Origin of the sequence: Streptomyces ochraceiscleroticus, assembly GCF_000720485.1 — a bacterium.
Lineage (GTDB): Bacteria > Actinomycetota > Actinomycetes > Streptomycetales > Streptomycetaceae > Streptomyces > Streptomyces ochraceiscleroticus.
Genome location: NZ_JOAX01000039.1, coordinates 1 through 57,671 on the forward strand (window position 1 = coordinate 1; position 57,671 = coordinate 57,671).

The following is a 57,671-nucleotide window of genomic DNA, read 5'->3' on the forward strand; positions in this document are numbered from 1 at the left end:
GGTCTTCTCGCTGCGCGAGCTGGACCCCGACTCCGTACCGGTCAACTTCCTGATCCCCTTCGAGGGCACCCCGCTGGCCAAGGAGTGGAACCTCACCCCGCAGCGCGCCCTGCGCATTCTGGCGATGGTGCGTTTCGTTCACCCCGACGCCGAGGTCCGGCTGGCGGGCGGGCGCGAGGTACATCTGCGCACCCTGCAGCCCCTCGCGCTGCACCTGGCCAACTCCATCTTCCTCGGCGACTACCTCACCAGTGAGGGCCAGGCCGGCAAGGACGACCTGGCGGTCACTGGGACGGATACGGAGATCGGCAAGACGGTGACCACGGCGGCGCTAGCCGCCGTCGCGTTGGCGGTGGGCAGATCGGTGGCCGTGCTCAAGCCGGCGCAGACGGGTGTCGTCCCCGGTGAGCCCGGGGACGTGGCCGAGGTACGGCGGCTGGCCGGTGAGATGGTGACCGGCTGCGAATTGGGGCGGTATCCCGATCCGTTGGCACCCGTGACAGCCGCACGCCGGGCGGGACTGCCGCCCGTACGCCCCCGAGACGTGGCGGAGGTGGCGGAGAAGCTCGCAGCCGAGCACGACCTCGTGCTGGTCGAGGGCGCCGGCGGGCTGCTGGTGCACTACGACGAGACCGGGGCGTCACTGGCGGACGTGGCCCGTCTCCTCGGTGCCCCGGTGCTGGTGGTCGCGGCGGCCGGCCTGGGCACGCTCAACGCGACGCAACTGACCACGGAGGCACTGCGTGCCCGCGGACTGCGCTGCCCCGGGGTGGTGATCGGGTCGTGGCCCGACGCCCCGGACCTTGCCGCCCGCTGCAACCTGGAGGACCTTCCGGGCGCGGCCGGGGCGTCCCTACTGGGGGTGCTGCCGCAGGGAGCGGGCGCTCTGGCACCGGCCGACTTCCGTGCCGCCGCCTCCCGTTGGCTCGCTCCTGAGCTGGGCGGGACCCGGCCGCAGTTTCAGAGTTGATGCGCCCCAGTCCCCCGGAGCCGCCCCCGAGTGTCCAGGAGCAAGGGGGAGTGGGCGGGGAGTTGGTCGACCGGGATGGTGTGGTGGTCCTGGAGGAGGATGGTGAGGTCGGCAGTGGTGGCGGCGGAGAGTACGTCGGTGGTCCGCTCCACCCTTTCACCGTCCGGGGACCATGCATCGATGAGCGGGTCGTGGTACGTCACGTGGGCGCCGGCCTTGCGGAGGAGGCGGAGGAGTGGGGTGGCCGGTGTGGCGCGGAGGTCCGGGCTGTTGGGTTTGTAGGTGATCCCGATGAGGAGGATTTTGGCGCTGCGGATGGGCTTTCCCGCATGGCGCAAGAGGTCTTCGGCGCGGCGTGCGACGTGGGCGGGCATTTCGGCGTTGACTTCTTGTGCCAGTTCGGCCAGGCGCAGGGGAGCTCCGGCGTCGCGTGCCCAGTGGGTGAGGTAGGCGGGGTCGACCGGGATGCAGTGGCCGCCCACGCCCGGGCCGGGGCGGAAGGACTGGAACCCGAAGGGTTTGGTGCGTGCGCAGTCGATGGCGTCCCAGACATTGACGCCGAGCGCCCTGGCCGTGACCGCGAGCTCGTTGACCAGGGCGATGTTCACGCTGCGGTAGGTGTTTTCCAGCAGTTTCGCCAGCTCGGCCTCGCGTGCCGAGGCCGCCTCCACGACCTCGTCGCACAGCTTCCGGAAGAACTCGGCCGCGACTGCCGTGCACCGTGGCGTGTACCCACCGACGACGCGCGGGGTGTTGCGTACGCCGAACGTCTCGTTGCCCGGGTCGATGCGCTCCGGTGAGAAGGCGAGGGAGAAGTCCGTGCCGGCGGTGAGCCCGGAAGCCTGCTCCACGGCTCTGCGGACCACGTCGTCCGTGGTGCCGGGGAAGGACGTGGACTCCAGGACGAGCAGCGATCCCGGCTTGAGGTGGTCGCCCAGCGCGGTGGCGGCCCGGCGGACGTGGGACAGGTCGGGCCGCCCCGTCCCGCCCAGCGGCGTGGGTACGCAGATCACGGCCACCGAGGTCTCCGCCAGCAGGCTCACGTCGGTGGATGCCCGGAACCCGGCGGCCAGCATGGCAGTGAGGTCGCTGTCGGTGACATCGGGGAGGTGGGAGCGGCCGGACATCAGTGCGTCGGTCACCGCCGGGTTCTCATCGATTCCGACGACTTTCAGGCCGGCGCGGCACGCCTCGCGCGCGAGGGGAAGGCCCGTGTAGCCGAGCCCGATCACAGCGACGCTGTTCACATGGTGCTCCTTACGGCTCTGCGTGCAGGGGGAGTGTGGTGAGGGGCTGCGGGACGGGGGCGAAGAGCACGGCCGCCGCGACCTTGGGGGTGAACAGCCGGGCCGGTGGGGCGGTGAGTCCGAGGACGTCGCGGAGCGCGTCGCCGATCAGGCGATTGCCGTTGGCCCGCGCGAGGACCCGGTCGATGTACCACTGCTGGGGGAGGACCGTGACGCCGGGTCGGTTGCCCGTGGTTGCTGGATACTGAAGATCGGCTCCCGTCGCCAGTTGCCAGGCGGGTCGGTAGGCGGTCGACACTGCTCGCTGGAGAGTGCGGGTGGTGGTCCGCCGGCCCGGCTGCCTGTGGGAAAGCGCGGCACGCAAGGCGACGGCCTGGAGCGCGGCGACCGAAATGCCCTGTCCGTAGACGGGGTTGAAGGTGCAGCAGGCGTCGCCCACGGCGAGGAAGCCGGACGGCGCTGTGCCGGCACGCTCGTACAGGTACCTGCGATTGGCCGTGTTCCGGAAGCCGCGGGGCGGCGCGGCCGGTTCGTTGTGCCGTGCCCATTCGTGCAGTACCGGGTCGGCCAGACCGCCCAGGAAACGCAGCACACCGGCCTGGTCGGTGGGCGGTTCGTGGCCGCGCATCCCGTAGGCGGTCAGTATCCAGCGGTCCGCTTCCACCGGGAGGAGTACGGCACCGCGCGGATGGTTCCGGTCGGGCTGGATGTGCACGCCCAGGAACGGGGCGTCACTCCCCGGCGCGCCCTTGTACTGCACTGTGGTGTAGGAGAGTCCGGGGTCCACGCATTCCGCGGGAGGGACGGCCGGGCCGAGTGCGGCCAGCCACTTCGGTGCCGCGGAGGAGCGCCCGGTGGCATCGACGACCAGGGCCGCGTGCAGGTCGTACGGGTCTCGCGGACCGGTCTCGCGAGCCGATACCCGCACTCCGCTGACGCGCGTCGCATCTCCCAGCAGGGCGACAGCAGCGGTCCTGTCCACGAGGCGGATCCGCGGGTGCTTCCGTACGCGCTCGCGTACGACCCAGTCGAGCAGCGGGCGCGTACAGGAAAGGAGGTGCATGGTGGTCGGGAAGCGGCGGGTCCAACTGCCGGCCGACCACAACACCGCGTCGCGCGGAATCCCTATCCGGAAGGCTCCGTGCGCGCACAGTTCCTGGACCACCCCGGGCAACAGGCCGTCCAGGGCCTGCTGCCCGCCGGGCAGCACCACGTGGAGGTGGTGTGCCTGCGGCACGCCGGGGCGGTGCTCCGGTCCCGGTGGCAGCGCGTCGCGTTCCACCACGGTCACCGAGTCCGCGTACTCCGCCAGGACGTGTGCCGTCAGCAGGCCGGCCGTTCCCCCGCCCAGGACGAGGACCCGCCGTTGCGTACCCGTGGTCATGCTGTCCTTCCGTTCACGTCCAGTGGCCCGTACCGAAAGTGGCGGCGTCGGGGAGGAGTTGAGCGCGCAGTTCGAGGCGCCGGACCTTGCCGGTGCCGGTGCGGGGGATCTCTGCCCAGCCGCGGACGATGGGTTCGGCGAGCAGTGGCAGATCCCGTACGGCCGCGCGCCAGGCATCGGCGTCGAGCCACCCGTCGGCCGTCACCACGACGGGCAGCAGAGTGCGTCCGGGAGCGCCCAGAACGGTGCATTCCAGCACGGCGGGCAGCCGGTCCTCGATCACGTCCTCCAGCTCGACGCAGCTCGTGCCGGGCACCGCGTCGACCTCCCGGTCCAGCAGCACCAGGCTGCCGGACCGGGTGAGGAAGCCGATGTCCCCGGTGTTCCACCACGGACCGAGGGCCTTCCGGGACCAGCGGTCCTCTTCCCCCACGTATCCGGTGCAGCGGGCCTTCGTCCGGGCCAGGATGATGCCGGGCCTGCCACGCCCGACCGGGCGGAAGGTCTCCGGGTCCACCACGCGCAGCTTGGTACGGCCGGGGACCGGCCGGCCGAGGTTGCGGGTCGTCGGGTGGCGCCGGCCGGTGGCGGCGAGCGCCTTGCGGGTGAGCAGGCGGAAGGTCAGCGGCCCGGTCTCCGTCTGGCCCCAGCCCTGCAGCCATACCGGGTGTTGGCGCCGGGAGGCGCCGAGGTAGCCGCGCACCGTGGGCGGGTGCACCGAGTCGAAGGTGCTGATGTACAGGCGTACCGCACGGAAGGGGTTGCCGGGCCCGGCCGCCAGCCCCTGCCACCGCACGTAGGTGGCGGGCGATGCCTCGACCGTCGTCGGCGGATGCGCGGTCAGGGTGCGTGCGACGGCGGCCGGATCGGTGTCGGCGAGGATGACCACCTTGCGTGGTGCGAGGTGGAACACGCTGGTGGTCCACGGTACGGCCCGGCCGTGCACGAACGGGTCGGCGACGGCCACCGTGTCATCGCGCCGACTGGCCACGATCGGTGTGCGTTGGCACTCGAAGTGCGCCAGCCGGTGGATGATCGTACGGGTGGTGTGCTCGACGAGTTTGGGTACACCGGTGGTCCCCGAGGTGTGGTGCACCACCAGGGTGTCGTCGGGGTGGCGCCGCAGGACCGGCGGTGGCTCATGACCGCGTACGTCGTCGAGCCCCAGCGTTCCCACTGCCTTCCTGTCCAGGGTGAGCGTCCGGGGTGCGAAGACCGCCGGCTCGGTCCCCGCGTCGCGCACCGCTTCGACCGTCCGGGAATCCGTGATCAGCAGCGCGGGCTCCAGCCGCTTGAGCAGCGTCTGCAACGCCGTCGCGGGAAGGTCGTCGGAGATCAGGGCGGGGACGGCGCCCATGCGCGCCGCCGCGCACGCCAGCAGTACCACGTCCCAGTGGTTGGCCTTGACCACGGCCACCCGGTCGCCCGGACGCGTTCCGGCTGCGGCGAGCCACCCGGCGGCCTCCCTGACGAGCCGGGCGAGGCGGTCGATGCCGAAGGTGACGCCGCCGTCGGGACAGATGTCGAAGGGGCGGCTGAGGTGCACGGTGGTGGGGCTGCCGCGGTCGGCCAACAGGTCGAAGAGTGTGCCCAGTTCGGGCGGTTTCGCGGGCTTGCGCTGTTTGGTGGCGCGGGATTCCCGGGTGGTCATGGGCGGACTCCCGCGGTTGCGGTGCTCTCGTCCGCGTCCGTCGCGGGCCGGCGGCCGGTGACGGTGATCATCACCTGGGAGAGCCAGCGCTGGGACGGGTCGGCCATACTGTCGACCGCCTGCTGGATACGGTCGTCGGTGACCGAACCACGGGCGAGCATCGCGGGGCGCAGGTGCTCGATCCACAGGATGTACCAGCGTGCTGCCTCGGTGCCGCCCCGCACCACCGTGGAGCGGCCCTCGGCGCGTACGTCCACCAGGCCCGCCCGGGTGGCCAGTTCGGCGTTCAGCAGGCCGCAGCGCGGATGGTATCCGGCCGCGCACATCACCTCGTACGCCGCGTGCTTGACCTCCTGGAGGAAGTCCGCGCGCTCGGGATGGCTGAAGAGGGAAGCGGTGTCCGTGTCTTCGAGGACCAGGCGCCCGCCCGGGCGCAGGGCGCGGCACAGCCGGTCGACGGCCTGCTGCCGGTCGGTGATGTGCTGCAGTACAAGCCGGGCGTGTATCAGGTCGAAGTGCGCGGCGGGCAGTTCGTCGTCGGGGTCGTCGCTGACGAGGTCGAGCTGACGCACTGTTATGGCGTGGTCGGTCAGCCACTTCAGCCGGTCCACCCGCAGGTCGGTCGCGAGTACCTCGCCGGTGGGGCCGGCCCGGTCGGCCAGCCAGCGGGCGACCGAGCCGCGCCCCGCGCCGGCCTCCAGGCAGCGCCAGCCCGGTGCCACGCCCACGGCCGCCAGCCGGTCGGTGGTGCCCACGTCCCAGAGGGCCTCGCCGAGGGAGAGCCGTTCCTCCTCCTTCGCGAACCCGGTGTCGAAGACGTACCGTTCTCCGCCGGGAGCGCCCGGCCGCTGTGTTTCCTCAGCCATGCCGCACCTCCGGCCGCGCGTCGGCGCCGGGGTGTTCCGCGTAGTCGAGGACGCGGGCCACCGCCCACTCCGCCGACCGGAAGGCTCCCTCACTGCTGGGGCGTTGCATCAGCCAGTCCCCGGCGTACTCCACCGTGCGGGAGGGCCGGCGCAGGAAGGACGTCCGCAGTTGCAGGGCCCGCGGGGTCGCTTCGGGCAGCCCGTGCCGGAAGCGGTGCACCCGGGCGGTCCGCAGTGCCTCCCCCAGGCCGGGCAGGTAGTGCTCGCCCCGCTCCCGCAGTCGGCGTACGGCCTGGTCATCGGGGGCGTCGAGCAGTTCCCGGGTGACGTCCGGCGTGGCGACCAGGGACACCAGTCCGGCACCGGGAGGGACCCGGCCGGGGTGTTTGACGTGGTCGATGACGATCCCGTTGAGCACGCGGTCATGGACCGCGGGAATCACCAGCGCGTACACGGGCCGGCGGCTGCGCAGCCGAAGCGGCCGGTCGAGGGCGCAGCTCACCTTCAGCATCGGGGTGTACGTCGAGGCGTGGAGATAGTCGCGTTCGTCCTCGGGGGCGTCCGGGTACAGCAGGGCGGCGACCGGCGCCGGTACGCACAGCACCACCGAGCGCGCGGTGAGGGTGGTGCCGTCGCACTCCAGCCGGGCCCCGCCGGGATGCCGGGTGACCTGCTCGACCCGCAGCCCCGTCGTCACGTCCAGCCGTTCGGCGAGCCTGCGGGTGAGGGTGTCCATGCCGTCGCGGTAGGTACGCCAGTCAGCGGTGCTTCCGGTGGCCATGAGGTGCGAGACGAACGGCCCGGCTGCCGAACGGCCGGCGTCCCAGCCGCAGAAGCCGCTGGTCAGCGGCTGGAACAGGTAGTCGACGAGGTCATTGCCGTAGCGGTCGGCGAGCTGGGCGACGGTACCGGTGCCCAGGGGCGTGCGCTCGGGGTGGTCCGTGTCGAACTCCTTCCGGCGGCGGGCGGTGTCCGCCTGGAACCGGAGGAGGTTCAGCCGGCCCCGTACGGACAGGCCGGCCCCGGTGAGCAGGCCGCGTGCGCGGCCGGTGTCGGGGCGGATCCGCCCGTCCCGCCAGGTGGCGATCGAATGCGGGACGCGCGGGGTCTCGGCGGGCGTCAGCCCCGTCTCGCGGATCAGCTTCCAGGTCGCCCGGTAGCCGCGGGGCGCCAGCATCTCGGCGCCTGTGTCGATGAGATAGCCGTCCTGCCGGAGCGTACGCATCCGCCCGCCCACCGCCTCGGACGACTCCAGCACCTGCACACCGCGCCCGGCCTTGCGCAGCGCGTGCGCCACGGCGAGGCCGGAGGCGCCGGCGCCGACCACGGCCACATCGAGATCAGTCGTCATGGGTTTCCACTTTCTGAACCGGAGTGAACGAGCCTCGCGGGTGCTTCCGCCCCGTTCGCGGGTGCCGTCACGGCGTGGTGCCCGGCAGCAGCGGCAGCGCGAGGCTCACCGCGCACAGCAGGACGACGGTGACCCGGTGGTTGCGGATCGCGGTCCGGCGGGCCAGCAGGATGTCGCGACGCCGGAAGGCGATGTCCAGCTCGGTGCCGCGCAGGGCGATCATCGGCAGCATGGCCAGGGGGAACCACCAGGGCGCCACGCCCGCGAGCGCGGACCCGACGACGCACGCGACCTGCGCGAACGTCATGGCGGTGATGAAGGCCGCGTTGCCGCGCGGGGAGGTCAGCACGGCGACGGTGGGCCGCCCCACCCGGGCGTCGCCCTCGATGTCGTGGGTGTTGGAGTACAGCCCGAAGAGCATGGGGCCGGCGCCGAACAGCACTGCCTGGAGGACCGCGAAACCACTGAGCGAGGAGGACAGCAGACCGTACGGCACCAGGACCATGCCCACGCCGAAGCCGAAGAGGAAGACCTCCTGCCAGCCGCGATAGCTGATCTTCAGACCCCACGAGTACTGCACCGCGGTGACCAGACAGAGAGCCGCGAGCACCAGCGTCCAGGCGGACCGGTGCGGTGCCACGGCCGCCGCACCGGCCCACAGCAGCGCCCCGGCAACGGCCGCGGCCCAGCCGAAGCGAATGGCCTCCGTGGGCGTCAGCGTCCCGGCGAGCAGCGGTTTCCGGGCGAGGCGGCGGCGGGGCGCGTCGGGGCCGTAGTTGGCCGCGTCGCTGCCGTCGCGGTAGCCCGTGACATCGTCGAAGGCCACCGAAGCGGCGATGACGCACAGCTCGCCGAGCCCGAACAGCACCAGCGTCAGTACGGTGCCGGGTGACAGCCGCTGCGCGGGCGCGAGCAGCAGCAGCGCGACGGGCAGCGCCAGGTAGTAGTCGATGATGTCGAGCTTGGCCAGCCGCACATACGCACGGACTTTGGCCGCGGCCGGCGCGGGGCGCACCCCGGCCGGTAACTTCACCTCGCTGCTCATCGGTCCCTCCTGCCTGCGGCGAACTCGCAGACGGCGTCCGCGATGCGCTCCACCTCGGCGTCGGTGAGGTGCGGATGGACGGGGATCGCCAGTTGCCGCCGGGCCACGCTCTCGGCGTGCGGCCAGCTGCGGCCGCTGGGCGCGAACCGGGCGAAGGCGGGCTGGTGCGGCAGGGGGAGCGGGTAGTGCACATGGCTCGCCACTCCCCGCGCCGCGAGGTGTTCCCGCAATGCCTCGCGCTCGTCGGCAAGCAGCGAATAGACGTAGTAACAACGCCCGTTGCGGCCCGGCGGCGGTGGCGTCACGCCGCGGTCGCGCAAGGGGGTGAAGCGTTCGGTGTAATAGCCGGCGATACGGGCCCGGCGCTCCAGCCGCTCGGGGAAGCCGGGGAGCCGGTGCAACTGGAAGGCCGCGAGGACCTCGTCGAACCGGCTGTTGTAGCCGGTGCGCCCGTAGACGAAACGCGCGTCCTGACCGTGATTGCGCAACGTCCGGACCGTCTGTCCGAGCCCGGGGTCCATGGTGACGACGGCCCCGCCCTCACCGGCGGTGCCGAAGGTCTTGACCTGGACGAACGAGAACACGCCGGCGTCCCCCCACGTACCGGCGGGAATGCCGTCGAGGACGCCGCCCTGTGCCACTGCCGAGTCCTCGACCAGCCGCATTCCATGGCGCCGCGCGATCTCCCGTATCCGGGGCATGTCCGCCATCACCGAGAACATATGGGCGGGCATCAGGGCCCTGGTCCGGCCGGTGACCGCCTGTTCCATCTGCTCCGGGTCGGCCACCATGGTCAGCGGATCGATGTCGGCGAACACCGGTGTCGCCCCGAGATTGGCCACGGTATTGGCCAGCGGAGCGCAGCCGTAGGCCGGGACCACCACCTCATCGCCCGGTCCCACCTCCATCGCGTGCAGTACCAGTGTCAGTGCCGAGGTGCCACTGGAGCAGGCCACGACGTCGGCCGCGCCCAACGAGGTACGCAGGGCCTCCTCGAAGCGGGCGGTGCGTTCCCCGAGGATGAACTTCTGGTCCGGCGCCGTGCCGATCTCATGGACGAGATCGAGCAGTACCTCCCGGTCCGCTTCGAAGAGGTCCGGGGCGAAGAAGGGGATCGTCACTCCGGCCTCCCCGTGAAGAAGCGGCGGATGCGCCCGCCCACCGAGTCGATGTCATCGGTGCTCAGGTCCGGGTGGAACGGGAGGGCCAGAGTGCGCTCGCAGGCCGCCTCGGCGTGCGGGAAGTCACCGCGCCGGTATCCGAGGCCGGCGAAGCACGTCTGCAGGTGGAGCGGGACCGGGTAGTACGTCTCGGTGCCGACGCCGTGTTCGGCCAGGTATCCGGCCAGTTCGTCGCGGTGTTCGACCTCGATGAGGTAGACGTAGAAGACCGGGTTGGTGGCGGTGTCCCGGCGTACCACCGTCGGCAGCCGCAGGACGCCGGGTACTCCGGCCAGCCGTTGGGTGTAGGCGGCGGCGAGTTCGGCCCGCCGGGCGATGTCCTGGTCCAGCCGCGTCAGCTTGGCGAGGAGCACGGCCGCCTGGATGTCGTCCATCTTGCTGTTGACGCCGTTGTCCACGGTCCGGTTCGAGATGCCGGGGAAGTGGGCCAGCGTCCGGCCGTACCGTCCGTGGTGGCGCAACGCGGCGATTCTTTCCGTCAGTTCGGGGTCGTCGGTCAGTACGGCTCCGGCGTCGCCGATGGCTCCGAGTGTCTTGGTGGGGAAGAACGACAGCACCCCGCCGGCCCCCAGCAGACCGGCGTGCACCCCGCCCCACCGCATCCCGATGGCCTCGGCACTGTCCTCCACCACGGTCAGGCCGTGCCGGCGGGCGACGTCCAGTAGCCCGCTCATGTCGGCCATCTGGTGGAACAGGTGCACGGGCATGAGCATCCGCGTGCGCGGTGTGACGGCGTGGGCCGCGGACCACGGGTCGAGGCCGTAACCGACCGGGTCGATGTCGGCGAAGACCGGGCGGCCGCCGGCCAGTACGACGGCGGACGCCGACGCCACAAAGGTGAAGGCCGGCACGACGACCTCGTCACCGGGCTTCAGGCCGCAGGCACGCAACAGCAGTACCAGCGCGTCGGTGCCGCTGTTCACCCCCACCGCGTACCGCGCACCCGTCCACCGCGCCAGGGCCGTCTCGAACAGTGCGACCTGCCGGCCGTGCGAGTACTTGCCGTCGTCGATGACGTCGCTCACCCGGGACCGGATCTCCGGCCACAGGTACTCGAAGGTCTTGGCCTGACTGAAGAAGGGCACCGGCTGGAATGGCCCGGCTGCTGTGCCGCACCTCTGATCGAAAGATATATCGCGCATGTTTCCTCTCACGAGGTGGCCGAGGGTGCGGCAACCGTCGAACAGGGGGAGAGAGAACCGGTTTGGCCGACCGGGTGAGGCCCGCCGGCGTCCGGGGACACCGGCGGACCGTCCGCGGTCAGAAGAGCGAGACGTCCAGCTCGCCGGAGTGGAACTTGCGTACTGCTTCGATGAGTTCTTCCACCGACAGTTGACCGCTGTTGTCCGTGTCGATGCGCTGGAAAGCCTCGTCGGCCTTGGACTCTTCGCCGCCGGCGACCTTGATCCAGGTGCGGAACTCCTCGCGGCTCACCTGCCCGTCACCGTCGGTGTCGGCCAGGTCGAGGATCGCCTTGATCGTGGGGCGCAGCCCCTTGTCGAAGCCGGACTTCCCCTGGTCGAGCAGCTGCTTCGCCGCCGCGTTCTTGAACTGCTCAAAGTCCACCGAGTCGCCGGACTTGACGCCGGCCTGGGCGGCCAGGTTGTCCCACATCCCCATGTAGGCCGAGCTGAGGGCCTTGCCCTTCGGGCTGTTGGCGGTCTCGTTGAACGCGCGCAGCAGGCGCTCCACTTCGCCCTGCCAGTCGCTGCGCTCGATGCGGCCGTCGTTGTTCTTGTCCCACAGTTCGAAACGACGACGCAGCCGCTGTTCCTGCACGTTGCTGGGCATGACTGTTCCTCTCTTCCTTGATCGGTGAAATACCTTGCGGAAAATTGGTAGAGAGAAAATTGGTAACGCGGTCGCGAAGTAGAAATATTCGAGGCGTGTTCCGCGGGGCGTTCCCGGGGCATCAGTCACCAAATGCGCGATCAACGTACTTGTCGCCCTCGCGGTCCGTCAACGGCGGTCTGCCCGAGGGGATACTTCCACTTGAACCTGACGGGTAAAAATCGCCAAGCCGTTCGGTCGCGCCCGGGCGCATAAAGGCGCATGGCAGGGGTGCGCCGAGCCACTTCGACCCACGCTCACCTGGCTCAATTCGTCCTCATCGATACATCACGCGGATCGCGGGGAATCAGCAAGTCCGGTCGGTGGCACTGCCTTTCCGGTGTGTACTCGGCATTTTTTGGTCACCATTGACTTCGGTCAATGATTTTTCGTACGCCGGGCCGTGTTTTCCTGTGTGGTGAGGTGGGGCAGATGGAGGATCGGCAATGAAAGAAGGCTCATGGGTTCCGCTCCGGTCCTTTTCCCGGAAGCGATCGGAAGTCAAAGGAGGGCGCGAACCGTGTTGTGCACGCTGATCGTCGGCCTGGGGCGCGCGGGTTTGGGCCTGCACGTACCCGTACTGCTCAAGGCACGGGCGCAGGCCCCCGGTGCGTTCGCCGGCCGGCCGGTGGTGGCGGTCGACCCCCGTGCCGTCCCGACCGGCCCCCTGCAGGACCTCGTGATCGCCGGCTCCTTGCCGCAGGCCCGGGACCTGCTCGACCCGGCACGCACCGTCGTGCATGTCTGCACCCCGCCGTCGGTGCGCGCCGAGGTGCTCCGCGATGTTGCCCTGCTCGGCTTCTCCCGGGTGGTGGTGGAGAAGCCACTTGCCACTGACCGGAATGCGCTCCGGCGCGTACTGGCCGTGGTGCGGGAGCACGGCCTGTCCCTGTCGGTGGTCGCGCCCTGGCTCCACAGCACACTGACCGAACGGCTCGTCGCGGTGGTCGAGGGCGGCGAACTGGGCAGCGTACGCACGGTTTCCGTGGCGCAGCACAAGCCCCGCTTCCGCCGTTCACTCGCCAACAGCGGCCACGCCTCGGCCTTCGATGTGGAGGTGCCGCATTCCCTGGGTGCCCTCCTCCGCCTCCTGGGCGACGCAGAGGTGCGCGAGGCATCCTGTACCGACCTGTCCCTCGGGGAGAGTGTGGTGCCCCGTATGGGCGGCGCCCGGCTGGCACTGCAACACCACGGGGGAGCCTGCAGTGAGATCGTCTCCGACCTGACCGCACCGGTGCGGCAGCGGCAGATCACACTCGACATGACCGGGGGAACCGTCGTCGGACACTACCCGGTCGGCCAGGACGACGACTTCGCCCAGTTGGAGACGGTCAGCGCCGGACGGACGGTGCGGGAGGTCTTCGAGGACGACGCGCTGACGTCCTTCATGGTGCGTGCGTACCGGCGCTACGCGAGCGGCCCGGGCGGCGACGACCTGGGTACCCACGTGCGGACCGTCGAACTGCTCCATGACGCGAAGCAGTTGGCGGCAAAGAGCGCAACTGTACGTGGCGCCGGCAGTGAGGAGCCGCTCACTCATGTCAGCTGACGCATCTTCAGGTACGGACGACCGGCTCTCCGGCATCCGGTACGCGGGGATCGGCGACGAGGCAGCCCCTGACCTGGCCGGACAGCTCGAAGCCCTGCGCCGGCTGGGCTGGCGGACGATCGAGCTGCGCACGGTGGACGGCACCGCGATCGCGGACCTGGACGACCGCGCGTTCGCCCGGCTGTCCGCCGGGCTCGACGCCGCCGGGATCGACGTCGTCTGCGTCGACTCCCGCATCGCCAACTGGGCCCGCCCGATCACCGGCCGCTTCGAGGACGACCTGGACGAACTGCGGATCCTTGCCCGGCGCTGCGCGGCCCTGGGCACCCGGTACGTCAGGGTGATGTCCTACCCCAACGCGGGCCTGAGCGAGGCCGAATGGGGCCGGCGGGCGATACGCCGGATGACCACGCTGGTCCATGAGGCCGAGCGGCACGGGCTGGTCCTGCTGCACGAGAACTGCAGCGGCTGGGCGGGGACCCGCGCCGACCGGATGCTCGACCTCCTCCAGCGCATTGACAGCCCCGCCCTGCGGCTGCTGTTCGACATCGGCAATGGAGTGCCGTACGGCTACGACGCCCACGCACTGCTCGATGCCGTCATCGGACACGTCGCCCACGTGCACGTCAAGGACGCCCGCGCGAGGGCGGGGGGCCAGGTCGACTACACACTGCCCGGAGAGGGGGAATCCGGCGTACGGGAGTGTCTGACGGCGCTGCTCCAGCACGGCTACACCGGTGCCTGGTCGATCGAGCCGCACACCCATCTGCGCCCGCACGACGATCACAACACCACCGACGAGGAGGGCGTTGCGGCGTTCGTCCGCTACGGCCGGTCGCTCGAACGGCTCGTACAGCGTGAGGTCACCGCTGACAACGGGGGTGCCCGTGCCTGACCACGCGCGCCCCGCACGGCTGAGCCGCACCGACCGTGAGCTGCTCCTTCACCTGCTCGACACCCCTACCGCCGGTCCGCTGGAAACCGGCGGCGACGGCCCCGCCGTACAACTGTGGGAGGCGGGTAGGGCGTACGCGGCGGCCGCCGGGGCACTGGGCTTCACGGTGGTACGCCACGCGCCCGCCGACCCCGCGGTGCTGGACCGCGACGGCGTCCCCGAGACCGTGCGGGAGGCCGCGGCCCGCGAGCCCGGATTCCTGGCGTGCCAGCCCAGCCTCGTACTGCGCCTGGGTCCCCAACTGCCCCACAACACCACGCTGATGTTCAACGTCCATCTCGACACCGTGGCCGGCTGGTGGCCGGCCCGCTTCGACGGCACGCGCTTCAGCGGCCGGGGCGCCATCGACGCCAAAGGCCCCGCGGTCGCCCTGCTGGCCGGTATCCGGGCCGCCCGCGCGGCGGAGCCGGCCCTGGGCACGCGGGTCGGCGTCGTCATCCAGGCGGTCGCCGGCGAGGAGGGCGGCGCCATGGGCACGTTCGGCACCCGGCCGCTGGTCGAGCAGGGCTTCATCGGCCGGCTGAACCTGTTCTGCGAGCCGACCGGCCACCGCTACCTGCCCCGTGCCACGGCATCGATGACGGCCGGGGTACACATCCGGGGCGAGGACGCGGTGGACGACCACCCCGAGGCCGGTCACAACGCGACCGCACTGCTGGGGCACCTCAGCAGCCATCTGGCCCGCACCCTGCCCCCGCGGATCACCGACGGCCGGGTGTGCGTGGCCGGTCTACACACCGGATCACGGCACAACCGCGTCTACGGCACCGGGCAGTTGCTGCTCAACATCTCCTACGGCTCCCCGGCCGCCGGCCGGGCCGCCGAGGCCGCACTCCAGCAGTCGTTGCGCGAGGCCCTCGCCGACTTCACCTCAGTCGCCACCGGTACACCTGATCTGGCCCGGACGGCGGCCGACGCCGCGGCGATCACCTCCCTGCAGTGGTACAAGCGCGGACTGCCCGCCCTGGAGGATCCGGGCCGCACACCATGGGCCGAGGCACTGCTGGCGGACCAGGCCGGGCTGACCCGCTGGCCGGCCGACGAACCGCCCTTCACCTGCGACGCGGTCTGGATGAACGGCGTCCCCGACACGTACACCGCCGTGCTCGGCCCCGGACATCTGGGCGCCAACCGCGCCCACGCCGACGGCGAGTACGCCGACGCCGCAGAGCTCGACAGGTACGCCGACGACATCGCCCGCGTACTCATCGGCTTCACCCGCCACGCCCCAGCGGCCGCGCGCCGGCCCGACGCCGAGGAGACCACCACCGCATGACGTCATCGAACCACCCGGCCACCGACGCACTTCCGGACCGGCCCACCGACGAGACCACCGTGCGGGTGCCGTACCAGGACCTCCTCGCCTTCGTCGCCGATGTCTTCGGCTCCAGAGGACTGCCGGATGCCCGGGCGCGTGCCGCCGCCGAGGCGTTGTGTTACGGCGATCTCACCGGCTTCACGAGCCACGGCATCACCAATCTCACCAGGCTCTACCTGCCCATGCTCGACGCCGGGCGGTGCGACCCGCGGGCGAAACCCCGTGTGCTCGTGGACCGGGGTGCCTCGGTGCTCCTCGACGCGCAGCGGGGCCTCGGCCTGTGGGCGGCCTCCGACGCCATGGACCTGGCGGTCGAGCGGGCCCGCCAGTACGGCGTCGGCATGGTCTCGGTCCGTGGGGCCACCCACTTCGGCTGCGCTGGGTATCACGCCCTGCGCGCCGTCCACCACGACATGGTGGGCCTGGTCACCGCCAACTGCGGGTGGCAGCAGCTCACCCGGCCCGTTGGCGGCCGCGCCCCCATGCTCGGCACGAACCCGCTCGCCCTCGCCGCGCCGGCCGGTGCCCACCCGCCGTTCGTTCTGGACATGAGTACCACGGTGGTACCCACCGGCAAGGTGCGCGAGGCGGCGCGCAACGGGCGCAAGGTGCCGGCCGGCTGGCTGGCGGACGACGACGGCGCACCGGTCACCGACCCGGCCGCCTTCGACCGCGGCGAGGCGCACCTGCGCTGGCTCGGTGGTGACCCTGATACCGGCGCGTACAAGGGCTTCGGGCTGGGACTGTTGGTGGAGATACTCTCCGCACTCGTTCCCGGCGCGGGCCTCGGGCCGCACCCGGAGGCCGGGGAGCAGCCGAACGGCCGGGACGACGACATCGGTTACCTGACACTGGCGATCGCACCGGGCCGGCTCCGCCCCGAGGCGGACTTCCGCACCGATGCCACCAGCTTGTTCGGCGCCCTGCTGGACTGCCCGCCGATCCGCCCGGACGAGCCGGTGCGCTACCCCGGCTGGCCGGAGCACGCCCGTTCCCGGGAACGCCGCGCGCACGGCGTTCCCCTCGCGAGGGCCTTGTACGAGGAGATGCTCGACCTCGCCCGCACCAGCCACCTCCACTTCCCGGCACCCATGAGGACCGCCCACACGGGAGGCGCGGCATGACGACACCCCGCATCGGCCTGATCGGCCTCGGCGTCATCTCGCGCTTCTACCTGGCCGCACTGGCCCACGAGGCGCCCGCTGAGCTGGCCGCGGTGTGCGACCCGGACGAGACCGGACTCGCCGGCGCGCCACCCGGAGTACCGCGCTACCGCAACCACCACGAGTTGTTGCGCCACGCGGACGTGGACGCCGTGGTGGTCAACGTCCCCAACGATCTGCACTACCCCGTGTGCCGCGACGCGTTGGCGGCCGGCCGCGCGGTGTGCGTGGAGAAACCCCTCACCACGAAGCTGAGCGACGCACGCCACCTCGCACGGCTCTCCCTCGACGCCGGCGTACCGCTGTTCACCTCCTTCCACCGGCGCTACAACACCGAGGTGAACGCCCTCCGCGAACGGATCGCCGCCCAGGCCCCCATCAGCTCCCTGACGGTGCGTTATGAGGAGATGATCGAAGAACACGCAGGCCAGGACCGTTGGTACCTCGACCCCGACCGTTGCGGGGGCGGCTGTGTCGCCGACAACGGCCCCAACGCCTTCGACCTGGTACGTCTGTTCGTCGGTGATGTCCGGGTCACCGAGGCCGCCGTACACCGCGACGCACACGGCGTGGACCGGCAGGCGACCGTACTGCTGGGCGCCGCGTCCGGCGCGGTGGCACGCGTCGAACTCGACTGGTCCTACCCGGGGGAGCGGAAGACGATCGAGGCGCGCCTGGCCGACGGCACTGTCCACACCGCCGACATGCTCGCGGGCCACCCGGAATTCAAGGGCTCGCTGTGGCACGAGTACGTGGGCGTACTGCGCGACTTCACCGACGTACTGGCCGGGCGCCGCACCGCCGGTCCTCCCCACGGCCCCGACGGCCTCGCCGCGCTGGAGCTGGTGGCCGACACCTACGCACACGAACGCGCCGGCCGTTCCCCCTCACAACAGGAGGCGACCCGCCCATGACGCCAGGAGAGGACGGGCCCAAGCGCACGGTCCACGGACAGCTCGTGAAGGTACTCACCCACCGGCGGGAGGACCGGGGGATGACCCTGGAGCCCTTCGCCGGCCGGTGCGTCCGCCGTGGCGAGGTGCATGAACTGGTGACCACCGACCACACCGAAACGGCCGCCGGTGCCCGCATCGACCGGGTCGGATTCCTGGGCTTCCTGGAGATCGGCTGCGCCGGCGTCATCGACCGCGGCGACGAAGTGTGGACGGAAGGCCGCCGCATCGGAACGGTCCTGGGCTTCGACGCCTGCCACTTCCCGAACCACTACAACATCCTGATCCACACCCCCGAGCTCCGCACGGGCCCGCAACTGGGCCTCGCACCGGAAATGCAGATGCGCTTCACACAGGGCTGAGCAGGCGTGCCTTCACGAAGGGGCGATCAAAAACCTCGGGCCCGGCGGATGACATCCGCCGGGCCCGGGAATCAGTAGCGGGGACAGGATTTGAACCTGCGACCTCTGGGTTATGAGCCCAGCGAGCTACCGAGCTGCTCCACCCCGCGTCGACAACCGCAACACTACGCGTCCCGAGCCCGCACGCCTAATCGGCCGCCTCGCGCTCTCTGCCTAGCCCGACGGCAGCATCGCGACCGCCACCACCGCGAGCAGTCCGATGTAGGACCAGGCGTGGATACGGTCCGGAATCCGCGGCGGGCGGCGGCGCAGTACCGCGATCACCGGCAAGGCGCCCAGCAGCAGTGCCGCGGCGGCGCCGGGGTCGACGAGACCCACCAGGTGCACCTGCGCGTCCGCGCCGGCCGGGAGCGCGTAGCCGCCCAGGGAGACCATGGCGGCCGGGAGCGCGATGGCGAGGGTGAGGGGGTTGGCCAGCGCGGTCGCCACATGCATCGTGTGCCCGGCCCGCCGCATGGCGGGGACGGTCAGGACGCTGCCGCCCACGCCGAGGAAGGCGGCGACCGCGCCGACGGGCGCGCCGAGGACGGCCGGCAGCGGCCGCGGCGCGTCGGAGGGCGCCGCGACCCGTGCGCGCGGGCGGAGGAAGCCGGGGCGCAGCAGCAGGTCGACGATGGTGAGAGTGACGTATGCGATGAACGCCCAGCGGGCGACGGCCGGCGGGGCGACGCGCGTGGCGAGCGCACCGGCCGCGGCGCCGGCCGCGAGCAGGAGGAGGAGCGGGCCGCTGCCGCGGAGGGCGACGAGCACCCGCCGCGGTGTGACGGCGGTCGCGAATCCGGCGTTCACCACCATCACCAGGGCCGAGGTGGCCGTCGCGACCCGCATCGCGTCCGCGCCGAGCGCGGCGTCCGCCCACACCACCACCGGGACCGCGACGAACCCGCCGCCGAACCCGAACAACACGGTCGTCACCCCGGTGAGGAGCCCGATCCCGATCAATGCCATCACGTCCACAGGATCCAGTCCACCAGCCCGGCCGGGCTTCTCACATGCGAAAGTCGGCGCTCTTCTTTCGCGACTCGGCCAGGCAGGCCAGTACGGTGGCCGGGTGAAGAACGTCCCCTTGGACACCGTCGACCACATCCACCGGGCCGTCCTGCCGATCGGCACCGACTACCCGCCCGGCCACGTACTGGACTGGCACGAGCACCGGCGCGCGCAGTTCCTCTACGGCGCCACCGGGGTCATGGTCGTCGACACCGACGAGGGGAGCTGGACCGTTCCGCCCGAGCGGGCCGTCCTGATTCCGGCCGCTACCCAGCACCGGGTCCGCATGCTGGGGGTGAGTACCCGCAGCCTGTACATCGAGCCGGACGCCGTCCCCTGGTGGCCCGCCACCTGTACGGTCGTGGACGTACCACCGCTGCTGCGCGAACTGCTCCTGGCCGCCGTCGAGTTCGAGGCCGACTACAGCCTCTCCGGGCGGGAGGGGCACATCGCCGCCCTCCTTCTGCACGAGATCGCCGCGCGCACCCCCCTCCCGTTCCACGTCGGGATTCCCGCCTCACCCGATCTCGCGGCGCTCTGCCGCGCCTACCTGGCCGCCCCGGACGCCGGTGTCACCAACGCCACGTGGGCCGCGCGGACGGCCATGAGCGAGCGGGCCTTCACCCGGCGCTTCCGCGCGGAGACCGGTGACAGCCCGGCCGTCTGGCGGGCCCGCGCCCGGCTGCTCGCGGCCGTACCGTTGCTGCGCACCGCGCCGGTCACCGAGGTCGCCGGCCGGCTCGGCTACGCCTCGCCCGCCGCCTTCACGGCCGCCTTCACCCGCGCCTTCGGCACACCCCCGTCCCGCTTCGCCACGAGGGACCCGCTGCGGGCCTCCGGTGTCTGAGCGCCCCGTTCGCGCTCAGACTCGGACAGCAGCGCCGAACCACTTCGGCAGCCGATCGATCAGCTCCTGCTGATCGTCACCGACCCACGCCACATGACCGTCCGGCCGCAGCAGTACAGCGGGCACGTCCAGTTCCCCGCCGCCCCCGCTGTCGCCGACGATGTGATCGACGACGTGGTCGACCCGATCCTCCCAGCCCGCCACCGACAACCGGCCCGTGCGGTCGAGCAGCAGTCCGCGGCCGCTGTGCATCAGCTCGTAGAGGCGGCCCCGCTTCAGCTCCACGTCCCGCATCCGCCGGCCGAGCAGTTCGTGCCCCTCGCCGAAGTCGTAGCGGACCCCGATCGCGGTGATCTTCTCGATCAGGTACCGGTTCACCTCCTCGAAGTCCATCAGCTCGGCCACCAGCCGACGCACGGCCTGGGGGCCCGGCTCGGTGGCCATCAGGTGCATCTGCGCGCGGGTGTGGTCCAGCACGGCGGCGGCCACGGGGTGGCGTTCGCTCTCGTAGCTGTCCAGCAGTCCTTCCGGCGCCCAGCCGGCTACCTCGGCGGCCAGTTTCCAGCCGAGGTTGAAGGCGTCCTGGAGGCCGAGGTTGAGGCCCTGCCCGCCGGTCGGCGGGTGGACGTGTGCCGCGTCGCCGGACAGCAGCACCCGGCCGACGCGGTAGCGCTCGGCCTGCCGGGTGGCGTCCCCGAAGCGGGACAGCCAGCGCGGCGAGTGCACCCCGAAGTCGGTGCTGGCAATCGCCCGTAGCTGCTTCTTGAACTCCTCGAACGTGGGCGGGGCCGTGCGGTCCTCGGCCACCCCCTCGGCGGGTACGACGACGCGGTACACCCCGCCCCCGAACGGACCGAAGCCGAACCGCTTCTGGGTCTTGCGGACTTCGGTCATCACGGCGGTCAGCGTCTCCTGGTCCACGCCGACCTCCATCTCGCCGAGCAGCGTCTCGACCGTGCTGGGCTCCCCGGGGAAGCCGACGCCGAGCAGCTTGCGCACCGTGCTGCGGCCGCCGTCGCAGCCGACGAGGTAGCGCGAGCGCAGCCGCGTACCGTCGGCCAGCTCGACGGTCACCCCCTCGTCGTCCTGGCTCAGCCCGACCAGTTCGCAGCCGCCGCGGATCTCGGCGCCGAGCTCGGTGGCGTGCTCGGACAGCAGACGAGCGGTGGCGGGCTGCGGGATGCCGAGGACGTACCCGTGCGCGGTGTCCAGCCGGTCGGGCCAGGGCTTCTCGATGCCGGCGATGAAACCGCCGACTCTGTACTGCTTGCCGAGCGCGAGGAACCTCTCCAGCAGACCGCGCTGGTCCATCATCTCGATGCTGCGCACGTGCAGGCCGAGCGCGCGGACCACCTTGGTCGGCTCCGCCTCCTTCTCCAGCACGAGCACGCGCACACCGTGCAGCCGCAACTCGGCGGCCAGCATCAGGCCGGTCGGTCCACCGCCGGCAATGATCACGTCAATCAACGCAAACCCCGTTTTCCGCAGATTCTGGCTTGGAACGGTGATTCTGCGGCATGACCGGGGCCTTGCGGCAAGGCCCCCACCGTGTTATACGTTGAGAGTGGCAAGGAGTGGGCAACCTCCTTGCCATTGTGTTTTGCTGGCGCCACCGCCGTTCGGCGGCTCCGGTTGTCCCTGGTCAGCGGAAGCGGCCGGGGCGGAACGCCGCGAGCAGCGGGCTGCGCTCCCCGGTGGTGATCTCCTCGGCCAGCAGCTCGCCGACGATCAGGGCGAGCGTCGCGCCGCTGTGGGTGAACGCCACGAACAGGCCCGCCACCTCGTCGAGTTCACCGAGCACCGGCTCACCGTCGCCCGGGATCGGCTTCCGGCCCACGCCGAAGGAGTCCAGTTCGAGGCGCGGATGGCCGGCGAGGACGGCCGACGCCTCGCGCAGCAGCTTCTCCACCGTGGAGTCCTTGACCTCGTACGTGCCGTCCGCGTGGGCGATCACCTCGGCCGCCGTGGCGTCGGAGTCCATCACCAGCGCACCGTCCGGAGTGGGCCGCAGCGCCACGCGCGGAGTGTTCAGCGTGGCGCGCAGGTCCGTGCCGAGGGGTGTGGTGCGCACGAGCAGTGCCTGGGGTGTCGCGTCCGGGATCTCCACGCCGAACTGCCGTACTGTGCCGGGCACTTCGGCCCCCGTCGCCAGGAGGACCGTGTCGACGTCGATGCGCTCGCCGGCGCCCGTCCGTACGGCGGCCACGCGGTCCCCCTCGACGACGACGGAGGCGGGCCCGGCGCCGGTGAGGATCCGGCCGCCGGCCGCGGTGAGGTCGTCGGCGAGCTGCCGGACGAGCGGGACGAGGTCCACCCAGCCCTCGCCCGGATTGAAGATCGCACCCTCGTCGGGGATCGCGTCCGGGTCCACTCCGGGCGTCCACCGGGCGACTTCGTCGCGGGTCAGCCACTCGGCGTCGTACCCGTTGCGTCGCATGTGCGCGAACGCCGCCCGGTGTGACTCGGCGGCACCGGGCGCAGCCCAGGTCAGCCCGCCGTCGAACTTCAGGTAGCCGGAGGAGGGGACGCGGGTGGCGAACGTGCGGTACCGGTCCATGCCGAGCAGCCGGAGCCGGTGGTACGCCTCGGAGCGCTTGCCGCCGAAGGAGTTGAGCCAGGACAGCGACCGCCCCGAAGCCCCGTCGGCCAGTTCGCCCTCGGTGGCCAGGACGACGTCCGCGCCGCGGCGGGCGAGCTGCGCAGCGGTCGACACTCCGATGACACCACCGCCCACGACGGCGACGCGGGGACGGGAAGCGGGAGTGCGCATGGCAGAACCTTTCGTTGTGAGAACGTTCTCATGATCGGCGTGTGGGAACGTTCTCACGACGCCTCTGGAGCGTCAAGACGCACGCGCGGCAGCCGGTCACCGCACATGCGACGGCCCGGCGGCCGCTCACAGGGAGCGGGCTGCCGGGCCGCGCGGATGGTGCCGGATCAGGACTCGTCGTCGCGGTCCGTCAGGGAGTCCTTCATCCCCCGGCTCTGGCCCTTGGCGTCGTCCACGGCGTTCTTCGCCTTGCCCTTGGCCTCGTCGGCGCGGCCCTGGCCCTTCGTGCGGCTGTCGCCGGTGGCCTTGCCGGCCATCTGCTTGGCCTTGCCCTTGAGCTTGTCCATGGCGCCCTTGTCACCCATGCCGGAACTCCTTCGTCTCATTTCGGCGGGACGGCAACCACGCTGCCGCACCCCTCGCCGGCCCGCACCCCGGAGAGGGCCGGGCCGGTGCGGCCACCGGCGGCTGGACTCGTGCAACCCACCCCCATCTGGTCCTGTCCCGCCGGTCGTCCAGCGGGCAGCATGTCGGAAATTCATGCCGATCAGCAGGCGCGAGCCTGCGTCAGGTGGTGACCGCTCGATGCCCGAGGTACCCCGTACCGCCGATCCATTCACAGCCGCCGACTTGGTCCTGCTCAACGGCACGGTCCGCACGATGGACCGGGCCGGTACGACCCGTACCGCACTCGCCGCGCGCGGCGGACGCGTGCTCGCCGTCGACGACGACGCCGCGGTGCGCGGGCTCATCGGGCCGCGCACCCGAGTACTGGACCTCCAGGGCCGCTGCGCGGTGCCGGGGTTCATCGAGACCCACAACCACCCCACCTTCTTCGGGCTGACCCTCGCCGCGGACGTCGACGCGGGCAGCCCGCCCAACGCCACCATCGCCGACATCGTCGCCCGGGTGGAGCAGGCCGCCGCCGACGCCGAGCCGGGCACCTGGGTGCGCGGCTACCGGTACGACGACACGCTGCTCGCCGACGACCGGCACCCCACGCGCGCCGACCTCGACCCGGTGTCCAGGGACCGGCCGGTCTGCCTCCAGCACGTCTCCGGCCACTTCTGTGTACTGAATACAGCGGGGCTGCGGCTGCTCGGCATCGACCGGAACACCCCCGACCCGGTGGGCGGCGCGATCCACCGGGACGCGGCGGGCGAGCCGGACGGGGTGCTCGCGGAGACCGCCGCGTTCGCCGCGCACGCCGCCATGCCCAAGCCGGAGACCGCCGACCTCGCCGAGGCGATCGGGCTGGCCGGCGACGCCTATCTGGCGGCCGGTGTCACCACCGTCCACGACACCGGACTCGGGCTGGTCGGCGGGCCCGCGGAGCTCGACGCGTACCGGCTGGCGCGCCGCAAGGGACGGCTGCGCAACCGCGTCCGCGCGTACCTCGTGCAGGACCTCTTCCCCGGTCTGTCGGGCGGCGAGCTGAGCCCCGTGGAGGCGGGCGTCGCCGGGCTCGGCGACGACCTCTTCCGGGTGGCCGGCGTGAAGCTGTGGGCCGACGGCTCGCTGCAGGGGCTGACCGGCTGCGTTTCGGAGGGGTACGCCTGCGCGCCGGACAAGAACGGGCTGCTGATCTTCCCGCAGGACGACCTCAGCAGGCGGGTGGCCACGCTGCACGAGGCGGGCTGGCAGGTCGCGATCCACGGCAACGGGGACGGGGCGATCCAGGCGATCCTGGAGGCGTACGCGAAGCTCGGCCTCGACCCGCTGGAGGGCGACCGCCGGCACCGCATCGAGCACTGCCAGATGGTCAGCGAGCGGCAGCTCGACCAGATGGCGGCGGCGGGCATCCTCGCGTCCTTCTTCATCAAGCACGTCTACTACTGGGGCGACCGGCACCGGGACCGCTTCCTCGGCCCCGAGCGGGCGCGGCGCATCGACCCGCTCGCCTCCGCGGTCAAGCACGGGGTCACCTTCGGGCTGCACTCGGACACGCCGGTGGTCCCCGTACCGCCGCTGGAGGGCATCTGGTGCGCGGTGCGCCGGACGACCCGCGACGGCCACGAGCTGGGTCCCGAGCAAGCCGTGGACGTGGACACGGCGCTGCGCGGCTACACCAGCCAGGCCGCCCACCTCGGCTTCGAGGAGCGGGAGAAGGGCAGTCTGGAGCCGGGCAAGCTGGCGGACATCGCGGTGCTCTCCGCCGACCCGGGCGCCGTCGCGCCGGACGCGGTGCGGGCGCTCCAGGTGGACGCGACGGTCATCGGCGGCGAGGTCGTGTGGGGCGGTGCCGGGCTGGACGCCGCGCCGGCCGCCGGACCGGCGGCCGGGGGAGGGGACGGCCGGTGAGCGGCGCGCGCAAGAGCCTCGGCATCGGGCTCGGGCTGCCGGTCCTGGCGATCCTCGTCGTCATGCCGCTGCTCGCGGACACGGACGTGTACGTCTTCGGCATCCCGCTGCTGTGGGCATGGATGTTCGCCTGGTTCCCGCTCACCAGCCTGTGTCTGTGGGTGGCCTGGCGGATCGACGAACCGCGGTACCGGGACGAGGAGCGCAGCGACGAGGGGGCGGGCAGATGACCGCGGCGATCTTCTTCGGCGTCATGGCGCTCTCCGTCCTGGTCGCCTTCAGCGCCCGGCGCGGGATGAAGAACATGTCGATCGGCGAGTACCTCGTCGGCGGCCGCTCCTTCCCGCCCTGGCTGCTGTACTTCCTCGCGGTCGGCGAGATCTACAGCATCGGCACCATGATCGGCTTCCCGGCGGGCATCTACGCGGGCGGCGCGAGCTACGGCATCTGGTTCCTCGGCTACATCCTGCTGGCCTATCCGCTGGGGTACTACATCGCGCCGCTGATCTGGCGGGCCGGCGTGCGGTACGACGCGATGACCATCCCGGACGTCTTCGGGCGGCACTTCCGCAGCCGGAGCCTGGAGCTGGTCACCGCGGGCGCGCTGCTGGTGGCGCTGGTGCCGTGGGGGCAGTACCAGTTCATCGGCATGCAGGTCGTGCTGCAGGCGCTCGGGCTGCCGATCAGCCCCGTGCAGTCGGTGCTCCTGGCGGGCGTGATCGCCTTCCTCTACCTGGCGGTCTCCGGGGTCCGCTCGCCCGCCTTCGTCGCGATCCTCAAGGACGTGCTGATGGTGCTGGGCATCGTCGTGGCCGGGGTGGTGGCGGTGACGGCGGGCGGCGGCCCGGCGGAGGTCTTCGGCCCGGATTCCGTGCCGCGCGCGCAGGTGACGATGAGCGGGTCGCCGATGGTCTTCGCGCTCACCACCATCGTCTTCCAGAGCGTCACCTTCTACCTGGGCTTCTCCGCCGCGTACATCTTCACCGCCAAGTCCGAGCGGGCGATCAAGTCCTCGACGGTGTGGATGCCGGTCTACATGCTGATGTATCCGTTCCTGGTCGCCACCGCCTACTTCGCCTTCGCCGACCGCCCGCATGTGAAGGACCCCAACACGGTGTTCATGGCGATCGTCCAGGACCGGCTGCCGGACTGGCTGGTGGGCGTGGTGGCCGCGGGCGCGGGCCTGTCGGGCGTCCTGGTACTGGCCGTCACCGCGCTGACCATCGGCGGCATCGTCTCCCGCAACCTCGCGCCGAACATCCGCCCCGAGGCGCAGCGCCGCACCACCACGGCGGTGGTCGCGGTCTTCCTGGTCGCCGCCGCGGTGCTCACCCTCACCGCCTCGACGCTGATGCTGACGGTGCTCAATCTGACGTACTACCTGCTCGGCCAGCTCGTACCGGGCTGGCTCGCGCTGATGTTCTTCCGGCGGGTACGGCCGTGGGCGGTCTCCGCGGGGATGCTCGGCGGGGTCGCGGCATCCATCGTGCTGTACGTGACCGACCCCGGCCTGGGCGGCATCAACCCCGGCCTGGTCGCGGTGGCCTTCAACTGCGTACTGATGTTCGGGCTGAGTCTGCTGCGTCCCGGGCCGGCCACCGAGCCGGTGTCGGCGCACCCGCGGGTGACGTCCGGTCAGGGCGCTTCACCGGACACTCCCTAGGCCGACCGCGCGACCCTGCGGCAGGAGGGAGGCAGCAGTGTTAGAAATTGGATATGGCGGGACATCGTCGGATTCGTCACCCTTTGCGGGCAGTGTCGCGCTCCCTGCTGAATCCGCGCAGCCTCGCAGGACAGGTCTTCGTCCTCCAAGTGGTCATCGTGGTGCTGCTGGTGGTGGCCGCGGTCTCGGCCCTGGCCCTCCAGGCCAAACGGGACAGCAACGAGGCGGCGGAGCGCCGCTCGCTGTCCGTGGCCGAGACCTTCGCGGCCTCCGCCGGCGTCGCCAGGGCGATGGACGGCCCGCACCCCACGGCGGATCTGCAGCCGCGCGCCGAAGCGGTGCGCAAACGGGCCGACGTGGACTACATCGTCGTCTTCGGACTGGACGGCATCCGGGTGACCCACCCCGACCGGAAGCTGATCGGTAAACACGTGGTCGGTGCCTTCGGCGCGGCCCTGGCGGCCGCCCGCAAGGGACAGCCGTACACGGAGGTCATTCCCGGCGGCCCCCTGGGGGACGCCGTGGACAGCACCGCCCCCATCACCCGCGCCGACGGCTCCCTCGCCGGCATGGTCTCGGCCGGCATCACCCTGGAGCGCGCGGAGAACACCGTGGACCGCCAGATGCCGGTGCTGCTCGGCGCCGCCGGGCTGGGCCTGGCGCTGGCCGCCGGCAGTACGGCCCTGGTGACCCGGCGGCTCCGCCGCCAGACGCACGGCCTGGGCCAGGCCGAGATGACCCGGATGTACGAGCACCACGACGCGGTCCTGCACGCCGTGCGGGAAGGCGTGGTGATCCTCGGCGGCGACGGGCGGCTGCTGCTGGTCAACGACGAGGCGCGGCGCCTGCTGGAGCTGCCCGACGGCCTCGACGGGCGGGCCGTCGACGAGCTCGGACTGCCGGACCGGCTGGTGGAGCTGATGCGCTCCGGGCGCTCCGCCACCGACGAGGTGCACCACGTGGGCCAGCGGCTGCTGGCCGTCAATGTACGGTCGACCGCGCGCGGGGGCGGACCGCGCGGCAGCGTCACGACGCTCCGCGACACCACCGAGCTCGCCGCCCTGACCGGCCGCGCCGAGGTCGCCGGAGAGCGGCTGAAGCTGCTGTACGAGTCGGGGGTGCGGATCGGTACGACCCTGGACGTGGTGCGCACGTCGGAGGAGCTGACGGAGGTGGCCGTACCGCGGTTCGCCGACATCGTCACGGTCGACCTGCTGGACGCGGTGACCGAGGGGGACGAGCCCTCGGTGCACGCCGGGTGGCGGATGCGGCGGACGGCGTCCAAGGGCGGACCGGGCGAGCCCGGCCTGTACCCCCTCGGCGAGCTGATCCACTTTGTGTCGACCACCCCACAGGTACGGGCCCTGAACGAAGGCCGGGCGGCCCTCGTGGCGGACCTGACGCGCACGGACGAGTGGTCCGACCAGGACCGGATGCGGGGCGCGGCGTTGCTGCGGGCCGGCGTGCACTCCCTGGTGACGGTGCCGCTGCGGGCCCGCGGCGTGGTGCTGGGCATGGTCAATTTCTGGCGGTCGGCGGAGTCCCCGCCGTTCCAGGAGGAGGACCTCTCCTTCGCCGAGGAGGTCAGTGCACGGGCCGCGGTCTGCATCGACAACGCCCGGCGCTACGCGCGTGAGCACGCGATGGCCGTGACCCTCCAGCGCAGCCTGCTGCCCCGCGGCCTCCCGGAGCAGGACGCGCTGGACGTGGCCTGGCGGTATCTGCCGGCCCAGGCCGGGGTGGGCGGCGACTGGTTCGACGTGATCCCGCTGCCGGGCGCGCGGGTGGCGCTGGTGGTGGGCGACGTGGTGGGGCACGGGCTGCACGCCGCGGCGACGATGGGGCGGCTGCGGACCGCGGTGCACAACTTCTCCTCGCTGGACCTTCCGGTGGACGAACTGCTCGGCCATCTGGACGAGCTGGTCACCCGCATCGACAGCGAGGAGGACAGCGAAGGTACCCGCGGCTGGGAGGGCGTGACGGGCGCGACTTGCCTGTATGCGATCTACGACTCGGTGAGCGGGGTATGCACGGTGGCCACGGCGGGCCACCCCGGCCCCGCCCTCATGGGCCCGGACGGCACGGTCACCTACCCGGACGTGGCACCCTCCCCGCCGCTGGGGCTGGGCGGCCACCCCTTCGAGACCACCGAACTGCGGCTGACCGAGGGCTCGTCCCTGGTGCTGTTCACGGACGGCCTGGTCGAGGACCGCGAACGCGACATCGACATCGGCCTGGACATGCTGGCCGGGGCGCTGGAGGGCGCCGCGGGCCGCAGCCCGGAGGAGATGTGCCAGGCCGCCGTCGACGCGATGGTGCCCGAGCGCCCCTCCGACGACATCGCGCTGGTCGTCGCCCGCACCCGGCTGCTCGCGCCGACGAAGGTGGCGGACTGGGAGGTGGCCCCGGACCCGGCGGAGGTGGGCCGGCTGCGCGCCGAGTGCGGGGCACAGCTCGCGGAGTGGGGCCTGTCGGACATCGGGTTCAGCACGGAGCTGATCCTCAGCGAGCTGATCACGAACGCGATCCGGTACGGCACGCCGCCGGTCCGGCTGCGGCTGCTCCGCGACCGCTGCCTGATCTGCGAGGTGGCGGACAGCAGCAGCACGGCCCCGCACCTGCGCCGGGCGACGAGCACGGACGAGGGCGGCCGCGGACTGTTCCTCGTCGCCCACCTGTCGCAGCGGTGGGGCACCCGGTACACCCCCGGCGGCAAGGTCATCTGGACCGAACAGCAGCTCTCGGGGGCCAGCGCGGCGGCCATCGAGACGCCGGCCGATGTGCTCCTGGACCAGTTCGACGACAGCGGGTTCTGACCCGGCCGGTGCGCGCGCTCTCAGAGGTGCAGCCGGTCGCCGCCCGCCAGGATCGCGGCCGCCAGCGCCTCGGCCGGGCGGCTCGCCGGGGCGTCCGGGCGGCCGTGCACCAGGACGAAGTCGACGCCGCCGAGGTCCGGCAGGCCCGCCCGGGCCCCCACCCGGACCAGCCCCGGCGGGATCATGCCGAGCGAGTGCGCCATCACGCCGAGCCCCGCGCGGGTCGCCGCGATCAGTCCGTTGAGGCTGCCGCTCGTACAGGCGATCCGCCACTCGCGGCCCTGCTCCTCCAGCGCCTGCAGCGCGCGGGCCCGGGTCAGCGCCGGCTGCGGGAAGAGCACCAGCGGTACGGGCCGCTGCGGGTCCAGCCGCAGCCGCTCGCTGCCGATCCACACCAGCTTGTCCCGCCAGATCAGCCGCCCCCGCCCGTCCTCCGGGCGCCGCTTGGCCAGTACGAGGTCCAGCCGCCCGGCCGCCAGCCGCTCGTGCAGCGTCCCCGACAGCTCGACCGTCAGTTCCAGGTCGACCTCCGGATGGTCCCGGCGGAACCCCTCCAGCACCTCCGGCAGCCGGGTCAGTACGAAGTCCTCGGACGCGCCGAACCGCAGCCGGCCGCGTAGCCGCGTCCCCGCGAAGAAGTCCGTGGCCCGCTCGTTGGCCTCCAGGATCGTGCGCGCGAAGCCGAGCATCGCCTCGCCGTCCTCGGTCAGCTCCACCCCGTGGGTGTCCCGCGCGAACAGCCGGCGCCCGGCCGCCGCCTCCAGCTTCCGCACGTGCTGGCTGACGGTCGACTGCTGCACACCGAGGCGTTGCGCGGCCTGCGTGAAGCTCAGGGTCTGCGCCACGGCCAGGAAGGTCCGTAGCTGTACGGGATCGAACACGGCCCCGAGCCTACTCCCGCCCATCACGTTCCGGCATGACAGTGACTACGGTAAGAGGGCTTCCCGATTGCCGCGATCAGGCGCACCCTGGAGAGGGCACCGTCCATGCCCCGGGGCATACGGCACACCGCATACGACAGACCGCATACGGGACACCGGATGCGGGACACCGCATCGGGATGACCGCATACCCCAGCCCGAGCCACCGACCGATAGAGAGACCATGCGCCGCCCTCAGTTGAAGATCCCCTCCTGGCTCCCCGTGGACGGATACATCCTGGCGCTCATCGGCACGGTCGTGCTGGCGGCGCTGCTGCCCGCCAGAGGCGCCGCCGCCACCGGCGCGGAGGGCGCCTCGACCGGCGCCGTCGCCCTGCTCTTCTTCCTCTACGGCGCCCGGCTCTCCACCCGCGAGGCGATGGACGGCCTGCGCCACTGGCGCCTGCACCTCACCGTCCTCGCGTTCACCTTCGCCGTCTTCCCCCTGCTGGGCCTGGCGGCGCGCGGCCTCGTGCCGTACGTGCTGACGCCCCAGCTCTACACCGGCCTGCTCTTCCTGTGCCTGGTGCCCTCCACGATCCAGTCCTCGATCGCCTTCACCTCCATCGCGCGCGGCAACGTCGCGGCGGCGATCTGCGCGGGCTCCTTCTCCAGCCTGGTCGGCATCGTCATCACGCCGCTGCTGGCGGCCCTGCTGCTGGGCGGCGACGGCGGCGGATTCTCCGTCGACTCGCTGCTCTCGATCGTCTTCCAGCTGCTGGTGCCCTTCGTCGCCGGACAGCTGCTGCGCCGCTGGATCTCGGGCTTCCTCACCCGGTACAAGAAGGTGCTCGGCTACGTCGACCGCGGCTCGATCCTGCTCGTCGTCTACAGCGCGTTCAGCACCGGCATGGTCCAGGGCATCTGGGGCCGGGTCTCCTTCTGGCGGCTGGCGGAGCTGGTGGCCGTCGAGGCCGTGCTGCTGGCCGTGATGCTGACGCTGACCACATACGGCTCACGGAAGCTGGGCTTCCCGCGCGCCGACCGCGTCGCGATCACCTTCGCGGGCTCGAAGAAGAGCCTGGCGGCCGGGCTGCCGATGGCCAGCGTGCTGTTCGGCGCGCAGGCCAGCCTCGCGGTGCTGCCCCTGATGCTCTTCCACCAGATGCAGCTCATGGTCTGCGCGGTGCTCGCCAAGCGGTACGCACGCCGGGCGGAGGCAGCCGAGACCGTGACGGCCGCCGACGGGGACGCGCAGGCCGGGTCGTCCGGTGCCGTGTCGGCCGCCGACCCGGTGGCGGCGCGCCGCTAGGGTGCCCGCATGACGGGCCATCACGTCCTCACCTGGGACGTCACCGCGAGCAAGGGCATCGAGACCGCCTGGGTCGACCTCGGCGAGCGGACGCTGTCCGCACACGGCCGGGCGGTGGGCACCGTACCGGAGGCGTACTGGATCACGTACGAGCTGGAGACCGGCGAGGACTTCGTGACGCGGCGGCTGCGGGTACGCGCCGAGAGCGCGGCCGGCAGCCGCGAGCTGGACCTGCGCCGCGACGACGAGGGCCGGTGGACCGCGGGCGGCGAGCCGCTGGCGGGGTTGGAGGAGGCGCTCGACTGCGACCTCGGACTGTGCCCGCTCACCAACACCATGCCGCTGCTGCGCCACGGCCTGCACCGCTCGCCGGGAGAACGCGAGTACGTGATGGCGTGGGTGTCGGTCCCGGAGCTGGCCGTACAGCCCTCCCGGCAGCGGTACGAGCATCTCGCCCGTACGGAGGAAGGCGCCCGGGTGCGGTACACCTCGGGCACCTTCCAGCGCGACCTGGAGTGCGACGGGGACGGCTTGATCGTCAACTATCCGGACCTGGCGTACCGCACCCAGACCCGCTGACCGGCCGTCCCCGCCCCACCTCCTTCTCAGTCCCCGCGCACCTGGTCCAGCGGCAGCCGGAGCACGGCCGGCGCCGCGGCCGGTGCGTTGTGCTCCCGTACCGCGGCCAGCTCACGGTCGCTCAGGGCGCGCCCGTAGACGCGTACCTCGTCCAGCGCTCCCGTGAAGTACGCCCGCGCGTCCGGCTTCTGGCCGAGGTGCACCCCGAACGTGTCGTTCCGGCTGACCGAGCCGGGCACGTCCGCCACCGAGGCGGTGTGCATACCGTCCACAGTGAGCGACAGACGGTCGTCCGACCGGCGCAGCGCGAGGTGGTGCCAGCGCCCGTCGTTGGCCGCGCCGGCCACGGCGGCCTGCGCGGACTTCGCGGGCCCGGCACCCACGAGCGCCGTGATGTCCGCCGTGAGCCGGTCCTTCGCGGGATCGGCGCGCAGCGCCACCTGCGGCGCCCTGCTGCCCACGCCGCCCATCCACAGCAACGGCTGCTCGCCGCTCTTCGCCTCGTACCGGAACCAGAGGCTGCACGTGAAGTCGCGGTCGCCCAGCGGCAGCGACGAGCGGAACGGCAGCCGCACGGCGTCGTCCTTGCCGTCCAGCGCCAGTGCCCGCCCGAAGCGGCCGTCGGCCGTACGGGCGCCGCCCAGCACGGCGGCCGGCCGGGCACCGGCCCCGCCGTCCGGCGTCGTCGGGTCCGGCCCGCGACGCGGCCCGAGCCAGTCCTCGGTGAACCGCGCGAAGCGGATCTCGTCCCGCGCGTCCACCGCGCCGCCCTCGTAGAGCAGCCCGGCCTCGCCCGGCGAGATGTTCGCCATGTCCGAGTAACCGGACCAGTCGGTGGTGATCACCGCACCTCTCTCCGCGCCCTCCCACGTGCGGCCCTCGTCGTAGGAGGAGCGGATCGTCATGGTGCGCCGCCGGTCGGGATCGGCGGGCGCGGCGAACAGCAGCCTGCTGTAGCCGTCGGCGGCCCGCGACCGCAGCCGCAGCACCGAACCCTGGACCATGGGCGAGTACAGGTCAGGGATGGCCCGGAACGGCTCGGCGAAGGACTGGCCGCCGTCCCGGCTGACCGCCGCCGTGCGGTGCCCCAGGTCCGTACCGTCCTGCTCCCGTCCGTTGACGTAGATCCCACCGTCCGCGCGCTCCACGAGCGTCATCTCGGACGGCTTCTGACGGAACGTTCCGTCCGGTGCGGTCGGCCAGGTGTCGACCGCGCCGGTGCGCCAGGTGGTGCCGCCGTCGTCGCTGTGCATCAGGGCGGCGTGGTTGGCCGTTATCCGGCCGCCCCCGTAGCTCTCGGCGTTGACGGCGTAGACCAGGCGTCCGGCGTGCCGCCCGTGCGTGAGCTGGATGCCGTGCACGGGCCCGGTCGCGTACCAGGAGTTCCACGACGGCGGCCGGAGCGCGGAAGTCATGTCCCGCGGCTTGGACCAGGTGCGGCCGTCGTCGTCGCTGTACTGCAGGTGCGGCGTGCGGTCGCACGGTATATCGCAGTTGCGGCCGTCGGTGCGGCCCTTGTTGTACGTCTCGGCGAGGACCACGCGGCCGGTGCGGCGGTCGACGACCGGCGCCGGATTGCCGTGCGTGTCGCCGCCGCCCTCGTTGACGACCTGGAGCGGGCCCCAGGTACGGCCACCGTCGGTGGACCGTTTCAGCACGAGGTCTATGTCGCCGGCGTCCCCGCAGTCGTTCACCCGGCCCTCGGCGAAGGCGAGGAGGGTGCCGCGCGGGGTCGTGACAATCGCGGGGATACGGAAGCAGGCGTAGCCCTTTTCCTGGGCGGCCTTGAAGAGCACCTGCTGGGTGAGGCCGGCCGGAGCCGCCTCGGTGGGGGGTTGGGCGTGTGCGGGAGTCGGGGGGAGGAAGGCGAGCGCCGCCGTGGCCAGCGTGGCCCACCAACGGCGTCGCCCGCGTCTCGGGCCGGGACTGCGGTGTTCGCTCGGATCTGACGTCATGGTCCGACCTGCCCTTCGAGGCATCGGCGAGGCATCGGCGTCGGCCGTGCGGCGGGTCCGGGATGCTTCCCCGGGGCCCGTCGGACGGATCATCTGGACATCCCACGTATGGACATCCCACGTCCCATGTTCGTGCGGAGGAAGGTACTTGTCCCGCAGGCGCCCCGGCAAGGAGCGCGCGTCACCCGGATTGGCCGGGGGGTCCCTTCCGGCCCCGGCCGGGGCTCGTACGCGGGGGCTCAGGGAATCAGGACGACCTTGCCGAGGTTGGTGCGCGCCTCGATGACCGCGTGCGCGCGGGCCGCCTCCGCGAGCGGGATCTCGGCGTGCACCGCCGGGCGCAGCCGGCCCTCCCGCGCCAGTGCCCATAGCTCGGCGCCGTGCCGCACGTACAGCTCCGGATGCCGGGCAGCGAAGCGACGCATCGTCATGCCGGTGATCGTCTTCGCGCCGGCCAGCAGCTCGTACGCCGGTACCGTGCCGCCGCCGGAGTTGAAGAAGATCAGCCGGCCGCCGGGCGCGCACGCCGCGAGCGCCCGTGGCAGCAGCTCGCCGCCGACCCCGTCCAGGGCGATCTCGGCCGGCTCGCCCCAGGACTCCGCCTCGTACGTCACCACCTCGTCGGCGCCCAGTCCGCGCAGGAATTCCGCCTTGGCCGGGCCGGCGGCGCCGCTCACGGCAGCGACCACCCGCCGCGCGCCACGGATCTTCGCGAGCTGCACCGCGAGATGCCCGGTCGCGCTGGCCGCGCCCGTGACCAGGACGGAAGTGCCCGCCACGGGCTGTGCGGTGTGCAGCGCGGCGAGCGCCACATGGCCGCCGCGCACCAGCGCCACCGCGTCCACCGCGCTCGCGCCGTCCGGTATCCGGCTCGCCGGCGCGACGGGCACGGTGACCAGTTCGGCGTACGAGCCCGTGAAGGGCAGTCCGGTGACCCGGTCGCCGACCGTATACGCCGTGACGTCCGGGCCGGTGCCGACGACCTCCCCGGCGACCTCGCCGCCGAGCACGCCGGGCAGTGGCGGGCCGCCGCCGTTGCCGTCGCCGCGCACCGCGCGCACGGACGGCAGCGTCACCCCGATCGCCTCCGTACGCACCAGCAGTTCACCGGGGCCGGGCGCGGGCGCCTCGGCCTCCTCCAAGCGCAGTACCTCGGGACCGCCGTACTCGTAGAACCGGATGCGCCGCACGCGTACCTCCAGAAGCCGCCGAAACGTTGGGGTCCCCAACGGCTGTCGACGGTACCGCAGAATTCATTGGCTGCCCCAATGTTTTTTGCATTCGCTCGATAGGCTGAGGGCATGGCCGAAACCCCCTATGTACCCACGCGCATCCGGGCCCTCCCCAGCTGGCTCCTCGGCCGTGCCGCGGCACGCGGCCATCGGCTCGTCGCCGACGCGCTGGCCCGCGAGGGCATGCGGATGATGCACCACGCCGTGCTGTCGGCCGTGGCCGAACTGGGCCCGGTCTCCCAGGCGGACCTGGGCCGCAGCCTGAGCATCGACCCCAAGGACATGGTCATGATCGTCAACGATCTGGTGGCCGAGGAACTGGTCACCCGCGCACCCGACCCGCGCGACCGCCGCAAGAACGCCGTCACCATCTCGCCGACCGGCACCCGCACGCTGCGCCGTACGCAGAAGCTCGGCGACGCGGCCAACGCGGAGCTGACCGCGGCGCTCAGCCCCGCCGAACGCGACCAGCTCATCGACCTGCTCACCCGGATCGCCGCACCGGGACTGGACGACCGCTGCAGTTGAGGGGCCGGGGGCCAGTGGCCTCGCGCCGGTACGGACGGGCCGGGAACGGCCGGGAGGCCCGGCCGGCGCAGGGGGCGCACCCCGCCGGCCGGGCCCGTCTGCCCCCTGATAGGCCGTCAGGCCCTCATTCTGCGCTGCTCCCTGAAGGCCGTCAGCCCAGCGAGTCGAGGGCGATGCGGTGCTCGCCCGCGTACACGTTCATCGAGCTGCCGCGCAGGAAGCCGACCAGGGTGAGGCCGGTCTCGGCGGCCAGGTCGACGGCGAGCGAGGACGGCGCGGAGACCGCCGCCAGCACGGGAATGCCCGCCATCACGGCCTTCTGGGCGAGCTCGAAGGAGGCACGCCCGGAGACCATCAGGACGGTGTCGGACAGCGGCAGCCGGTCCTGTTGCAGCGCCCGCCCGATGATTTTGTCGACCGCATTGTGCCGACCGACGTCCTCCCGCAGATCCAGCAGTTCACCGTCGACCGTGAACAGTCCGGCCGCGTGCAGCCCGCCGGTACGGTCGAACACCCGCTGGGCGGCGCGCAGCCGGTCGGGGAGAACGGAGAGCGTGGCCGGCTCGACGGTCATTGCGTCGTCGTCCTTGAGCGCGAAGCGTGCCGTGGTCCGCACCGCGTCCAGGCTCGCCTTGCCGCACAGCCCGCACGAGGACGTCGTGTAGACGTTGCGCTCAAGGGTGATGTCCGGGACGGCGACGCCGGGCGCGAGCTGCACGTCGACGACGTTGTATGTATTGCTGCCGTCGTCGGTCGCCCCCGCGCAGTAGACAATATTCGCCAGCTCGGCCGCGCTGCCGAGCACGCCCTCGCTGACCAGGAAGCCGGCCGCGAGCGCGAAGTCGTCACCGGGCGTGCGCATCGTGATGGCGAGCGGCTTGCCGCCGAGCCGGATCTCCAGCGGCTCCTCGGCGACCAGGGTGTCCGGGCGGGTGCTCACGGCTCCGTCGCGGATCCGGATGACGCGCCGTCGCTCGGTGACCCTGCCCATACTGATCAGTCCCGGTTCTGTACGTGTTGATAGCCGAAGCGGCCCTTGATACAGAGGTTGCCATGGGTCACCGGGTTGTCGTGCGGCGAGGTGACCTTGACGATCTCATTGTCCTGCACATGGAGGGTGAGATTGCAGCCCACCCCGCAGTACGCGCACACCGTCGTCGTCTCCGCCTGCCGCTCCTCGTCCCACTCACCCGCCGCCCGCAGGTCGAACTCCGACTTGAAGCTCAGCGCGCCCGTCGGGCACACCTCGATGCAGTTGCCGCAGTACACGCACGCCGAGTCCGGCAGCGCCGCGTCCTGCTCGGCCGCGATCCGGGCGTCGAAGCCGCGCCCGGCGACCGCGATGGCGAAGGTGTTCTGCCACTGCTCGCCGCATGCGTCCACGCACTTGTAGCAGAGGATGCACTTGTCGTAGTCCCGGACGTAGCGGTCGTTGTCGACCTTGGGTGCTTCGTTCATGCGGGCCGCTTCCGCGCCGAAGCGCTCCGGCTTCGCCTCGTACTCCTTGATCCACTCCTCGGCACGCGGTGTGGTCGACAAGTCGACCGAGGAGGCCAGCAGCTCCAGGACCACCTTGCGGCTGTGCCGGGCCCGCTCGGTGTCCGTACGGACGGCCATGCCCGGCTCCGCGCGCCGGGAGCACGCCGGAGCGAGCGTCCGTGCGCCCTCGACTTCCACCACGCACACCCGGCAGGCGTTCTTCGGGGTGAGCGTGTCGCCCTGGCAGAGCGTCGGCACGTCCTTGCCGGCGGCCCGGCAGGCGTCCAGGATCGTGGCGCCCTCGGGCACGCGGACGGCCTCGCCGTCGAGGGTGAACTCGATCAGCCGGCGCGGCGGCTGCAACGGGACAGCGGTCACTGGTAGACCCCCAGACGGTCGATGGCGGATTCCACGGCGTTCCACGCGGTCTGGCCCAGGCCGCAGATCGAGGCGTCCCGCATGGCCCGGCCGACCTCCCGCAGCAGCGCGATGTCGTCGGCGGCCGCGGCCCCCGTACGGTCCTTGATACGGAGCAGCGCCTCCTCCTGGCGCACGGTCCCCACCCGGCACGGCACGCACTGCCCGCACGACTCGTCCCGGAAGAACTCCGCGATCCGGAGCAGGATGCGCGGCAGGTCGACCGTCTCGTCCAGGACCATGACGACACCCGAGCCGAGCGTCGTCCCGGCGGCCCGCGTTCCCTCGAAGGTCAGCGGGATGTCCAGCTCGTCGGGGCGCACGAAGCCGCCGGCCGTGCCGCCGAGCAGTACCGCGCGCGGCGTCCCCGTACAGCCGCCCGCCGTCTCCAGCAGCCCTCCCAGCGTCACCCCGAACGGCAGCTCGTAGATCCCCGGCCGGGCCACCGCGCCCGAGACGCAGAACAGCTTGGTGCCGGTCGAGCCCTCCGTACCGGTCGCCGCGTACGCCGCCGCTCCCCGCTCCAGGATGGACAGCACGTTCACCAGCGTCTCGACGTTGTTGACCGCCGTCGGCTTGCCGAACAGGCCCTTCTCCACCGGGAACGGCGGCTTGCTGCGCGGCTCCCCGCGCTGCCCCTCGATCGAGTTGAAGATCGCGGTCTCCTCGCCGCAGATGTACGCGCCCGCGCCCCGCCGGATCTCGATGTCGAAGGCGTACCCCTGGCCCAGTACGTCGTCGCCGAGCAGCCCTCTGGCACGCGCCTGGTCGATCGCATACTGGATACGGGCCAGCGCCCGCGGGTACTCACCGCGCAGATACAGGTAACCGTGGTGCGCCCCGGTCGCGTACCCGGCGATCGTCATCGCCTCGACCAGTGCGTACGGGTCGCCCTCCATCAGCACCCGGTCCTTGAAGGTGCCCGGCTCGCTCTCGTCGGCGTTGCAGATCAGGTAGTGCGGGTGGTCGGGCTGCCGGGCGGTGGCGTCCCACTTGCGGCCGGTCGGGAAGGCGGCGCCGCCCCGGCCGACCAGCCCCGCCTCGGTCACCTCGCGGATCACCCCGGCCGGACCCAGCGCGAAGGCCCTCCGGAGCGCGGCGTACCCGCCGTGCGCCCGGTAGTCGTCCAGCGAGGCCGGGTCGACGGTGCCGACCTGGCGCAGCAGGACGAGACCGGGGGAGCCGGCCTGCGGCACGGCCTCCTCGGCGTACGGCTCCGGCGCGGCGTCCTGCGGCGCGCGCGCCGCCGCTGCCGCGGTGCCGGGCGTGGCCGGCGCGACCACCGCAGTCGCAGGTGCCGGCGTGCCCGCTCGTACGGCCAGCGCGGCGGGTGCGCGCTCGCACAGGCCCAGGCACGGGCTCGGCTGCCACACCGCGCCCTCCGAAGGCGTACCGGCCGGGCCCAACTCCCGTTCCAGCCCCGCGCACACCTCGGCCGACCCCTTCGCCGCGCACGCCAGGTCCGTACAGACGCGCAGCACGGTGGCCGGGCGCGGGGCGACCGAGAAGAGCGAGTAGAAGGTGGCCACGCCGTACGCCTCCGCCGGCGGCACGGTCAGGCGTCGGCACAAGTAGTCCAGCGCGCCCGGACTCAGCCAGCCGATGCGGTCGTTGAGCGCGTGCAGGCCGGGGAGGAGCAGGTCGCGGCGGTCGCGCGCGGCCCGGCCGCCGCGCGCCCAGCGCAGCGTGTCACCGTCGCGCCCGTCCCCGCCGTCCCAGCCGCTCTCCGGCGGTCCCAGCAGATCGTCGACCGCGGCGCGTTCCTCGTCCGTGGGGCGCGCGGTGGGGGAGTACTTCAGGTCCATGGTCACTCACCTCGCCCGGCGGCTGCTGTGGGCTGTGTGCTCGCGGCGGTCGTGGCGGTCGCAGACTGTATACGGTCGCCGGTCGGCTGCTCACCGGTCAGCTTGTCGCCGGTCGGCTGCTCACCGGCCGCCGTCCCGCCCGTCAACTTCTCCACGCGTATCGCGGACGCCTTGAACTCCGCCGTCCCCGCGATCGGGCAGTTCGCCTCGATCGTCAGCGAGTTGGTGTCCACCTCGTCAGGGAAGTGCATCGTCATGAAGGCCAGCCCCGGCCGCAGCCCCGGATCGACCCACACGGGTGCCACGACAGCCCCGCGCCGCGACGCGATCCGTACCTCCTCGCCGGTCACCACGCCCAGCCGCGCCGCGTCCTCCGGACACAGCTCGACCATCTCGCCCCGCCGCAGCGGGGACGCCAGACTCCCGCTCTGCACCCCGGTGTTGTACGAGTCCAGCCGCCGCCCGGTCGTCAGCCGGATCGGGTACTCCTCGTCCGTCGGATCCACCGGCGGGTCGTGCCGGACGATCCCGAAGGGCGCACGCGGGCCGCGCCGCGCCGGATCCGCCTCCCACAGCCTGCCGTGCAGATAGGACGGCTCGATGCGGTCCAGGGACGGGCACGGCCACTGGATGCCCTGGTGCTCCGCGAGCCGGTCGTACGTCATGCCGTAGTGCTCGGGCGACACCGACCGCAGCTCGTCCCAGACCTGCTCGGCGTCCGCGAACGTCCAGTCATGGCCGAGCCGGGCCGCCAGCGCGCAGATGATGTCGATGTCCTCGCGCGCCTCGCCCGGCGGCTCGACGGCCTTGCGTACGCGCTGCACCCGCCGCTCGCTGTTGGTCGTCGTACCGTCCGTCTCGCACCACGCCGCGGTCGCGGGCAGCACGACATCGGCCAGCTCGGCGGTCTTCGTGAGGAAGATGTCCTGCACGACGAGGTGATCCAGGGCGCTCAGACGGCGCATCGCCTGGCCGCTGTCCGCCTCCGACTGGGCGGGATTCTCGCCGATGCAGTACACGGCGCGCAGCTCGCGGCTCTCCATCGCCTCGAACATCTCGGTGAGATTCCGGCCGTACCGCGGCCGGATCACCGTCGACCACGCCGACTCGAACTTCTCGCGGACGCCGGGGTCGAGGAGGTCCTGGAAGCCGGGCAGTCGGTTGGGGATGGCACCCATGTCGCCGCCGCCCTGCACGTTGTTCTGGCCGCGGAGTGGTTGCAGCCCGGAACCGTAACGGCCCACGTGCCCGGTCAGCAGCGCCAGGTTGATCAGCGCGCGGACGTTGTCGGTGCCGTTGTGATGCTCGGTGATGCCCAGCGTCCAGCACAACTGGGCGCGTTCGGCGGTCGCGTAGGCGTGCGCCAGGCCGCGGATCGCCGCGGCCGGCACGCCCGTCACCTGCTCGGCCGCGCTCAGCGTCCACGGCTCGACCTCTTCCGCGTACGCCTCGAAACCACTGGTCGCCCGCCGGATGAAGGCATGGTTGGCGAGCCCGGCGTGGATGATCTCGCGGCCGATGGCGTGCGCGAGCGGGATGTCCGTGCCGACGTCGAGGCCGAGCCAGTGCTCCGCCCACTCGGCGGTGGAGGTACGGCGCGGGTCGACCGCATACAGTCTGGCGCCGTTGTGTATGCCCTTCAGCACATGCTGGAAGAAGATCGGATGCGCGAAGCGGGCGTTGGAGCCCCACATCACGATCAGATCGGTGTGCTCGACTTCTTCGTACGAGGAGGTGCCGCCGCCCGACCCGAAGGCGGCGGAGAGCCCGGCGACGCTCGGCGCGTGACACGTACGGTTGCAGGAATCCACATTGTTGGTGCCCATCACCACGCGGGTGAACTTCTGCGCCACATAGTTCATTTCATTGGTGGCGCGAGAGCACGAGAACATCCCGAACGCGTCCGGGCCGTGCTCCGCGCGCGCCCGCGCGAACCCCTCTGCCGCGCGGTCCAGTGCCTCGTCCCAGCTCGCCCGTACGAGCGAGCCGTGGCCGTCCCGTACGAGGGGGTGGGTGAGCCGCCGGTACGCCTCCGGCCGCCGGTCCTTCTTCTTCACGGTGCGCTCCCTGCGGAAGTACGGGCGGGGGGAGGGGCCGAGGTACGGCCCGAAGTGCGGGCTGAGGTGCAGGCCAGGAGGTCGGCGAGGGCGTGCACGGCGCGCAGCGTGGGCACATCCGTCTTGGTGAGATCGGCCAGCTCGACCACGGCCGCCAGCAGGACGTCCAGTTCGAGCGGCCGGCCGCGCTCCAGGTCCTGGAGGGTGGACGTCTTGTGGTCACCGACCCGCTCGGCGCCCGCGAGCCGCCGCTCGACGGAGATCGCGGGCCGACAGCCGACGGCCGCCGCGACGTCCAGTGCCTCGTGCATCATCGCGACGACCAGTTCGCGGGTGTCGGCGTGCCGGCAGATCTCGGCCATGGTGGCCCGGGCCAGCGCGCTGATCGGGTTGAACGAGATGTTGCCGAGCAGCTTGATCCAGATGTCCTCGCGCAGCGCGGGTTCCACGGGGCACTTCAGCCCGCCGGCCCGCATGGCCTCGCCGAAGTCCGTACAGCGCGCGGACATACTTCCGTCGGGCTCGCCTACGGAGAACCGCGTGCCCTCCAAGTGCCTTACCACGCCCGGCTCCTGGATTTCGGTCGCCGCGTAGACGACGCAGCCGATGGCGCGCTCGGGCGGCAGTACGGCGCTGACCGCGCCGCCGGGGTCGACGCTCTCGATGCGGCGGCCGGTGTACGGCCCGGGCAGCCGGTGGAAGTACCACCACGGGATGCCGTTCTGCGCGGCGATCACGGTGGTCTTTTCGTGCAGCAGCGGATGCACCAACGGGCCGCAGTCGGCATAGGAGTTGGCTTTCAGGCCGAGGAAGACGTAGTCCACCGGGCCGATGTCCTCCGGGGTACCGGTGGCCGGGACCCGGGCGGTGAAGTCCCCGCGCGGGCTCAGTACCCGTACGCCGTTTTGTCGCATGGCCGCCAAGTGCGGCCCACGGGCGAGGAGATGAACCTCGGCGCCGCCGCGGTGCAGCGCGGCTCCGACATAGGCACCGATCGCTCCGGCGCCGACAACTGCCACTTTCACCGGAGAGCTCCGTTCAGTCAGCGGAGTCGACAGAATATTGTCTACAGTATTCGCTCAGAGAGGGTCAAGAGGCGTGCGGAGCTGCGGTGTAGACGGTCTGCGGTCTGTGTTCGTCAGAAACGTTCGCCCGACACGTTCGCCCAAAACGCGGCAGTGGCCCGGCCGGAGCGCACTCCGGCCGGGCCACCTCCTTCGGATTCAGCGGGTGTGTCGCACCACGGCTCAGACCTCGCCGCGCCAGCCGCCGGTCGCCGTGCCGCGCGACTCGATGAACTCCTTGAAGCGGCCGAGGTCACCGGTGGCCTGACGGCGGACGAAGCCGAGCTTGTCGCCGACCGTGTCGGCGATGCCCTCCGGGTCGTGCTCAAGCTGGAGCATCACCTTGGTGTGCTCGTCATCGAGGCGGTGGAAGGTCACCACGCCGGCCTGGCGCGCCTCACCCGCCACGGTGGTCCACGCGACCCGCTCGTCGGGGATCTGCTCGGTGATCTCCGCGTCGAACTCGCGGGTCACCCCTCCGATCTTGGTGACCCAGTGGGTCAGTGTGTCCGTGCGCTGCTCGATGCGCTCGACCCCGTCCATGAACCGGGGGAACTCCTCGAACTGTGTCCACTGGTTGTAGGCCACCGGCACCGGGACGGCCACCTCGACCGATTCCTCGATCTTCGACATGATCCGGGCTCCTCCTCTCGTGAACGTGCAGGGCTCACCGCGTACCCGCGAAGTCCGGGTCGACGCAGGGAAACCGAGGCCCGATCCGCTCGTTGAGGTGATACAGATCACCGGCGCGTGCTGTGTACGGTAAGTTGCGCTCGGTAGACTGTAGACGATAACCAATTGCCGTCCGGTGTCTCCGAGTCGCGGAGTACCGCGGAGTCCCGGAGTACCGGCGTCCGAGTCGTAGAGGGGGACCGCGATGCTGTCCACTGGGCTGCCGCAAGGGGCCGTGCCGAAGCTCGAACGCCCCGGCCCGTTGCGCGAGCGTGTCTATGAAGCACTGCTCGAACTCATCACCACCCGCGCTCTGCAGCCCGGCCAGCATCTGGTCGAGAGCGAACTCGCCGGCCATCTCGGCGTCTCCCGGCAGCCGGTGCGCGAGGCGCTGCAGCGCCTGAACACCGACGGCTGGGTCGATCTGCGCCCCGCGCAGGGCGCGTTCGTGCACGAGCCGACCGAGGCGGAAGCCGACCAACTGCTGAGCGTGCGGACCCTGCTGGAGGCGGAGGCGGCCGGACTGGCCGCCCAGCATTCCACCGAGCCCGGCGTCTTGAAGATGCTGGAACTGTGCGAACAAGGCGAGCAGGCGGTGCGCGACGACAACGTGGATCGTGCCGTCGCCCTCAACGCGGAGTTCCACGCCACGATCATGGAGCAGGCCCAGAACGCGGTGCTTGCCGAGCTGGCCGAGCAGGTCGGCCGGCGGGTGCGCTGGTACTACACGCCGGTCGCCCGGCAGCGCGGTAAGCAGTCCTGGATCGAGCACCGCGAGCTGATCGAGGCGATCGCCACGGGTGACGGGCTCCGCGCCACGAAGATCATGCGCGAGCACACCGAGCACACCCGCCGTACGTACCACGAGCGGTTGGGCGCCAAGGAGTCCTGAAGGGCCGCAGTTCTGAAGGGCCCTGCCGGGAGAGGCATTTCATGGGCGCCCCGGACCGTTACGGCCGGGCGGCGGCCCCCGCGCCGCGGAACAGCGCCGTCCAGAGGAACGGTTCGCCGAAGCGCGGGGACTCCGGCGGCTCGTCGTGCATACGGCGCAGCTCCACCTCTGTCAGCTCGGAGAGGATCCAGCGCAGCGACTCCGCGGTGTAGGCGATTCCGCCGTGCAGGCCGGACTCGGACTGGCGGTAGAAGTCCTCGTCAGGTACCTCGGAGCCCATCCCGCCGGCCGCGAAGCAGGTCAGCCCGAAGTGACCGCCGGGAGCGAGCGCCCGCTCGAGGAGCGCGAGGTAACTGATGCGGCGGTGCGGCGGCAGGTGGTGGAAGCAGCCGGAGTCGTAGATCAGGTCGTACGGGCCGGCGAGCGCGCCGTCGGCGAGGGCGAAGGCGTCGCCGCAGTGGAAGGTGACCTTGGCCGCGGCCTCAGACCCGGCCCCGGACTCGGACCCGGCCTCGCGGGCGCGGTCCTCGGCCCAGGCGATGGCGGCCGGGGAGAGGTCGACGGCGTCCACTTCGAAGCCCAGTGAGGCGAGGTGGAGGGCGTTGCGGCCCGGCCCGCAGCCCAGGTCCAGGGCGCGCCCCGGCGTGATCAGCCCACGTTCGAGGTACGAGACCAGGCTCTCGTCCGGCTTCGCCACGAAGAACGGTACCTCCCGGGTGCGGTCCGTGTAGAAGTCGTCCCACCAGGAGGCCCCGCCCGCCGTCCAGCGGTCCGCCTCCGGCGCGAACAGGCCGTCCAGCAGCCTCAGTACATCGTCGACAGTGCGTATGTGCCGGTCCACCCGGTCCCCTTTCCCTCTCCGGTGATCGTAGACATCACACTCCGGCGCACTCGTGCGCAAGACCCCCACGTACTCGTGCGCAAGACTTTGTCCCGAGTCAGGAGAAAGTAGGTGCGGATTCTGTCCGTAGTACTTCCTCGTTCGGACAAGCGCTGCTACGTTCCCCTCGAAAGCTCGGTGGGACGGCCGAAAACGGCCCGTCCGCACACACCGGACACGACCAGGACTCGATGGTGCCGAGTACGGCTGGAGGGCGGCGTGAGGCGCATGACGGCGAGGCCCGCGAACGCGCACCAGGCACGGCTTCTTCACCTGCTGCGCGACCAGGGGCCCAACTCCCGTGCACAGCTCGGCGACCAGGTCGACCTGTCACGCTCCAAGCTCGCGGTGGAGGTCGACCGGCTACTGGATACCGGCCTCGTCGTCGCCGACGGGCTGGCCGCCTCCCGGGGCGGCCGCCGCTCGCACAACATCCGGCTCGCGCCCTCGCTGCGCTTCCTCGGCGTCGACATCGGCGCGACCTCGGTCGACGTGGCGGTCACCAACGCCGAGCTGGAAGTGCTCGGCCACCTCACCCAGCCGATGGACGTACGGGCCGGACCGGTCGCCGTATTCGAGCAAGTGCTGGTCCTGGCAGCCAAGTTGAAGGACAGCGGACTCGCCGAGGGGTTCGACGGCGCGGGCATCGGCGTGCCGGGCCCGGTCCGCTTCCCCGAAGGCGTGCCCGTCGCGCCGCCGATCATGCCGGGCTGGGACGGCTTCCCCGTACGGGAAGCGCTCAGCCAGGAGCTGGGCTGCCCGGTCATGGTCGACAACGACGTGAACCTCATGGCGCTCGGCGAGCAGCACGCGGGCGTGGCCCGTACCTCGCAGGACTTTCTCTGCGTCAAGATCGGTACGGGCATCGGCTGCGGCATCGTCGTCGGCGGCCAGGTCTACCGCGGTACGACCGGCAGCGCCGGCGACATCGGCCACATCCAGGTTGAGCCGAACGGCCGCCGCTGTGCCTGCGGCAACGCCGGCTGCCTGGAGGCGTACTTCGGCGGCGCCGCGCTCGCCCGCGACGCGGAGGACGCGGCACGCGACGGCCGCTCGGTCACACTCGCGGCCCGCCTGGAGGCGGCGGGCGCGCTCGCCGCGTCGGACGTGTCCGTGGCCGCCTCGGCCGGTGACGCCACCGCACTGGAACTGATCAAGGACGGGGGCACCCGCACCGGGCAGGTCATCGCCGGGCTCGTCAGCTTCTTCAACCCGGGCCTCGTGGTGATCGGCGGCGGTGTGACCGGCCTCGGCCACACGCTGCTGGCCGCGATCCGTACGCAGGTCTACCACCAGTCGCTGCCGCTGGCGACCGGCAACCTCCCCATTGTCCTTGGTGAGTTGGGGCCGCTGGCCGGGGTGACCGGCGCGGCCCGGCTGATCAGCGATCACCTGTTCTCGCCTGCCTGAGCCGGCCCCGGACTTCCGGCCCGGGTGACGCACCGTCACCCGGTTCGGTGCTCGACCCGCACCACCGCACCACCGCCGTAGAAGCCGTACCCGTACGAGCCGCACCGCAGCACCAACGCCCCACGCGCCCTTCCGCGATGCCGCATGCCCGCATGCGCGCCGCTCCGCCCTGCCCGCTCACCGGCGTACTGCCGAGGAGGCCCGCCATGGCACCAGCGCACCGCCCCGCACCACCGCCGCCCGCGGCGCACGAACCCGCCGGACCGCTGCTCACCATGACCGGCATCACCAAATCCTTCCCCGGCGTCCGCGCGCTGGACGGTGTCGACCTGGACGTCGTCGCGGGCGAGGTGCACTGCCTGCTCGGCCAGAACGGCGCCGGCAAGTCCACCCTGATCAAGGTGTTGGCCGGCGCCCACCAGCCCGACGGCGGCACCATCCGCTGGCGCGGCGAGACCGTCTCCCTCAAGTCGCCGATCGCCGCCATGCGGCTCGGCATCGCCACCATCTACCAGGAGCTGGACCTGGTGGAGCACATGTCCGTCGCGGAGAACGTCTTCCTCGGGCACGAGCGCGCCACCGGCGGCTTCATCCGCACCGGGGAGGCCCGCGAGCGGACCGCCGAACTGCTCGCCCGCCTGGGCCACCCCGAGATCGACCCCGGCACGCTCGTCGGCCGGCTCTCCGCCGCCGGACAGCAGATCGCGTCCATGGCCCGTGCCCTCTCGCACGACGTACGGCTCATTGTCATGGACGAGCCGTCCGCCGCACTCGACCCCGACGAGGTCGACAACCTCTTCCGCATCGTCGCCGCGCTCACCGCCTCCGGCGTCGCCGTCGTCTACATCTCGCACCGGCTGGAGGAGATCCGGCGGATCGGCGACCGCGTGACGGTACTGAAGGACGGGCGGACGGCCGCCCGCGGCCTGGACGCGCACGCCACTCCCACTCGCGACATCGTCGCCCTGATGACCGGCCGCGACGTCGAGTACGTCTTCCCCGAACGGCGCGCGGCCACCGTTCACCAGGCGGCTAACGGCCTCCTGGCGCCCGTCCTCAGCGTCGAAGGGCTGGCGCGCGAAGGCGAGTTCGGCCCGGTCGACTTCCGACTGCGTCCCGGCGAGATCCTCGGGCTCGCCGGACTCGTCGGGTCGGGCCGCTCCGAAATACTGGAGACCGTATACGGTGCACGGCGGCCCACCGCCGGACGGGTGCTGGTCGACGGTCGACCGCTGCGCCCCGGCAGCGTCACCGCCGCCGTGCGTGCCGGCCTCGGCCTCGCCCCCGAAGAGCGCAAGTCCCAGGCGCTGCTGCTCCTGGAGTCCGTCAGCCGCAACGTTTCCCTCTCCTCGCTGCCGCACTTCGCGCGGGCCGGCTGGCTGAACCGGCCCGCCGAACGGGCCGGCACCCTGGCCGCTACCCGCGGCCTCTCGCTGCGCCCCGACGACCCCGACCGCCCGGTCCGCACCCTCTCCGGCGGCAACCAGCAGAAGGCCGTACTGGCCCGCTGGCTGCTCCGCGGCTGCCGCGTACTGCTGCTGGACGAGCCGACCCGCGGTGTGGACGTCGGTGCGCGCGCCGAGCTGTACGCGCTGATCAGGCGGCTCGCGGACGACGGCGTCGCCGTGCTGCTGGTCTCCAGCGAGGTGCCCGAGGTGCTCGGGCTCGCCGACCGGGTGCTCGTTCTGCGCGAGGGCCGGGTCGTGCACGAGGGCGAGGCGGCGGCGCTGGACGAGCACCGGGTGCTGGATCTGGTGATGAGCGACGGCCCCGGCCCCGTACCGGTACCGGCCTCCGGACGCCCGGCCACCGACAAGGCGTCCGCCACCGACAAGACGTCCGCCACCCGGAAGACATCAGCCCCCGAGGACACGTCGGCCCCGACCCCGCGAGGAGACCGCCCGTGAACACCTCCGAAGGACACGCCCTCCCGGCCGAGGCGGGCAGCGCACCGCCGGGCCCCGCCGTGCCGACCGCCAAGGACAACCGGCACGCCCGTGCCCGCCGCCGCCCCGACGTCCGCAACCTCTCGCTGCTCGGGGTGCTCGCCGCACTCGTACTGGTCGGCGCGCTCACCAAGCCCGAGCAGTTCCTGAGCGTGCAGAACCTTCAGCTCGTCCTCACCCAGGCGTCCGTGATCGGCGTGGTCACCGTCGGCGTCACCTTCGTCATCATCGGCGGCGGCATCGACCTGTCCGTCGGCGCGATGGTGGCGCTCGCCACGGTCTGGGCGACGACGGTGGCCACCCAGCAGTACGGCCTCGGCGGCATCCTGCTGTGCTCGCTGCTGGTGGCCCTGGGCTGCGGGCTGGTCAACGGGCTGCTGGTGTCGTTCGGCGGCATGGTCCCCTTCATCGCCACCCTCGCCATGCTCGCCTCGGCCCGCGGCCTCGCGCTGCAGATCAGCCAGGGCGGTACGCAGGTGGTGTCCGTCGAGCCGGTGCTCGCGCTGGGCCGCCGGGACGCGTACTTGTTCGGCATCCCGCCCATCGTGCTGGTCTTCGCCGTCGTCACGGCCGCCGGCTGGCTGCTGCTGAACCGTACGACCTTCGGCCGGCGCACCGTCGCGGTCGGCGGCAACCCGGAGGCGGCCCGGCTGGCCGGCATCGACGTACGCCGCCAGCGGCTGCTGCTGTACCTGCTGTCCGGGCTGTGCTGCGGAATCGCGGCCTTACTGCTGATCGTGCTGACCGGCTCGGGCCAGAACACCAACGGCAACCTCTACGAACTCGACGCCATCGCCGCGGCCATCATCGGCGGCACCCTCCTCAGCGGCGGCCGCGGCACCATCACCGGCTCCGTCCTGGGCGTCCTCGTCTTCACCACGATCACCAATCTGTTCGCCCTGAACAACCTGGAGACCGCCGTCCAGCAGATCGCCAAGGGCGCCATCATCGTCGCCGCCGTACTGGTACAGAAGGGCCGCAAGTCATGACGCAACGCATACCGTCTACACCGCGATCGTCTACAGCGCACACTCCGGAAGGTCCGGGCACCAGCCGCAGGAACATGCTCTTCGGCGCCGCGGCCGTCTCCGCCGGCGCCTTCCTCACCGCCTGCACCAGCAACGAGAACAACGCCTCGGCCGGCACCGGCAAGCAGCAGCAGGCCGGCGGGGTCGACGACAAGCCCGGCAAGAAGGTCACCATCGGCTTCGCCGGGCCGCAGGCCGACCACGGCTGGCTGAACGCGATCAACCAGAACGCCAAGGAACGCGCGAAGCAGTACGAGGACGTCACCCTGGAGATCACCGAGGGTTCGAACGACACCGCCCAGCAGATCGGGCAGATCGAGACCCTGATCAACAAGAAGGTCGACGTACTGGTCATCCTGCCCGCCGACGGCAAGGCGCTCACCCAGGTCGGCCTGAAGGCCATGCGGGCCGGCATCCCCGTCGTCAACCTCGACCGGGTCTTCGCCTCGCAGCAGGCGTACCGCTGCTGGGTCGGCGGCGACAACTACGGCATGGGCCTGAACGCCGGGCACTACATCGGCGAGCAGCTCAAGGACAAGAAGAATGCCAAGGTCGTCGAGCTTGCCGGCATCGACAACCTGGAGCTGACCCGGCAGCGCACCAAGGGTTTCGACGATGCCCTGAAGAACTACCCCAACATCGAGAAGGTGGGCCGGCAGGCGGCCGAGTTCACCGTCGAGTCGGGCCAGTCCAAGATGGCCGGGCTGCTGCAGGCGCACCCCGACTTCGACGCCCTGTGGAACCACGACGACGACCAGGGCGTGGGCGCCGAACGGGCCATCGAGCAGGCGGGCAGGGACGGCTTCCTCATGGTCGGCGGCGCCGGTTCCCGCAAGGTCATGGACACCATCAAGGCCGGCAACTCCGTCCTGAAGGCCACGGTGCTCTACCCGCCGACGATGTCGGCCTCCGCGATCGACCTGGCCCGCGCGCTGGGGCAGGGCGAGGGGGTCAGCGGCATGGCCGAGCTGGAGATCCCCGCCTCGATCACTCTGTACTCGGCGGTCGTCACCAAGGACAACGTCGACGACTACCTGCCGAGCGGCTTCAACTGACGCACGGCTCCGAGCGGCTTGAACTGATGCGCGGTTCCGGGCGGTTTGTACTGGCGCACGGCGCGGCGCGCGCGTCCGTCCGCGCGCCGCCGCCCCGCCCGCGCCGTGCCCCCGTTCTCCCCCACCTGACCACCACCGATGAGGTGATGCATGGACGACAACGCGAAGGACCCCACCCCCGACGGCCGCCCCGCACTGGGGATCGGCATGGTCGGCTACGCCTTCATGGGCGCCGCGCACTCCCAGGGCTGGCGCACCGCCGCCCGGGTCTTCGACCTGCCGCTGCGCCCCGCCATGAACGCCATCTGCGGCCGGGACGCCGATGCCGTACGCGCCGCCGCCGACCGCCTCGGCTGGGCCGCGGCGGAGACCGACTGGCGGGCCCTGATCGCCCGCGACGACGTCGACCTGGTCGACATCTGCACACCCGGCGACAGCCACGCCGAGATCGCCCTTGCGGCCCTCGAAGCGGGCAAGCACGTCCTGTGCGAAAAGCCGCTGGCCAACTCCGCCGCGGAGGCGGAGGCCATGACGGCCGCCGCCGAGTCGGCACGGGCCCGTGGCCGGTTCACCATGGTCGGCTTCAACTACCGCCGCACGCCCGCGATGACGCTTGCGCGGCGGTTCATCGCGGAGGGCCGCATCGGTACGCTGCGCCAGCTTCGCGCCACGTACCTGCAGGACTGGCTGGTCGACCCGCTGGCGCCGATGACCTGGCGGCTGCGCAAGGACAGCGCGGGCTCCGGCGCGCTCGGCGACCTGGGCGCGCATATTGTCGACCTCGCACAGTATCTCGCGGGGGAGCTGCTGACGGGCGTCTCGGCGGTCACCGAGACCTTCGTACGGCAGCGGCCGCTGCCCTCGGGGGGCGGCACAGGCGAGGTGACGGTGGATGACGCGGCACTGTTCACCGGCCGGTTCGCCTCGGGCGCGCTGGCGTCCTTCGAGGCCAGCCGGGTCGCGGCGGGCCGCAAGAACTCCCTCCGCATCGAGGTCAACGGCGACCGCGGCTCGCTTGCCTTCGACCTGGAACGTCTCAACGAGCTGTCCTTCCACGACCACACCGAGCCGGCCGAGGCGGCGGGCTTCCGCCGCATCCTGGTCACCGAGCCCGACCACCCGTACCTGGAGGGGTGGTGGCCGCCGGGCCACGGTCTCGGGTACGAGCACACCTTCGTCCACCAGGCCCGCGACCTGGTGCACGCCATCGCGGCGGGCACCGACCCCGCGCCGTCCTTCGCCGACGGTCTGCGGGTGCAGCGCGTGCTGGCCGCGGTCGAGGAGAGCGCCGCCAAGAACTGTGCATACACCCCGATCGTCGACTGACACACCGTCGACTGACGACGCCAACGACTGACGACACCGACGACTGACGACCGGTCGACTGAATACCGTCCGCCGAGGAGGCCCCCGTATGCCCCGCCCCTTCACGCTCTTCACCGGCCAGTGGGCCGACCTGCCCCTGGAGGAGGTCTGCCGGCTGGCCCGCGAATTCGGTTACGACGGCCTCGAACTCGCCTGCTGGGGCGACCACTTCGAGGTCGACAAGGCGCTGGCCGACCCCGGCTACCTGGACGGCCGCCGGCAGCTCCTGGACAAGTACGGCCTGAAGTGCTGGGCCGTCTCCAACCACCTGGTGGGCCAGGCGGTCTGCGACGCGATCATCGACGAGCGGCACAAGGCGATCCTGCCGGCCCGCGTCTGGGGTGACGGCGAGCCCGAAGGCGTACGGCAGCGGGCGGCGGCCGAGATGAGGGACACCGCACGGGCCGCCGCGGCCTTCGGCGTCCGTACGGTCGTCGGCTTCACCGGCTCCGCCGTCTGGCACCTGGTCGCGATGTTCCCGCCGGTCCTCCCCGGCATGATCGAACGCGGCTACGAGGACTTCGCCGAGCGCTGGAACCCGGTACTGGACGTCTTCGACGCCGAGGGCGTCCGCTTCGCCCACGAGGTCCACCCGAGCGAGATCGCGTACGACTACTGGACCACTCAGCAGGCCCTGGAGGCCGTCGGCCACCGGCCCGCCTTCGGGCTCAACTTCGACCCGTCCCACTTCGTCTGGCAGGACCTGGACCCGGTCGGCTTCCTCTGGGACTTCCGCGACCGGATCTACCACGTCGACTGCAAGGAGGCCAGGAAGCGCCTCGACGGCCGCAACGGCCGGCTCGGCTCCCACCTGCCCTGGGGCGACCCGCGACGCGGCTGGGACTTCGTCTCCGCCGGTCACGGCGACGTCCCGTGGGAGGACTGCTTCCGGATGCTGCGTTCGATCGGGTACGAGGGGCCGGTATCGGTGGAGTGGGAGGACGCCGGCATGGACCGGCTGCAGGGCGCCCCCGAGGCGCTGGCCCGGCTCAAGGCGTACGACTACGAGCCGCCGACGGCGTCGTTCGACGCGGCGTTCGGCAGCGCGGACGCCTGACGGACCATCCGTCTTTGTCCTTCTGGGGGCAGAAGTCCCCATCATCCATGTCAAAGGTCTATCCGTAGCGAGCAAACGCGACTACCTTCGCCCCTGGTGTCACGTACATGTACTTGAGGCTCGCACAGCGCACTGAACTCCCAGCACCGCCCACCGCACGGCACTTCAACCCGCCCGGGAGGCACCGCGTGCACAGAAGACGTCTCAGAATCCGCTCCGCCCTGGCCCTTTGTACGGGCGGTCTGCTCGCCGCAGGCTCGCTCGCGCTCGGTGTCACCCCCACCTCCGCCGCGCCGACCGCGCCGGCGGCCGCCGCCGAGGACTTCCAGCAGGTCACCCTGGCCAAGGGCGAGGCCGAGACGGGCGAGCCGATGACGCTCGCCGTCCTCCCCGACCGCTCGGTCCTGCACACGTCCCGCGACGGCACGCTCCGGCTGACCGACGCCACCGGCTACACCAAGGTCGCCGGCAAGCTCCCCGTCTACACGCACGACGAGGAGGGCCTGCAGGGCGTCGGCGTCGACCCCGGCTTCAAGGACAACCGGTTCATCTACCTGTTCTACGCCCCGCCTTTGGACACCCCGGCCGGTGACGCGCCCGACAACGGCACCGCCGCCGACTTCGCCAAGTTCGACGGCCTGAACCGGCTGTCCCGCTTCGTCCTCAAGGCGGACGGCACGCTGGACACCGCCAGTGAGAAGAAGATCCTGGAGGTGCCCACCTCGCGTGGCACCTGCTGCCACGTCGGCGGCGACATCGACTTCGACGCGCAGGGCAACCTCTACCTCTCCACCGGCGACGACTCCAACCCGTTCGCCTCGGACGGCTACACGCCCATCGATGAGCGCGCCGACCGCAACCCGGCGTACGACGCCCAGCGCACTTCCGGCAACACCAACGACCTGCGCGGCAAGATCCTGCGCATCAAGGTCAAGGCCGACGGCTCGTACGACATCCCCGAGGGCAACCTCTTCGCGCCCGGCACCGAGAAGACCCGGCCCGAGATCTACGCCATGGGCTTCCGCAACCCCTTCCGGATGAGCGTCGACAAGCCCACCGGCATTGTCTACGTCGGCGACTACGGCCCCGACGCCGGTTCCGCCAGCCCCACCCGCGGCCCTGCCGGACAGGTCGAGTTCGCCCGCGTCACCAAGGCCGGCAACTACGGCTGGCCGTACTGCACCGGCAACAACGACGCGTACGTCGACTACGACTTCGCCACCGGCACGTCCGGCGAGTCCTTCGACTGCGCCGCGCCCAAGAACACCTCGGTGCACAACACCGGCCTGACCGACCTGCCCCCGGCCCAAGCCGCGTGGATACCGTATGACAACGCCTCCGTACCGGAGCTCGGCAGCGGCTCGGAGTCCCCGATGGGCGGCCCGGTCTACCGCTATGACGCCGCCCTGGACTCCAAGGTTAAGTTCCCCGAGTCCTACGACGGTGACTTCTTCGCCGGCGAGTTCGGCCGCCAGTGGATCAAGCGGATCGAGCAGGACGCGGACGGCAAGGTCCAGTCGATCAACCCGTTCCCCTGGAGCGGCACCCAGATCATGGACATGTCCTTCGGCCCGGACGGCGCGCTGTACGTGCTGGACTACGGGCTGAGCTGGTTCGGCGGCGACGAGCACTCCGCGCTGTACCGCATAGAGAATGCCACCGACGGCCACTCCCCGGTCGCCGAGGCGAAGGTCGACCGCACCTCGGGCCAGGCGCCCCTGAAGGCGAAGTTCAGCGCGACCGCGACCGACCAGGACGGTGACGCGCTCACGTATGCCTGGGACTTCGGCGACAACACCACATCCACGGCGCAGAACCCCGCCCACACGTACAAGAAGAACGGCACCTACACGGCGACCGTCACCGCGAAGGACGCGTCCGGCCGCACCGGCTCGGCCAGCGTGCACCTCACGGTCGGCAACACCGCCCCCAAGGTGACGCTCGAACTCCCCGGCAACGGCCAGCTCTTCACCTTCGGCGACAAGGTCCCCTTCAAGGTCAAGGTCACCGATCCCGAGGACGGCCAGATCGACTGCTCGAAGGTCACCGTCACGCACATCCTCGGCCACGACAGCCACGGCCACGCCGTCACCTCGGCCAACGGCTGCGAGGGCACTATCCAGACCCTGGCCGACGGTGAACACGACGCCAACGCCAACATCTTCGGTGTCTTCGACGCCGAGTACACCGACAAGGGCGCCAACGGCCAGCCCGCGCTGACCACCCACGACCAGAACGTCGTCCAGCCCAAGCACCGCCAGGCCGAGCACTTCGGCACCTCCAAGGGTGTCAAGGCGGTCGACCACACGCCGGCACACGGCGGCAAGACCGTTGGCGACATCCACAACGGCGACTGGATCGGCTTCACCCCCTACATCGTCTCCAACGCCACCAAGCTGACCGCCCGGGTCGCCTCCGCAGGCACCGGCGGCACGCTGGAGATCCGTACGGGCAAGCCCGACGGCAGTCTGCTCGGCACGGCAAAGGTGCCGGTGACCGGCGGCTGGGAGACGTACACCGACGTCAGCACGGCCATCGCGAAGCCGCCCGCCGGGACGACGACGCTCTACCTCGTCTTCAAGGGGAGCGGCACGGACGCGCTGTACGAGGTGGACGACTTCGAGATCACTACGAAGTGACACCGCCGCACTGACGGCCGGCGCGGCGGGTGGGCCAGGTGGCCCGCCGGCTTCCGCCACGACTCGATTCCGCAGGGCATCGCCACGGTCAAGGAGCTCGGCGCGGAGCACGGCTTCGCCGTCGACGCGACGGAGGACGCCGGCGCCTTCACCGACGCCAACCTCGCCCGCTACGACGCCGTGGTCTTCCTCTCCACGACCGGCGACGTCCTCGATGCCGCCCAGCAGACCGCCTTCGAGAAGTACATCGCCAAGGGCGGCGGCTACGTCGGGGTACACGCGGCCGCCGACACCGAGTACGACTGGCCCTTCTACGGCGGCCTGGCCGGCGCGTACTTCCAGTCGCACCCGGCCATCCAGCCCGCCACCGTACGCGTGGAGGACCGGGCCCACCCCGCCACCGCCCACCTGGCGGCGGCCTGGGACCGCACCGACGAGTGGTACAACTACCGCACCAATCCGCGCGAGCGCGCCCACGTCCTCGCCACCCTCGACGAGTCGACGTACACCGGCGGCACGATGAGCGGGGACCACCCGCTCGCCTGGTGCCAGGAGTACAGCGGCGGCCGCGCCTTCTACACGGGCGCCGGCCACACCAAGGAGTCCTACGCGGAGCCCGCCTTCCGTACGCACCTCCTCGGCGGTATCCAATATGCGACAGGCCGGGCTCAGGCCGACTGCCGACCGGAGACTGGATACACCGCCCTCTTCGACGGCACCGCGGCGAGCCTGAAGGGCTGGAAGCAGGCGGGCCCCGGCTCCTTCACCCTGAACGAGGACGACGGCACGCTCACCTCCACGGGCGGCATGGGCATGCTCTGGTACGCGGCCGAGGAGCAGCACGCCTACTCCCTGAAGCTGGACTGGAAGATGGCGAGCCAGTCCGGTGACGACAACTCGGGTGTCTACGTGGGCTTCCCCGCCTCCGACGACCCCTGGTCGGCGGTGAACAACGGCTACGAGATCCAGATCGACGCCACCGACACCCCCGACCACACCACCGGCTCCGTCTACGGCTTCAAGGCGGCGGACATCGAGGCCCGGGACGCGGCCCTGAACCCGCCGGGGGAGTGGAACACCTACGAGATCCGCGTCCAGGGCGAACGCCTGAAGGTCTTCCTCAACGGCCGCAAGATCAACGACTTCACCAACCACGACCCGGCCCGCTCCCTGCGCCAGGGCTACGTCGGCATCCAGAACCACGGCTCCGAAGACCAGGTGGCCTTCCGCCACATACGGATCAAGGAGCTGAAGGAGCTGAAGGAACTGTCGGAGAAGGGCAGTCGCGGGTGAGCGGGGGCGGGGAGATGGGAGAGCGTATGGGTACGAGTAGTGGTTCCAGTTCCGGTTCCGGTTCCAGTTCTGGTCGTACGGGGGTGTGGCTGGTCGGTGCGCGGGGCTCGGTCGCGACGACCGTGGTCGCGGGTTGCGCGGCACTCGCCGCCGGTCTGCACGAGCCGACCGGCATGGTCACCGAGACCGCCGCGTTCGCCGACGTCCCGCTGCCGCCGCTCGCTTCACTGGTCTTCGGCGGCCATGACATCACGTCGTGCCCGTTGCCGAAGCGCGCCGAGCAGCTCGCCGCGGGCGGCGTGATGCCGCACGGCCTGCCCCGTTCGGTACACGCCGAACTCGCCGCCGCCGACGCCGAGATCCGCCCCGGCGGCCCGCAGCCGGGCGACACCCGCGACGACGAGGCACTCGCTGCCGCCTTCGCCACGGACCTGCGCACGTTCCGCAGTGCGCATGATCTGGACCGGGTGGTCGTGATCAACGTGGCGTCCACGGAGCCGGGGCTGGGGTCGGCGTCGGACGCGGGGCCGGGGACGGAGGCGGAGCGGGGCGGTGACCGGCTTCCGGCCAGTTCCCTCTACGCGCTCGCCGCCCTCCGCGCCGGCTGCCCGTACGTCAACTTCACACCCTCCACCGGACTCCACCACCCCGTCCTCCGCGACATGGCCCGCTGCAGCGGGCTCCCGTACGCGGGCCGGGACGGCAAGACGGGCCAGACCCTGCTGCGCTCCGCCCTCGCGCCGATGCTGGCGCAGCGTGCGCTGAACGTACGGGCCTGGTCCGGTACGAACCTGCTCGGCGGGGGAGACGGTGCCGCGCTCGCCGACCCGGCCGCCGCCGCCGCGAAGAACGCGGGCAAGGCCGCCGTGCTCCG

At 71.6% G+C, this 57,671-nt stretch carries 47 protein-coding genes, 1 tRNA gene and 2 pseudogenes (1 of these 50 running past the window's edge); 26 read left to right on the forward strand and 24 right to left on the reverse strand.

The window, feature by feature from the left end:
• Positions 1-73: 73 nt before the first annotated feature.
• Together IG84_RS42460 and bioD are read left to right on the forward strand one after the other, a co-directional pair.
• Positions 74-223: pseudogene (locus tag IG84_RS42460) on the forward strand (biotin synthase BioB); the annotation flags it as partial.
• Positions 224-277: 54 nt separating this feature from the next.
• Entirely contained in the window at positions 278-970 is a 693-nt protein-coding gene (gene bioD, locus IG84_RS0133905) for a dethiobiotin synthase (RefSeq protein ID WP_031066088.1), read from the forward strand.
• Here bioD and IG84_RS0133910 read toward each other — a convergent pair.
• The 9 genes from IG84_RS0133910 to IG84_RS0133950 form a co-directional block, all read right to left on the reverse strand.
• The gene (locus IG84_RS0133910; RefSeq protein ID WP_031066091.1) at positions 961-2,217 is read right to left on the reverse strand and encodes a nucleotide sugar dehydrogenase; all 1,257 of its coding nucleotides are present in this window, start codon (positions 2,215-2,217) and stop codon (positions 961-963) included. The genes bioD and IG84_RS0133910 overlap by 10 nt on opposite strands.
• Positions 2,218-2,227: 10 nt before the next feature.
• Positions 2,228-3,601 carry an FAD-dependent oxidoreductase gene (locus IG84_RS0133915; protein WP_031066095.1) on the reverse strand — a complete coding sequence of 458 codons (1,374 nt, stop codon included), beginning with the start codon at positions 3,599-3,601 and terminating at the stop codon, positions 2,228-2,230.
• Between the two features lie 13 nt (positions 3,602-3,614).
• Complete coding sequence (locus IG84_RS0133920) at positions 3,615-5,252, reverse strand: class I adenylate-forming enzyme family protein (protein ID WP_107054020.1); 1,638 nt, start codon at positions 5,250-5,252, stop codon at positions 3,615-3,617.
• Entirely contained in the window at positions 5,249-6,118 is an 870-nt protein-coding gene (locus IG84_RS0133925; protein WP_051862773.1) for a class I SAM-dependent methyltransferase, read from the reverse strand. The genes IG84_RS0133920 and IG84_RS0133925 overlap by 4 nt, the downstream gene beginning before the upstream one ends.
• On the reverse strand, positions 6,111-7,469 hold the full coding sequence (locus IG84_RS0133930; protein ID WP_031066104.1) for a protoporphyrinogen/coproporphyrinogen oxidase: 1,359 nt from the start codon (positions 7,467-7,469) through the stop codon (positions 6,111-6,113). The genes IG84_RS0133925 and IG84_RS0133930 overlap by 8 nt, the downstream gene beginning before the upstream one ends.
• Positions 7,470-7,536: 67 nt before the next feature.
• A complete protein-coding gene (locus IG84_RS0133935) occupies positions 7,537-8,514 on the reverse strand; it encodes a UbiA family prenyltransferase (protein ID WP_031066107.1) in 978 nt (325 codons plus the stop codon).
• Positions 8,511-9,635 carry a DegT/DnrJ/EryC1/StrS family aminotransferase gene (locus IG84_RS0133940; RefSeq protein ID WP_031066109.1) on the reverse strand — a complete coding sequence of 375 codons (1,125 nt, stop codon included), beginning with the start codon at positions 9,633-9,635 and terminating at the stop codon, positions 8,511-8,513. Before IG84_RS0133940 ends, IG84_RS0133935 begins: the two co-directional genes overlap by 4 nt.
• A complete protein-coding gene (locus IG84_RS0133945; RefSeq protein ID WP_037801212.1) occupies positions 9,632-10,780 on the reverse strand; it encodes a DegT/DnrJ/EryC1/StrS family aminotransferase in 1,149 nt (382 codons plus the stop codon). Before IG84_RS0133945 ends, IG84_RS0133940 begins: the two co-directional genes overlap by 4 nt.
• Positions 10,781-10,955: 175 nt before the next feature.
• Positions 10,956-11,486 (reverse strand): EF-hand domain-containing protein, encoded by a 531-nt coding sequence (locus IG84_RS0133950; protein ID WP_031066115.1) that lies wholly within the window; start codon positions 11,484-11,486, stop codon positions 10,956-10,958.
• Positions 11,487-12,045: 559 nt separating this feature from the next.
• Between IG84_RS0133950 and IG84_RS0133955 the strand changes: the two genes are divergently transcribed.
• Genes IG84_RS0133955 through IG84_RS0133980 form a run of 6 tightly spaced genes read left to right on the forward strand, consistent with a single transcriptional unit; the run spans position 12,046 to position 17,825 of the window.
• Entirely contained in the window at positions 12,046-13,074 is a 1,029-nt protein-coding gene (locus IG84_RS0133955) for a Gfo/Idh/MocA family oxidoreductase (protein WP_031066118.1), read from the forward strand.
• Entirely contained in the window at positions 13,064-13,969 is a 906-nt protein-coding gene (locus IG84_RS0133960; protein ID WP_051862775.1) for a sugar phosphate isomerase/epimerase family protein, read from the forward strand. Before IG84_RS0133955 ends, IG84_RS0133960 begins: the two co-directional genes overlap by 11 nt.
• The gene (locus IG84_RS0133965; RefSeq protein ID WP_107054021.1) at positions 13,962-15,305 is read left to right on the forward strand and encodes a M20/M25/M40 family metallo-hydrolase; all 1,344 of its coding nucleotides are present in this window, start codon (positions 13,962-13,964) and stop codon (positions 15,303-15,305) included. Before IG84_RS0133960 ends, IG84_RS0133965 begins: the two co-directional genes overlap by 8 nt.
• Positions 15,302-16,471 carry an Ldh family oxidoreductase gene (locus tag IG84_RS40275; protein WP_051862777.1) on the forward strand — a complete coding sequence of 390 codons (1,170 nt, stop codon included), beginning with the start codon at positions 15,302-15,304 and terminating at the stop codon, positions 16,469-16,471. The genes IG84_RS0133965 and IG84_RS40275 overlap by 4 nt, the downstream gene beginning before the upstream one ends.
• Positions 16,468-17,424: a Gfo/Idh/MocA family protein gene (locus IG84_RS0133975; protein WP_031066131.1), complete on the forward strand. Its 957-nt coding sequence runs from the start codon at positions 16,468-16,470 to the stop codon at positions 17,422-17,424. The genes IG84_RS40275 and IG84_RS0133975 overlap by 4 nt, the downstream gene beginning before the upstream one ends.
• Positions 17,421-17,825 (forward strand): DUF6917 domain-containing protein, encoded by a 405-nt coding sequence (locus IG84_RS0133980; protein WP_031066134.1) that lies wholly within the window; start codon positions 17,421-17,423, stop codon positions 17,823-17,825. The genes IG84_RS0133975 and IG84_RS0133980 overlap by 4 nt, the downstream gene beginning before the upstream one ends.
• Positions 17,826-17,900: 75 nt before the next feature.
• Here IG84_RS0133980 and IG84_RS0133985 read toward each other — a convergent pair.
• Positions 17,901-17,974: transfer RNA gene (locus IG84_RS0133985), tRNA-Met, on the reverse strand.
• 64 nt (positions 17,975-18,038) lie between these two features.
• The gene (locus tag IG84_RS0133990; protein ID WP_037801229.1) at positions 18,039-18,833 is read right to left on the reverse strand and encodes a TSUP family transporter; all 795 of its coding nucleotides are present in this window, start codon (positions 18,831-18,833) and stop codon (positions 18,039-18,041) included.
• A 103-nt stretch (positions 18,834-18,936) separates the two neighbouring features.
• On the opposite strand from IG84_RS0133990, the gene IG84_RS0133995 reads away from it, so the two are divergent.
• Positions 18,937-19,722, forward strand: coding sequence for an AraC family transcriptional regulator (locus tag IG84_RS0133995; RefSeq protein ID WP_031066140.1), 786 nt, complete (start codon positions 18,937-18,939; stop codon positions 19,720-19,722).
• A gap of 15 nt (positions 19,723-19,737) precedes the next feature.
• On the opposite strand, the gene rox is transcribed toward IG84_RS0133995, so the two are convergent.
• The 3 genes from rox to IG84_RS0134010 all read right to left on the reverse strand — a co-directional run bounded on the left by rox (position 19,738) and on the right by IG84_RS0134010 (position 22,857).
• Positions 19,738-21,189 (reverse strand): rifampin monooxygenase, encoded by a 1,452-nt coding sequence (gene rox / locus IG84_RS0134000; RefSeq protein ID WP_031066144.1) that lies wholly within the window; start codon positions 21,187-21,189, stop codon positions 19,738-19,740.
• 175 nt (positions 21,190-21,364) lie between these two features.
• A complete protein-coding gene (locus IG84_RS0134005) occupies positions 21,365-22,492 on the reverse strand; it encodes an NAD(P)/FAD-dependent oxidoreductase (RefSeq protein ID WP_031066148.1) in 1,128 nt (375 codons plus the stop codon).
• Between the two features lie 167 nt (positions 22,493-22,659).
• Positions 22,660-22,857 (reverse strand): CsbD family protein, encoded by a 198-nt coding sequence (locus IG84_RS0134010; protein WP_031066151.1) that lies wholly within the window; start codon positions 22,855-22,857, stop codon positions 22,660-22,662.
• 220 nt (positions 22,858-23,077) lie between these two features.
• On the opposite strand from IG84_RS0134010, the gene IG84_RS0134015 reads away from it, so the two are divergent.
• From IG84_RS0134015 to IG84_RS0134030, 4 genes are read left to right on the forward strand one after another with little or no spacing between them, the layout of a single operon-like run.
• Positions 23,078-24,793, forward strand: a complete 1,716-nt coding sequence (locus IG84_RS0134015) for an amidohydrolase (protein WP_031066155.1) — start codon at positions 23,078-23,080, stop codon at positions 24,791-24,793.
• Positions 24,790-25,023 carry a DUF3311 domain-containing protein gene (locus IG84_RS0134020; RefSeq protein WP_031066158.1) on the forward strand — a complete coding sequence of 78 codons (234 nt, stop codon included), beginning with the start codon at positions 24,790-24,792 and terminating at the stop codon, positions 25,021-25,023. Before IG84_RS0134015 ends, IG84_RS0134020 begins: the two co-directional genes overlap by 4 nt.
• Entirely contained in the window at positions 25,020-26,456 is a 1,437-nt protein-coding gene (locus IG84_RS0134025) for a sodium:solute symporter family protein (RefSeq protein WP_051862778.1), read from the forward strand. Before IG84_RS0134020 ends, IG84_RS0134025 begins: the two co-directional genes overlap by 4 nt.
• A 53-nt stretch (positions 26,457-26,509) precedes the next feature.
• A complete protein-coding gene (locus tag IG84_RS0134030) occupies positions 26,510-29,272 on the forward strand; it encodes a SpoIIE family protein phosphatase/ATP-binding protein (protein WP_031066163.1) in 2,763 nt (920 codons plus the stop codon).
• A gap of 20 nt (positions 29,273-29,292) precedes the next feature.
• On the opposite strand, the gene IG84_RS0134035 is transcribed toward IG84_RS0134030, so the two are convergent.
• A complete protein-coding gene (locus tag IG84_RS0134035) occupies positions 29,293-30,153 on the reverse strand; it encodes a LysR substrate-binding domain-containing protein (protein ID WP_031066165.1) in 861 nt (286 codons plus the stop codon).
• A gap of 223 nt (positions 30,154-30,376) precedes the next feature.
• Between IG84_RS0134035 and IG84_RS0134040 the strand changes: the two genes are divergently transcribed.
• Complete coding sequence (locus tag IG84_RS0134040; protein WP_031066169.1) at positions 30,377-31,444, forward strand: bile acid:sodium symporter family protein; 1,068 nt, start codon at positions 30,377-30,379, stop codon at positions 31,442-31,444.
• Positions 31,445-31,453: 9 nt separating this feature from the next.
• Positions 31,454-32,023, forward strand: coding sequence for a putative glycolipid-binding domain-containing protein (locus IG84_RS0134045; RefSeq protein WP_031066172.1), 570 nt, complete (start codon positions 31,454-31,456; stop codon positions 32,021-32,023).
• A gap of 26 nt (positions 32,024-32,049) precedes the next feature.
• On the opposite strand, the gene IG84_RS0134050 is transcribed toward IG84_RS0134045, so the two are convergent.
• Complete coding sequence (locus tag IG84_RS0134050; RefSeq protein WP_031066175.1) at positions 32,050-33,978, reverse strand: sialidase family protein; 1,929 nt, start codon at positions 33,976-33,978, stop codon at positions 32,050-32,052.
• A 239-nt stretch (positions 33,979-34,217) separates the two neighbouring features.
• Positions 34,218-35,168 (reverse strand): quinone oxidoreductase family protein, encoded by a 951-nt coding sequence (locus tag IG84_RS0134055; protein WP_031066178.1) that lies wholly within the window; start codon positions 35,166-35,168, stop codon positions 34,218-34,220.
• A gap of 111 nt (positions 35,169-35,279) precedes the next feature.
• Between IG84_RS0134055 and IG84_RS0134060 the strand changes: the two genes are divergently transcribed.
• Positions 35,280-35,738 carry a MarR family winged helix-turn-helix transcriptional regulator gene (locus IG84_RS0134060; RefSeq protein WP_031066180.1) on the forward strand — a complete coding sequence of 153 codons (459 nt, stop codon included), beginning with the start codon at positions 35,280-35,282 and terminating at the stop codon, positions 35,736-35,738.
• A 151-nt stretch (positions 35,739-35,889) separates the two neighbouring features.
• Here the strand turns inward: IG84_RS0134060 and fdhD are convergent, their stop codons facing one another.
• The 6 genes from fdhD to IG84_RS0134090 all read right to left on the reverse strand — a co-directional run bounded on the left by fdhD (position 35,890) and on the right by IG84_RS0134090 (position 43,193).
• The gene (fdhD, locus tag IG84_RS0134065; protein WP_031066183.1) at positions 35,890-36,729 is read right to left on the reverse strand and encodes a formate dehydrogenase accessory sulfurtransferase FdhD; all 840 of its coding nucleotides are present in this window, start codon (positions 36,727-36,729) and stop codon (positions 35,890-35,892) included.
• 5 nt (positions 36,730-36,734) lie between these two features.
• Positions 36,735-37,595, reverse strand: coding sequence for a 2Fe-2S iron-sulfur cluster-binding protein (locus tag IG84_RS0134070; protein WP_031066186.1), 861 nt, complete (start codon positions 37,593-37,595; stop codon positions 36,735-36,737).
• The gene (locus IG84_RS0134075) at positions 37,592-39,439 is read right to left on the reverse strand and encodes an NAD(P)H-dependent oxidoreductase subunit E (RefSeq protein ID WP_031066188.1); all 1,848 of its coding nucleotides are present in this window, start codon (positions 39,437-39,439) and stop codon (positions 37,592-37,594) included. Before IG84_RS0134075 ends, IG84_RS0134070 begins: the two co-directional genes overlap by 4 nt.
• A 2-nt stretch (positions 39,440-39,441) precedes the next feature.
• Positions 39,442-41,496, reverse strand: coding sequence for a molybdopterin oxidoreductase family protein (locus tag IG84_RS0134080; protein ID WP_078649765.1), 2,055 nt, complete (start codon positions 41,494-41,496; stop codon positions 39,442-39,444).
• Positions 41,493-42,521, reverse strand: coding sequence for a 2-dehydropantoate 2-reductase (locus IG84_RS0134085; RefSeq protein WP_031066195.1), 1,029 nt, complete (start codon positions 42,519-42,521; stop codon positions 41,493-41,495). The genes IG84_RS0134080 and IG84_RS0134085 overlap by 4 nt, the downstream gene beginning before the upstream one ends.
• A 222-nt stretch (positions 42,522-42,743) precedes the next feature.
• Complete coding sequence (locus IG84_RS0134090; RefSeq protein ID WP_031066200.1) at positions 42,744-43,193, reverse strand: SRPBCC family protein; 450 nt, start codon at positions 43,191-43,193, stop codon at positions 42,744-42,746.
• A gap of 244 nt (positions 43,194-43,437) precedes the next feature.
• Between IG84_RS0134090 and IG84_RS0134095 the strand changes: the two genes are divergently transcribed.
• Positions 43,438-44,124: a GntR family transcriptional regulator gene (locus tag IG84_RS0134095; protein WP_031066203.1), complete on the forward strand. Its 687-nt coding sequence runs from the start codon at positions 43,438-43,440 to the stop codon at positions 44,122-44,124.
• Positions 44,125-44,182: 58 nt separating this feature from the next.
• Here IG84_RS0134095 and IG84_RS0134100 read toward each other — a convergent pair whose 3' ends face one another.
• Complete coding sequence (locus IG84_RS0134100; RefSeq protein ID WP_031066206.1) at positions 44,183-44,965, reverse strand: class I SAM-dependent methyltransferase; 783 nt, start codon at positions 44,963-44,965, stop codon at positions 44,183-44,185.
• A gap of 267 nt (positions 44,966-45,232) precedes the next feature.
• On the opposite strand from IG84_RS0134100, the gene IG84_RS0134105 reads away from it, so the two are divergent.
• From IG84_RS0134105 to IG84_RS0134145, 9 genes and pseudogenes are all read left to right on the forward strand, one after another.
• Positions 45,233-46,414: an ROK family transcriptional regulator gene (locus tag IG84_RS0134105; protein ID WP_031066210.1), complete on the forward strand. Its 1,182-nt coding sequence runs from the start codon at positions 45,233-45,235 to the stop codon at positions 46,412-46,414.
• A gap of 206 nt (positions 46,415-46,620) precedes the next feature.
• The gene (locus IG84_RS0134110; protein ID WP_051862779.1) at positions 46,621-48,321 is read left to right on the forward strand and encodes a sugar ABC transporter ATP-binding protein; all 1,701 of its coding nucleotides are present in this window, start codon (positions 46,621-46,623) and stop codon (positions 48,319-48,321) included.
• Entirely contained in the window at positions 48,318-49,349 is a 1,032-nt protein-coding gene (locus IG84_RS0134115) for an ABC transporter permease (RefSeq protein ID WP_051862780.1), read from the forward strand. Before IG84_RS0134110 ends, IG84_RS0134115 begins: the two co-directional genes overlap by 4 nt.
• 74 nt (positions 49,350-49,423) lie before the next feature.
• A complete protein-coding gene (locus tag IG84_RS0134120; RefSeq protein WP_031066220.1) occupies positions 49,424-50,443 on the forward strand; it encodes a substrate-binding domain-containing protein in 1,020 nt (339 codons plus the stop codon).
• A 150-nt stretch (positions 50,444-50,593) separates the two neighbouring features.
• On the forward strand, positions 50,594-51,769 hold the full coding sequence (locus IG84_RS0134125; protein ID WP_031066223.1) for a Gfo/Idh/MocA family protein: 1,176 nt from the start codon (positions 50,594-50,596) through the stop codon (positions 51,767-51,769).
• An 88-nt stretch (positions 51,770-51,857) separates the two neighbouring features.
• Complete coding sequence (locus tag IG84_RS0134130) at positions 51,858-52,865, forward strand: sugar phosphate isomerase/epimerase family protein (protein ID WP_031066226.1); 1,008 nt, start codon at positions 51,858-51,860, stop codon at positions 52,863-52,865.
• Between the two features lie 188 nt (positions 52,866-53,053).
• Positions 53,054-55,504 (forward strand): PQQ-dependent sugar dehydrogenase, encoded by a 2,451-nt coding sequence (locus IG84_RS0134135; protein ID WP_031066229.1) that lies wholly within the window; start codon positions 53,054-53,056, stop codon positions 55,502-55,504.
• A gap of 45 nt (positions 55,505-55,549) precedes the next feature.
• Positions 55,550-56,797, forward strand: a pseudogene (locus IG84_RS0134140) (ThuA domain-containing protein); the annotation flags it as partial.
• Between the two features lie 26 nt (positions 56,798-56,823).
• Positions 56,824-57,671 carry the 5' portion of an inositol-3-phosphate synthase gene (locus IG84_RS0134145; RefSeq protein ID WP_051862781.1) on the forward strand. It continues 343 nt past the right edge of the window, so the window shows 848 of its 1,191 coding nt (coding positions 1-848); it begins with the start codon at positions 56,824-56,826; its stop codon lies off the right edge, out of view.

Coding starts and splice junctions, on each gene's coding strand:
- IG84_RS0133980 (WP_031066134.1), top strand. CDS start 17,421: ATGACGCCAGGAGAGGACGGGCCCAAGCGCACGGTCCACGGACAGCTC.
- IG84_RS0133975 (WP_031066131.1), top strand. CDS start 16,468: ATGACGACACCCCGCATCGGCCTGATCGGCCTCGGCGTCATCTCGCGC.
- fdhD (WP_031066183.1), bottom strand. CDS start 36,729: ATGGGCAGGGTCACCGAGCGACGGCGCGTCATCCGGATCCGCGACGGA.
- IG84_RS0134125 (WP_031066223.1), top strand. CDS start 50,594: ATGGACGACAACGCGAAGGACCCCACCCCCGACGGCCGCCCCGCACTG.
- IG84_RS0134025 (WP_051862778.1), top strand. CDS start 25,020: ATGACCGCGGCGATCTTCTTCGGCGTCATGGCGCTCTCCGTCCTGGTC.
- IG84_RS0134110 (WP_051862779.1), top strand. CDS start 46,621: ATGGCACCAGCGCACCGCCCCGCACCACCGCCGCCCGCGGCGCACGAA.
- IG84_RS0133920 (WP_107054020.1), bottom strand. CDS start 5,252: ATGACCACCCGGGAATCCCGCGCCACCAAACAGCGCAAGCCCGCGAAA.
- IG84_RS0134075 (WP_031066188.1), bottom strand. CDS start 39,439: ATGGACCTGAAGTACTCCCCCACCGCGCGCCCCACGGACGAGGAACGC.
- IG84_RS0134105 (WP_031066210.1), top strand. CDS start 45,233: ATGACGGCGAGGCCCGCGAACGCGCACCAGGCACGGCTTCTTCACCTG.
- IG84_RS0134010 (WP_031066151.1), bottom strand. CDS start 22,857: ATGGGTGACAAGGGCGCCATGGACAAGCTCAAGGGCAAGGCCAAGCAG.
- IG84_RS0134005 (WP_031066148.1), bottom strand. CDS start 22,492: ATGCGCACTCCCGCTTCCCGTCCCCGCGTCGCCGTCGTGGGCGGTGGT.
- IG84_RS0133925 (WP_051862773.1), bottom strand. CDS start 6,118: ATGGCTGAGGAAACACAGCGGCCGGGCGCTCCCGGCGGAGAACGGTAC.
- IG84_RS0133950 (WP_031066115.1), bottom strand. CDS start 11,486: ATGCCCAGCAACGTGCAGGAACAGCGGCTGCGTCGTCGTTTCGAACTG.
- IG84_RS0134130 (WP_031066226.1), top strand. CDS start 51,858: ATGCCCCGCCCCTTCACGCTCTTCACCGGCCAGTGGGCCGACCTGCCC.
- IG84_RS0134120 (WP_031066220.1), top strand. CDS start 49,424: ATGCTCTTCGGCGCCGCGGCCGTCTCCGCCGGCGCCTTCCTCACCGCC.
- IG84_RS0134090 (WP_031066200.1), bottom strand. CDS start 43,193: ATGTCGAAGATCGAGGAATCGGTCGAGGTGGCCGTCCCGGTGCCGGTG.
- IG84_RS0134045 (WP_031066172.1), top strand. CDS start 31,454: ATGACGGGCCATCACGTCCTCACCTGGGACGTCACCGCGAGCAAGGGC.
- IG84_RS0134050 (WP_031066175.1), bottom strand. CDS start 33,978: ATGACGTCAGATCCGAGCGAACACCGCAGTCCCGGCCCGAGACGCGGG.
- IG84_RS0134015 (WP_031066155.1), top strand. CDS start 23,078: ATGCCCGAGGTACCCCGTACCGCCGATCCATTCACAGCCGCCGACTTG.
- IG84_RS0134060 (WP_031066180.1), top strand. CDS start 35,280: ATGGCCGAAACCCCCTATGTACCCACGCGCATCCGGGCCCTCCCCAGC.
- IG84_RS0134040 (WP_031066169.1), top strand. CDS start 30,377: ATGCGCCGCCCTCAGTTGAAGATCCCCTCCTGGCTCCCCGTGGACGGA.
- IG84_RS0133960 (WP_051862775.1), top strand. CDS start 13,064: ATGTCAGCTGACGCATCTTCAGGTACGGACGACCGGCTCTCCGGCATC.
- IG84_RS40275 (WP_051862777.1), top strand. CDS start 15,302: ATGACGTCATCGAACCACCCGGCCACCGACGCACTTCCGGACCGGCCC.
- IG84_RS0133915 (WP_031066095.1), bottom strand. CDS start 3,601: ATGACCACGGGTACGCAACGGCGGGTCCTCGTCCTGGGCGGGGGAACG.
- IG84_RS0134095 (WP_031066203.1), top strand. CDS start 43,438: ATGCTGTCCACTGGGCTGCCGCAAGGGGCCGTGCCGAAGCTCGAACGC.
- IG84_RS0133935 (WP_031066107.1), bottom strand. CDS start 8,514: ATGAGCAGCGAGGTGAAGTTACCGGCCGGGGTGCGCCCCGCGCCGGCC.
- IG84_RS0133930 (WP_031066104.1), bottom strand. CDS start 7,469: ATGACGACTGATCTCGATGTGGCCGTGGTCGGCGCCGGCGCCTCCGGC.
- IG84_RS0134030 (WP_031066163.1), top strand. CDS start 26,510: ATGGCGGGACATCGTCGGATTCGTCACCCTTTGCGGGCAGTGTCGCGC.
- IG84_RS0133990 (WP_037801229.1), bottom strand. CDS start 18,833: ATGGCATTGATCGGGATCGGGCTCCTCACCGGGGTGACGACCGTGTTG.